The sequence below is a fragment of the Devosia ureilytica genome (assembly GCF_024273195.1).
Classification (GTDB): domain Bacteria; phylum Pseudomonadota; class Alphaproteobacteria; order Rhizobiales; family Devosiaceae; genus Devosia; species Devosia ureilytica.
In genome coordinates this window covers 385596-440315 of the sequence record NZ_JAMZCU010000002.1, presented here as the reverse complement: position 1 = coordinate 440315, position 54720 = coordinate 385596, and the positions used below count along the sequence as shown (strand labels likewise).

The following is a 54720-nucleotide window of genomic DNA, read 5'->3' as shown; positions in this document are numbered from 1 at the left end:
CTTGGCAATGCCAGCGACCTTGAGCTGATTCATCATCTGCTCGAGGCTGGTGGCGCCGCCGCCGGCCGTCTTTTCACGGATGGCGCGCTGACGATATTCGGTGACTTCGCGGGCACGGGCTTCGGTCTCGACCACCGAGAAGCGGTCGCCCGCGCTCGGCACGCCGGTAAAGCCGAGCACTTCCACCGGCACGGACGGACCGGCCGATTTGACCTGCTCGCCCTTGTCGTTGATCAGGGCGCGGACGCGGGCAAATTCGGTACCGGCGACGAGAATATCGCCGATGGCCAGGGTCCCGCGCTGCACCAGAACCGTGGCCACGGCGCCGCGGCCCTTGTCGAGCTTGGCTTCGATGACCAGACCCTCGGCACGACCATCGCGGGCGACCTTGAGTTCAAGCACTTCGGCCTGCAGCAGGATGGTTTCGAGCAGCTTGTCGAGACCGTTCTGGGTCTTGGCGGACACTTCCACGTCGAGCACGTCGCCGCCCATGGATTCCACGAACACCTCATGCTGGAGCAATTCGGTACGCACGCGGGTCGGATTGGCTTCCGGCTTGTCCATCTTGTTGATGGCGACAATGATGGGAACACCAGCGGCCTTGGCGTGCTTGATGGATTCAATGGTCTGGGGCATGACGCCGTCGTCGGCGGCCACCACCAGAATGGCAATATCGGTCGCCTGGGCGCCGCGGGCACGCATGGCGGTGAACGCCTCGTGGCCCGGGGTGTCGAGGAAGGTGATCTTGGTGCCGTTCTTTTCGACCTGATAGGCGCCGATATGCTGGGTGATGCCACCGGCTTCACCCGACACAACATTGGCTTCGCGGATCGCGTCGAGCAGCGAAGTCTTGCCGTGGTCGACGTGACCCATGATGGTCACGACCGGCGCGCGGTCGGTCAGGTCCTCGGCCTTGTCGTCGGCGGGGATGTCATAGAGACCCTCTTCGACGTCGGCATCGCTGACGCGCTTGACCGTGTGGCCCAGTTCGCCCGCAATCAGCTCGGCGGTATCGGCATCGATCACATCATTGATGGTGACCATGCGGTCCATGCTCATCAGCATCTTGATGACGGTGACGGAGCGTTCGGCCATGCGGTTGGCCAGTTCGGCAACCGTGATGACTTCGGGGATGATCACTTCACGGCTGAGCTTGGGCGCAGTCTGCTGGTTGCGGCCCATTTTCTTGTCGCGACGGCGGCGCATGGCGGCCAGCGAGGGACCGCGGTCACGGTCGCTCTCGGTGGTGGCGCTGGCAACCGTCAGACGGCCACGGGCATTGGCATCGGCACCGGCGCGACGGGTCGGGCGCTCAGGCTGAGCGCGCGAAGCGCGACGGGCATTTTCCAGTTCCGCCTCGGTGGTCGGGCGTTGCTGGGGGGCGCCAGTGCGGATCTTGCGGCCATCAGCTTCGCTGGGCGGAGCTGGTGGCACATTGCCGATGGGCGCCATGCCGGCGCCGGGACGGCGATCGCCAGCGGGGCGACCGGCAGCCCCTGCGGGACGGGCACCCGTAGGACGCAGTGCAGCGCCAGCGCCGCGCTCGCTTTCGGGACGGCCGGCAGCGGGACGCGGCGGACGGGCCGGCTGGCCCGGACGGCCAGACACGGTGCGTACGGTGGAGGGACCCGGGTTACGCTGGCTGGCGGGAACAAAGTCCTCGCGCGCAGCGGGTGCGGGTGCTGGTGCCGGGGTCGGTTCGGGCTGGGCCTGCTGGGCCGCGACTTCGTCGGCCTGACGGCTTTCTTCGGCCTGGCGGCGTTCCGCTTCCTGGCGGGCCGCTTCCTCGCGCACCTGACGGCGACGATTGTCGTCCTCGATGCGGCGCGCCTCTTCGGCGGCAAAACGCTGGCTGTCTTCGGCCTGGCGGGCGCCGGCAAGAGCCAGCGCCTGGCGGCGCGCTTCGGCCTCAGCGGCACTCAGGCCCAGCGGGGCGCGGTTCTGCTGCTGCATCGGGCGGCCCTGCGGACGGCCACCGGGCGCGGGACGCCCGCTGCCGGCTGGCGCGGTGCCTGCCGGCTTGGGCACGATGCGGGTGCGTTTTTCCACGACCACAGTCGAGCGCGAAGGCCCACGCGACATCCCGCCGGGGCGATTGCCCAGCCCGGCGCCACCCTTGAGGGTCAGAGTCTTCTTGGCGCCAGTGTCGTCGGAACGCTTGTCGTCGTTATCAGCCATACTTCCTATCGTCTTTCGTCCTGTTCCGCGGGCAAAAGCACACCGGACGCCGCGGGGCGGTCGGTGTGGTCTTCCATCGCTGGGGCGGTGTATCTGGCCAGTCTTCTGGCCTTGTCCACCGCCGATTGGGCTGCTGCCCCGGTCATGAGGGCAGCATGTATCACATTTTCGAGCCCAAGTGCCAAACCCATTTGCGCACTTGAGAGCGATTCAAAATGCGGCACGTCCGGGCCTGTTATCCCGGCGTCGTGTCGCGCATAGTTGAGAGCCCTCAGGGCCCCCAGCATCTTGTTGCGGCCGTCCTCGGCCGCGTCGGTCGCCGTGAACAGCGCCAGCACCTGGCCGGACTGCATGGCAGACTTGACCTTGGTGGCGCCGCTCATGAATTGACCGGCCTTGCGGGCCATGCCCAGCGCCGAAAGCAGACGCTGCTCGAGCCGCAGCCGGGTCAGGTCCGCCAGATCAGCAGGAACGCTGACCGGCGCCTTGAGGCTGCGCGCAAAGGCCTTCTTCTTGACCGCTTCGGTGACGGCGGCGTGGCTGAGCGTGATCCAGACCCCGCGCCCTTCGGCCCGTGCATCCACATCGGGCACCAGGACGTCATCGGGCCCGACCACGAAACGCACCAGCGCCTCGACCGGCATTTCAGCCCGGGTCAAGGCACAGGTTCTAACCATGTCAACGCTCCGGGCCAAGGCCGGGTGCTCCCAGAAGGCGGTCCTTAGACCGCCTCCTCCTCGGTAAAGCCTTCGCCGTCTTCGTCGGCAGGCAATTCTTCTCCGGGGAGATCTTCGGCACTGATCCAGCCGGCACGGACGCGGGCCTGCATGATCATGTCCTCGGCTTCCTCGCGAGACACGGGGAAGTCCTTGAAAGTGCCGTCAAAGCGCTTGGTTTCACCATCCTTGCGTTCGGTCCAGCCGACCAGATCGTCAGCGGCACAGCCGGCGAAATCTTCCACCGACTTGATGTCTTCCTTACCCAAGGCCACCAGCATGGCGGCATTGAGGCCAGGGATCTCATAAAGTTCGTCTTCGACGCCCAGATCCTTGCGCTGTGCATCGAATTTGGCATCGATCTCGGCCAGATATTCGGCGGCGCGGTTCTGGATTTCGCCAGCGGTTTCCTCGTCGAACCCTTCAATCGAGGCGATTTCATTGGGCTCGATATAGGCCAGTTCCTCGACCGAGGAGAAGCCTTCGGAAGCCAAGAGCTGGGCAACCATCTCGTCAACGTCAAGAGCCTGCATGAACAGGGTCGAGCGTTCGGTGAATTCCTTCTGGCGCCGTTCGCTTTCTTCCTGCTCGGTCAGGATGTCGATATCCCAACCAATGAGCTGACTGGCGAGGCGCACATTCTGGCCGCGGCGACCGATGGCCAGCGAGAGCTGTTCGTCGGGGACCACCACTTCGATGCGCTCGGCCTGCTCGTCGAGCACCACCTTGGCAACGTCGGCCGGCTGCAGCGCCGAAACCACAAGGTCGGCAATGGTGTCGGTCCAGGGAATGATGTCGATCTTTTCGCCCTGCAGTTCGGCGACCACCGCCTGCACACGGCTGCCGCGCATACCAACGCAGGCGCCGACCGGGTCGATGGAACTGTCGTTCGAGGTCACGGCGATCTTGGCGCGCGAGCCCGGATCACGGGCAATCGAGCGGATGGTGATCACGCCATCATAGATTTCCGGCACTTCCTGCATGAACAGCTTGGCCATGAACTGAGGATGGGTGCGCGACAGGAAGATCTGCGGTCCGCGCTGTTCGCGGCGCACGTCATAAATATAGGCACGCACGCGGTCGCCGTAGCGGAACAGCTCGCGCGGGATTAGTTCATCGCGGCGGATGATGGCTTCGCCACGACCGAGATCGACGATCACATTGCCATATTCGACGCGCTTGACGGTGCCGTTGACGATCTCGCCGACGCGGCCGGTATATTCCTCGAACATGCGGTCGCGCTCGGCGTCGCGCACCTTCTGCACGATGACCTGCTTGGCCGACTGGGCGGCAATGCGGCCAAATTCCATGGGCGGCAGCGGCTCGGTCAGGAAGTCGCCGACCTTGGCCTGGGGCGACTTGGTGCGGGCGAACTTGAGGTCGACCTGGCGGGAGGGCTCTTCGATGTCCTCGACGATTTCAAGCAGGCGCCACATGCGGGTTTCGCCCGAGCGCGGATTGATCTCGACCTTGATCTCGGTCTCGGCGCCATAGCGGCCCTTGGCGGCCTTTTCCATTGCGTCCTGCATAGCCTCGATCACGACCATGCGGTCGATGGACTTTTCGCGGGCCACAGCATCGGCAATCTGCAACAGCTCAAGGCGATTCGCGCTAACGGCCATTTCAGTTCTTCTCCTCGGAGAGTTCGTCAGTGTCGGCGTACTCGACCGTTTCGGTCTCGTCGTCGTCGATGGGGTGCAGCTCCTGGTCGGCGCGGGCCATGTCCATGAGCTTGTCGGTCATGACCAGCTTGGCTTCAGCGATATCGGTGAAGCTGAGCTTGTGGTCAGGGTCGGTGCCGCCCGGTGCATCGGGCAGGCGAATGGTGACGCCATCGGCGTCCACCGCAGCAATGTCGCCACGGAACCGCTTGCGGCCATTGATCATGTCGCTCAGCTCGACCTTGGCCTCATGGCCGATGAAGCGCTCGTAATCGCGCTTGCGGACCAGCGGACGGTCAATGCCGGGCGAGGACACTTCAAGGTGATATTCGCGGTCAATCGGGTCTTCGACATCAAGCACCGGCGAGAGATCCTTGGAGAGCGCCTCGCAGTCGTTGATGTTGAAGCGCCCGTTCTCGTCCTCGGCCATGATCTGCAGGGTGCAGCCGTTTTCCGGCGTCACCTTGATCCGCACCAGGGAATAGCCGAGGCCGATGGCCACCGGCTCGACAATACGGGCAATGCGGGCCTCAAGCCCGGATTCCTTGATGTAGCGCTTTTCGCTCAGATCGAAAGCCATGAAGGGTGTTCTTGCTGGGCGGATGCGTGCCGATTGGCCTGCACCCCGCCGTGGATAACAAAAAGAGCGGGGGCCGTTTCGGGCACCCACCCTCGATAAGAGAGCAACGATGTTGGCCCTCCTATAGACCTGCCGCGAGGCAAAGGCAAGCGATGCCGCAGCCCGCTATCGCTCCCAGGTGACATTGCCGACATCGGCGCCGGCGCCCTCGAGCAGGGCGCGCAGGTCCTTGACCATGGGATCAGGCCCGCAAAGATAAAAATTCTGCTCGAGGTCTTGGACGTGGCGCTTGAGAAAGTCGGCGTCGATGCGTTCCTGGAGGAGTGATGATCTGGAATCATTGGTCACGGTCCAGAGCACATCCAGCCCCGCCATGGCTTCAAACTCATCGCGCAGGATGATGTCCTTCTCGGTTTGATTGGAAACAATCAGCCGGTTGCCGGCAATTCTGTGAGTGGCATTGAGATGGCGGAGGATAGCGATGAAGGGGGTAACCCCGGCCCCGCCGGCAATGAAGGTGCCCGGCCCCTTGTATTGGATGGTGCCCCAGACATCGCGCAGGATCAGATGGTCACCGGCTCCGAGCGACCACAGCTCATTGGTGACGCCATTGTGGTCGAAATAGCTCTTGATGGTGAACTCAAGGATTTCGGCATCGGGCAGGCTGGTGAAGGTGAAGGGGCGTTTCTTGTCCTGCCATCCCGCGCGATCAATGCTGACCTCGGTCGCCTGGCCGGGCGAAAAGCCGAACCCCTTTGGCCGCTCGAGGCGATAGTGACGGACATTGTGGGTGACGGGAACGGTGTCGAGAATGCGCACTGAGGTCTGCATCGCGAGCTCCTTTGGAGCATCAACAGTCGAGGGCGACGAAGGGTTGCAGGGCGCGGCAATTGATGTGCGCAGGTTTCCCTGACGAAACCGGGTTTCCTGAAAAGCCCTTGATTTCCCACAACAAACCTTCGGGTCGCCGCAGCGGGATTCAAGTGCAAAAAAGTGGAAATCCATGACTTGTGCGGCTCGGCCGGGGTGCTCATTTCCGGTTCGTTCAAACCAGAAAGGATCATCCTCCCATGATCAAGAACACTGTAATCGCCCTCGTCGCCGCAGCCGCTTTTGCCGGCGTTGCCGCTCCCGCCATGGCCGGCTCGCTGGTGGCAACCTCCGACAGCGACTTCAACGCGGACTATGTCTTGTCCGAGCTGCAGCACAAGGGGATCGATGCCGCCTCGGTCGAAGAATGGGGTGACTATGTCACGGCCCTCGTGACCGCCGATGACGGCCGCCAGACCATTCTGTTTTTCAACCCGACCACTCTCGAACAGGTTGCGCTCTAAGACCCAACCGCGCCTCGGCGCCGCCAGTGATGGCGGTGCCCGTAGCGCCCGGGTCAAGCTGACGGGCGCGCGTCCACGGCATCGAAGAGGCGTCGCGCCTCTTCCACGGCCTCGCGATTGCGCTGGGCGAAACGATGAAAATCATCGGCCAGCGTCAACAATTCCCGGCCCAGCTCGGTCAGATCATAATCCACCCGCGGCGGAATGGTCGCATATGCCGTGCGAGTGACGAACCCGTCGCGTTCCAGTTCGCGCAGCGTCTGGCTCAGCGATTTCTGCGGCACCCCGCCCATATTGCGGCGCAATTCGTTGAACCGCATCGTCCCCTCGCGCAATTGCACCACGACCACCAGCGTCCATTTGCTCGGCCGCACCACCAGCAGTTCATGGCCCGACGGGGGATCGAGTGGGGACGTGGACATGACGCAACTCCGGGATAGCTTCAGACCCCGATATGGGGCGTCTGGCGCCAAGGTCCAGTGCATTGCGGCAGGAAAGCCTTTGAGGGTGACCGATGGGTTACACCGGGCGGCGCGTGAAACTGAAGTAGAAGCTGATCATCCGCCCTTCGCGTCGCGCCTTCTGCTCGTAGCGCGTCGGCTGCCAGCCCGGATAGGGCGTGTGCCAGCTGCCCGGCGCCTCGGGCGCAAAACCGAACCGGGGCTCCCGCACGATATGGGCCAGGGTCCAGTTGGCGTAGTCTTCAATATCGGTGGCGAAATGAAACTGGCCGCCAGGCCGGATCACCCGTGCCAATTCATTGAGCGTGGTGGGTGAAACGAAGCGGCGCTTGTGGTGGCGGGTTTTGGGCCAGGGGTCGGGATAAAGCAGATAGACCGCGTCGAGCGATGCGTCGGGCAGGCTCAGCAGCAGCTTGAGCGCATCGTCGGTAAAGAGCCGCACATTGGTCAGCCCTCGCGCCTCGATGGCCTGCACCATCTTGCCAATGCCGCCGGTAAAGACCTCGCAGCCGATAAAGCCGGTTGCCGGTTCCTCGGCGGCCTTGCGCGCCAAATGTTCGCCGCCGCCATACCCAATCTCGACAACCAGGCGCCCGGCCTCTGGAAACAAGGTCCGGGGGTCAAGCTGGTCCTTTAGGGCGATCTCGACCTGGGGCAGCAGTTCAGCCACCTGCGCCTTCTGCCCGCCATGCAGCTTCTTGCCGGAGCGGCGGCCGAAAAAGGCGCGGGGCTCGCCGGAGCGGGTTTTGGGCAGTTCGTGGTCGGACATGGTCGTTTGCGCAATAAAAAGGGGCCTCGTCCCCGCATGTCGCGGAAAAGAGGCCCCGGGTCAATCTGGTTATGGCTTAGGCCACGGCGGCCTTGAGCGCCTTGATCAGGTCGGTCTTCTCCCAGGAGAAGCTGCCGTCCCGACCGGCCTTGCGACCGAAATGGCCATAAGCCGAGGTCTTGGCATAGATAGGCTTGTTGAGATCGAGATGGGTACGGATGCCGCGCGGCGTCAGGTCCATCACCTCGGCCAGGGCCTTTTCCAGCACCGCCTCATCCACTTTGCCGGTGCCATGCAGATCGACATAGATCGAGAGCGGCTTGGCCACGCCAATGGCATAGGAGAGCTGGATGGTGGCGCGATCGGCAAGGCCGGCGGCGACCACGTTCTTGGCCAGATAGCGCGCGGCATAGGCGGCCGAACGGTCCACCTTGGTGGGGTCCTTGCCCGAAAAGGCGCCGCCGCCATGGGGCGCTGCGCCGCCATAGGTGTCGACGATGATCTTGCGCCCGGTCAGGCCCGCGTCGCCATCGGGACCGCCGACAACGAATTTACCGGTCGGATTGACGTGCCAGACCGTGTCATCGCTGATCCAGCCTTCGGGCAGGGCCTGGCGGATATAGGGCTCGACGATCTTGCGCACATCGGCGGAGGTCAGCGTCTCATCCAGATGCTGGGTCGAGAGCACGATCTGGGTGACCCCGACGGGCTTGCCGTCCTGATATTGTACCGTCACCTGGCTCTTGGCATCGGGGCCAAGCTTGCCGGCCGGGCCATTATTGGCCTTGCGGGCGTCGGTCAGGGTCTCGAGGATCTTGTGGGCATAATAGATTGGGGCAGGCAGCAATTCAGGGGTTTCACGGGCGGCATAGCCGAACATGATGCCCTGGTCGCCAGCGCCAACATCCTTGTTGCCGGCCTCGTCGACGCCGACCGCAATGTCGGCGGACTGGCCATGCAGCAGCACGTCGATGCGGCAGGTCTTCCAATGGAAGCCCGACTGCTCGTAGCCGATGGCCCGGATGGCCTTGCGGGCCGCCGACTTGAATTTGGCCGGGTTGACCACCGGAGCACCCGAGGCGTCGAGGACGATCTTGCCGTCCTTGCCGCGCTTGAGCAGGCTCTCTGGCACGCGCACTTCGCCGGCGATAATGACGCGATTGGTGGTCGCCAGGGTCTCACAGGCAATGCGCACCGCGCCAGCGTCCATGCCGGCCTTTTTGGCCTCCTTGAACACCAGATCGACGATTTCGTCCGAAATCCGGTCGCAGACCTTGTCGGGATGGCCCTCGGAAACGGATTCCGAGGTGAACAGATAGGAAGATCGGGCCACGTTAAACCTCTTTGCAAGTGGCGAGGGCGCACGCGGAAGTGCGCGTGACGGGACACATTCCCGGCACTTTCGGCGTCGGTTTTCGCAGGTCCGTGAACGGAAAGCAATAGTGATATAAAGAAAGCTTTATATCGGATGACATAATGGCGGGCGCGCCATGCCTTTCCTTGGCCACCTCTCTGTGCCAAGGAAGGGGCAGTTTTCTAGCGGGACCAAATCAATGGCCATCCGAGTGCATCGCGGCGACCTGCCCAACCTTTCCAATTACAGCCGCGAAGTCGCGATCGATACCGAGACCATGGGGCTTCATCCTCACCGCGACCGTCTGTGCGTGGTGCAGCTTTCGCCCGGCGATGGCAGCGCCGATGTGGTGCAGATTCCCCAGGATGCCAGCGAAGCGCCGAACCTGGTCAAGCTCCTCTCCGATCCCGGCGTGACCAAGATTTTTCACTATGCGCGCTTTGACGTTGCGGTGTTGCAGAACCGCTTTGGCGTTGTCACCGGGCCGGTCTATTGCACCAAGATCGCCTCGAAACTGGTGCGGACCTATACTGATCGGCATGGCCTCAAGGACCTCGTGCGCGAGCTGCTCAACGTTGACCTTTCCAAACAGCAGCAAAGCTCTGACTGGGGCGGGGACAAGCTGAGCGACGCGCAGCTCGATTATGCTGCTTCGGACGTGCTCTATCTGCACGACCTCAAGCGCCATCTTGATCGCATGCTGGCGCGCGAGGGCCGCACCGAATTGGCGCAATCGTGCTTTGATTTCCTCAAGACCCGTTGCGCCCTTGACCTCATGGGTTGGGACGAAACCGATATCTTCGCCCATAGCTGAGGCCTGGAAGGCGCCATGCCAGCACTCGCCGGCCCCCGCCAGAGCTATCAACGTCTTGCCCGGCGCAATGGCGTGGTCAATGTGCTGCGCTTTGCCGTGCCGCTGGTCGGGGCCTTGGTGCTGGGCGGACTGATCGGACAGATCTATCTGGCCAGCATGGGCGGCCGCTTCAGCATCGACCAGCTCACCGTGACCCCCGATTCGATTTCCATCGAGGCGCCCGAATATGTCGGCGCCCTGGACGACGGATCGTCCTATCGGGTCTGGGCCGAGACCGCGCGCGCCACAACCGAGCGCAGCGATTTGATCGACCTCACCAATGCAAAGCTGGTGATCAACCGCATCGATGGGGTGCAGCTGACCATGGAAGCGCGCAGCGCCCAGCTCGACACCACCAATCAGCTGACCATGGTGCCGGGGCTGGCCGATGTTGCCGACAGCACGGGAACCACCGGCACGCTGCGCGATTCCATCTTTGACTGGCACAGCCAGCTCCTGACCACCCGCGGCCCGGTCGCCATCGACTATGCCGATGGCACCACGGTGCGGGCCCAGGGTCTGATCTATGATGCCAGCACCATTGTGTGGACATTTCAACGCTCGGTGGTCACCCTGCCATCGACGCCCGGCGAGGATAGCTCCGCCACCACTGAAAGCGAAAACCCATGAAGCGCGTCCGCGCCCTGATTGCCGTTCTAGTGCCCCTGCTGGTCTCCGGCATGGCAATGGCCCAGAGCCCGGTCGAGATCACCTCGGATCAGACCGTGATGAACGACGCGGCGCGCGAGGTGGTTTTTACCGGCGACGTCGTGGTCGTGCATCCCAATGTAACGGTCTGGGCGCCCAAGGTCATTGCCACCTATGGCGAGGGCGGCACCACCGACATCAAGACCTTCGTGGCGACCGGGGGCAATGTGCGGCTCAAGACCAAGGACCAGGACGCCACTGGCGAGCATGCTGTCTATACGCCGGCCGACCAATTGCTGCGCCTCACCGGCAATGTCCGGGTGGTCAATGCCAGCGGCACGGTCAATGCGGCCGAACTGGTGGTCAATCTGGCGACCAGCGTTTCCACCTTCACCAATTCGGGCGGCGGTCGGGTGACCGGGGTGTTCACCTCGCAATGAGTGCCGAGACCCGCCCGCGCATTGATCAGACCGGCTGGCTGGTGGCCCATGGCCTGGCCAAGAGCTTTGGCAAGCGCGCCGTGGTGCGCGATGTGTCGCTCGCGGTGCGACGCGGTGAGGCTGTGGGCCTTTTGGGTCCCAATGGCGCGGGCAAGACCACGGTCTTCACCATGATCATGGGCCTGGTCAAACCTGATGCCGGCACCATTCTGCTCGATGGGCAGGACATCACGCGGCTGCCGCTGTTCCAGCGCGGCCAACTGGGCATTGGCTATCTGCCCCAAGAGCCCTCGATCTTTCGCGGGCTCTCGGTCCAGGACAATATCATGGCGGTGATCGAGAACACCGTGCATGACCGCAAGGACCGTCAAAGGCGCCTCGAGGCGCTGTTAGCCGAATTCTCCATCGCCCATCTGGCCCGGGCAAATGCCCTCTCGCTTTCGGGCGGTGAACGCCGCCGCGTCGAGATCGCCCGGGCGCTGGCCGCCGATCCCGGCTTCATGCTGCTCGACGAGCCCTTTGCTGGTGTCGATCCGATTGCGGTGGCCGAGGTCAAGGGTCTCGTGCGCCAGCTGACGCAGCGCGGCATTGGCGTGTTGATCACCGACCATGCGGTGCGCGAAACGCTGGGGCTGGTCGACCGCGCCTATCTCATTCACGGGGGCAAGGTGATGATCCAGGGCAAGCCCGAAACCATCAGCGCCGACCCCGAGGCCCGCCGGGTCTATCTGGGCGACAGTTTTTCCATCTGACGTCCGGCGCTCACCCCGAGGTGAGCAAATCTGGCACGAAACTTGCCGTGTGCTCAAAATTGAGTCATGGTCCGCTCGGTAAGCAGCCGCAAGCGGCTGAATTTGTTTGCATGCAAGGGCCTTTTTCGCATGGCGCTGTCGCCGCGGCTGGAGTTTCGTCAGAGCCAGAGCCTGACCCTGACGCCACAGTTGATGCAGTCGATCCGGCTGCTGCAACTGAGCCATCTCGAGCTCAATGATTTCGTCGACACCGAGCTGCTGCGCAATCCGCTGCTGGAGCGCGAAGAAGGCGCAGGCGAGGATAGCGAGGCGGCCGAGGCTCCCGAGCGCGCCGTCGAGATGAGCGCCTATGAGGACACGGTGTCCCAGGGCGAACGCATCAAGGACGCCGACCAGATTGCCGAGGGCTATGACACGGCGGTCGAAAATGTCTTCCCGGACGCCGGCCCGCCCGAGCATGGCCATGCCACTGGTCCTGACCGCAATGGCAGTTTCGAGGGTGGCGAGGCCCCCGATCTGGACCAATATGTCGCCAGCCGTCCGCGCTTGGCCGATCACCTGGAAGCCCAGGCGCATATGCTGCTGCGCACGCCGGCCGACCGGCTGATCGCGCAACACCTGATCGATGGCCTCAACGAGGCCGGCTATATGGTGGGCGACCCAGAAGCCATTGCCGAACTCCTGGGCGCCGAGCTGGCCGATGTGGAAGCGGTGCTCGAAGTCCTCCAGACCTGCGATCCGCCGGGCATTTTTGCGCGCAGCGTCGGGGAATGCCTTTCCATCCAGCTGCGCGAGCGGGATCGGCTCGACCCGATGATGCAGGCGCTGATTGCCAATCTGCATCTGCTGGCCGAGCACAATATGCCGGCGCTGCTCAAGGCCGTGGGATGCGACCGTGAGGATCTGGTGGACATGCTGGCGGAGCTGCGCCAGCTCGACCCCCGGCCGGGCATGGCCTTTGACAGTACGCCGGTGGAGGCGGTGGTGCCCGATGTGTTCGTGCGCAACGGCCCCGATGGCGGCTGGCAGATCGAGCTCAATACCGAAGTGCTGCCCCGGGTGCTGGTCAACCGCGTCTATTACGCAACCGTGACCAAGAAGACCCGCGACGCAGCCGAGAAGACCTTTCTCTCGGACTGCCTCAACACCGCCAATTGGCTGACCAAGAGTCTGGACCAGCGCGCCCAGACCATTACCAAGGTCGCCGCCGAAATCGTGCGCCAGCAGGATGGGTTCCTGACCCATGGCGTGGCGCATTTGAAGCCCATGACCCTCAAGCTGGTGGCCGAGGCCATCGACATGCATGAATCAACGGTCAGCCGCGTCACCGCCAATAAATATATGGCGACGCCGCGCGGGCTCTACGAAATGAAATATTTCTTCACCACGGCCATATCCTCTTCGGATGGCGGCGGTGATCATTCGGCGGAATCGGTTCGCCACCGCATCAAGCAGCTGATTGACGCCGAACCGAGCACCGACATCCTGTCCGATGACACGATTGCCGACCTCCTGCGCAAGGAACAGGGAATCGATGTGGCACGGCGCACGGTCGCCAAATATCGCGAGGGCATGAATATCCCCTCCTCGGTGATCCGGCGGCGGCAGAAGAAAAACTTCGAGACGGCGTGAGGCGCGGCGGCAGGCCGGGGCACGCGCGGGGTCGCCCGCTGCTCAAATCAGCGCGAGGGAAGGGTAAGTGGCAGCGGTGTGGCTGTCACGTTTTTAATCGCGCCATTTGACACCACTTGCACATGGACAGTGCCCATGGCGCGGGACTAGCATCCTTGGTGTCGGCTCCCCACATCTGGAGGGTCGGCAGACGCAGGTCCCGTAAAGCCGGGAAGCGGCTTAACGGAACTCTCGCGTCGTGCCCAACGACCGAAAGGAATAAAAGCCATGACCCTACGCGTTTCGGGAAAGAACATGGATGTCGGCGATGCCCTCAGGGGCAAGGCGGAGGAACACTTCGCTTCTGTTGTCGGAAAGTATTTCGACGGCGGATATGACGGACATCTCACCCTGACACCGGACGGTATCGGTTTCCGCGCCGATTGCGTGGTGCATCTGGATTCGGGCGCCGTGCTTCAGGCCAGCGCCCAGGGCGGCGACGCCACCAGTGCCTATGAAGTGATGGCACTCAATATCGAAAAGCGCCTGCGGCGCTACAATCGCAAGCTCAAGCAGCATCGCAGGGGCAGCAATGCCAATGGCGCAGAAGACACGACGGCCCAGTACACCGTCTTTGGCGCTTCTGATGATTTCGACGAGCTTGACGAGGATTACGCACCGCCCGTCGTGGCGGAAACCACCAAGAACCTCAGGCAAATGAGCGTTGAGGAAGCGGTGATGGAGCTGGATTTTTCGGGACAACAGGTTGTGATTTTCCGCCATGCTGGACATGGCGGCCTGAATGTGGTCTACCGCCGCGCGGATGGCAATATAGGCTGGATTGATCCAGCCCTGGGCGCCAATTGAACGGTGCCCCTATCGCCAAATAGCTAGGTAGATCCCAAGGCAGATTGATGGAATTGGCCGATATTCTGGCGGAGCATGCCGTGCTGACTTGCACGGGTGTATCCAATAAGAGCCAGCTCTTTGAAATTCTTGCACAAAAGGCTGCAGAACTCACAGACTTCCCACAGGCTAAAATTCTCGCGACCCTGACCGGCCGCGAGGAGCTTGGATCAACCGGGCTGGGCAATGGCATTGCCATTCCGCACGGCAAGATCCAGGGCCTCAAGGGTGTGACGGCGGTTTTCGCCCGGCTCGACCAGCCCATCGACTTCGATTCGGTCGATGACCAGCCGGTGGACCTGGTGGTCATGCTGCTGGCGCCGGTTGGTGCCGGAGCCGATCACCTGAAGGCCCTGTCGCGGGTGGCCCGCCTGCTGCGCACAGAGAGGGTGACCGATCAATTGCGCTCGGAAACCGATCCGGCCCGGCTCCATGCTGTGCTCACAGCCCAGGTGGAAACCACCTACGCCGCCTGAAACACACAGCTTACGCATGAAAAGACCCCCGCGGCGGCGCTGCGGGGGTCTTGTTGTTGAAGGCCGCGATCAGTGCAGCGTGGCAACCCCGATATTCTGGTCGCCGAGCCATTCGGTGACGGCTTCGGTGGTGTCGGCCACCATGAGCGGCGTGCCATCGGCGGACATCACCAGCTGGTACTGGGTGGCGCCATCGAATTCGGCGTCCTCGATCATGCTGGTCAGCACCAGGCCCATCACGGGTTTGACATAGGCCACTGCATCGCCCCCCAACGCTGCGAATTGCGCGCGTGTCAGGTGCTTGAGCGGATTGGCGGCATCCAATGCGTTTTCGGTATTGCGCTTATCCATCATCTGTCGGCCCTTTCCTGTTCTTTTTCCTCACAAGGAGCGAATGTCGATCTGTCGGGCGAGCTTGGGCGCCTTGGGGCGCTCAAGAGTAATAACGAGCATACCATGTCCCAAAGTTGCATCTTTGACGTTCATTCCATCGGCCAGCAGAAAGCTGCGCTGAAACTGGCGGGCGGCAATGCCGCGATGCAAAAAGTCCCGACCCGGTTCGTCGGCCTGGCGGCCACGCACCATCAGCTGGTTATCTTCCACGCTCACATCGAGGTCTGACTGGGCAAACCCGGCCACCGCAATGGAGATCAGGAACCGCTCGGTGCCGTCCTCGCCCATTGAGCGCTCGATATTATAAGGAGGATAGCCTTCAGCCGACCGGGCCAGCCGGTCAATGCGCTCCTCGAAACTATCGAAGCCAAGGAGAAAGGGGGCGGAAAACACTGATATACGCGACATACAAGCGTCCTTGATCATCAAGCAACGTATGGTTCACGACCCGATTGGAGTGGCATCGCAAACCTTGTCGAGATATGGGTCACATAGAGACAAGGTTCAAGTCATGTCGCAGACCGTTGCTATCATCACGCCGGCCTATAGGGCCCAGACCACTCTTTCCTCCACAGTTCAAAGTGTACTCGGCCAGACCCATGGTGATTGGCAGCATTGGATCGTGGCCGATGATGGGTTTGATTATGCCGCCCTTCTGGCTGAACAGGGCCTGAACGATCCCCGCCAGGTGTTTCTCACCAGCGGCGGCGTGGGCAAGGGCGCCTCGGTGACCCGCAATGTGGCGCTTGATCAACTCGAGAGCCCCTATGCCGCCATTCTCGATGCCGACGACCGGCTGAAACCGCAAAAGCTGGAAAAGGCCGTCTCCGCCCTGGCCGACTACGGTATCGTCACCACGGCGCTCGACGTGATGACCGATGACTTTCAGCACCTGCGCTATGTCGGGGACGGGCCGGACCGCGTGCTGACACCGGGCCAGCACAAATGGGTGAGCCTTTCCATGGATGCCATGGTGGTGTGGGACCGGCGCCGCGGCGACGGGCGGTTCGACCCGGCCATGAGCAATATGACCGATCTCGAATTCCTGCTGCAGCTGTACCGGACCATCCCGCAGAGCTTTCATCTTGGCGCGCCGCTGCATGACTACATCAAGCGCGATGGCTCGATGAGCAATTCAAAGGACGTCACGGCAGGGATGATCGCAAGCAAGCAGGAAATCCATCGTCGCCTACTGGGCGGTCATTATGGCCTTGCCGAAGACGCCGTCGCCGGGCTGATCGGTTTTCTCAATGTCTCCATCGCGGCAGAGGCCGCCTATGGCGCCGCGCTGGCGGCCCATCCGGGCCTGCTGTTCGAGGATCATCTCGAGCCGATGCTGCACGCAGCGCGGGTTTAGCGTCCACAGGACTTGCCACCCTGCCGGATTCCCCCTATAGAGCGCCATCTTCGGACCGCCCGGCCAACAGGCATGCCGTGGCGGTCTTTGAATGCGATGGGCCTCAATCCATCCAGCACTATTCTAAAGGACCCGCAAAATGCCCAAGATGAAGACCAAGTCCGGTGCCAAGAAGCGTTTCAGCTTCACCGCAACCGGTAAGGTGAAGGCCGGCGTCGCCGGCAAGCGCCACCGCCTTATCAGCCACAACGCCAAGTACATCCGCACCAACCGCGGCACCAAGATCCTCTCCAAGGGAGATGAAGGTCTGGTGAAGTGGTACATGCCGTACAACCGCTAACGCTGAAAGGAAGCTGACACATGTCACGCGTAAAGAGAGGCGTTACCGCCCACGCTCGCCACAAGAAGGTCTTGAAGGCCGCCGAGGGCTATTATGGCCGTCGCAAGTCTACGATCCGTATCGCCAAGCAGGCCGTCGAAAAGGCCGGCCAGTACGCTTACCGCGATCGTCGCGTCAAGAAGCGCAACTTCCGCGCTCTGTGGATCCAGCGCATCAATGCTGCTGTTCGCGATCAGGGCCTGACCTACAATCGATTTATCGACGGCCTCAGCAAGGCTGACATTGCCGTCGACCGCAAGGTGCTGAGCGATCTCGCGATCACCCAGCCCGAAGCGTTCCAGGCTCTGGTCGTCAAGGCCAAGGCTGCGCTGGCGTATCTGGAAGGCGTGGACACCGTTACCCACGCTCGCGTCACCGCCTAAACCTAAGCACTGCTGAGGTCAAAAATCGCGCCTTGCGCCGCCCGGAAGGGCTGGCGCAGGGCGTTTTTGTTTGCTCTAACCGCGCCACACTGTCCGAGTTGAGAATAAAGATGTCGCTAGAAGCCCAGATCGAAACCCTGCGCACCGAATTGTCCGCAGCCATCGCCGATGCCGGCAGTGAAGCCGCACTCGACGCGGTCCGCGTGTCGGCCCTGGGCAAGAAGGGAAGCGTCTCGGCATTGCTGGCCACTTTGGGCTCCATGGCTCCCGACGACCGCAAATCCGCGGGCCCGGCCATCAATGGTCTCAAGAATGACATCGCCAGCCTTATCGAGATCCGCAGCGCCGATCTCAAGGGCGCTGCGCTCCAAGCCCGCCTCAAGGCCGAGACTGTCGACGTCACCCTGCCGCTGCAGCCTGCTCCCACGGCGCGCGGCCGTATCCATCCGATTTCCCAGACCATCGACGAAATCACCGCGATCTTTTCGGACATGGGTTTTTCCATCGCCGAAGGACCCGATATTGAGACCGACTATTTCAATTTCACCGCGCTGAACTTCCCCGAGGGGCATCCGGCGCGCGAAATGCACGACACTTTTTTCATGAAGCCCGGCCCGGACGGCGTGAAGAAGGTGCTGCGCACCCATACCTCGCCGGTGCAGGTGCGTGTCATGCAAAAGACCAATGAAAAGCCGGCGGCCGCCTATATCACTCCGGCCATGGACCCGCCGATCCGTGTGGTCATGCCCGGCCGCACCTATCGCAATGACAGCGATCAGACCCACACGCCCATGTTCCACCAGGTCGAGGGTCTCGTCATCGACAAGTCGAGCCATATCGGCCAGTTGCGCTGGGTGCTCGAAGAGTTCCTCAAGGCCTTCTTCGAGGTGCCCAGCGTTACCCTCAGGTTCCGCCCGAGCTTCTTCCCCTTCACCGAGCCCTCGATGGAAGTGGACGTGCAATGCGACCGTTCCGGCTCGGAAGTGAAGATCGGCGAGGGCAATGACTGGCTCGAAATCCTGGGCTGCGGCATGGTTCACCCGAACGTCATCCGCAATGCCGGGCTCGACCCCGACGTCTATCAGGGCTTTGCCTGGGGCATCGGCATCGACCGCATCGCCATGCTGAAATACGGCATGCCGGATCTTCGTGCGTTTTTCGACGCCGACCAGCGCTGGCTCGATCACTACGGCTTCCGCCCGCTCGACCTGCCGACGCTGTTTGGGGGGCTGAGCAGCTAGAAATGCCAACTTTGTTGCGGTGGAAGGGGTATCGGTTCTTCTTCTACTCAGCCGATGGCTGGGAACCGCCGCATGTTCATGTTGTAAAAGACGGACGCGAAGCCAAAATCTGGCTCAGAGACCTGAACGTTGCCGTCAATCTCGGCTTCTCTGCCCGCGATCTCAATGAGATTGTTGGCGCAACGCGCGAGAACAGGGATGCCTTTGTGGAGGCTTGGAATGACTACTTTGGTGCTTGATATCGAAGACAGCCGCCCCGTCGAAGCGCATTGCGACGCGACGCAACTGCATGTGCGCCTGGCCGATGGCCGCGAAGTTTCCACGCCGATCTGGTGGTATCCGCGCCTTGTTGGGGCAACGCCCGCCGCTCGTTCGGACATCGAACTGATGCCGATGGGCCTGCATTGGCCGGAAATCGACGAAGATATTTCCGTTGCCAGCATGCTGCGTGGCGAAAAGGCACCCGGAGCCATAGCGCCCTAATGTCTGCCATGATCGCCAATGCCGAACAGGTCCGCTTCAGCTTCGGAGACAGCCCCGAACTGGCTGATCGTTTGCTCGCGCTGGTTTTGACCGGCGACAAGACCGCGACCTGCGGGGCGCTCCGCGACATCGGCCCGGACGAGCCCATGCCCGAGGTCGGGCGCCGTGATGTCGTGCTCAATGGCGCGGGCGAAGAGGCCTGCATCATCGAAACGCTGTCGGTGGAGGTGAAAAGCTTCGACGCAATCGACCCCAGCTTCACGGACAAGGAAGGCGAAGGCCCCTATGCCGAATGGCGGGCCGGGCACGAGGCCTATTTTGAGCGCAATGGCGGTTTTGCAACCGACATGCAGATTGTATGTGAAACATTCCGGCTGGTGAGCGTGCTCCCGGCCGGGCGTTCGCTCTACAATCAGGTCGCGCGGCCGATCTTTATCGTCACCGATATCGAGAGCGACGGGCCGACGCCGCTGCACAATTCCATGCTGAGCTTTGCCTCGGTGGCCATTGAGGCCAATGGCACGCGCCATGGCGAGTTCGAGGCGGTGCTGACGCCGCGTCCCGACCGGACCACCAATGAAACCACCATGGCATGGTGGGCGACCCAGCCCGAAGCCTGGGAAGCCGCGACCAATGGCGCCGAGGACCCCGCCGTGGTCATGCCGCGCTTTGCCGATTGGGTGGAAGACCTGCCCGGCCCAAAAGTGTTCGTGGCCGCGCCGATGATTTTCGATGGTCTCTGGATGGACCATTATCTTGATGAATATGCCGGCACTCGCGCGCTCAGCGGTCCCTTCAAGGGCCGGCAGATTTTTCGCGGCGGCGGGGTCTGTCTTTACACCATGGCCGGCACCTTGCGCGGCGCGCCCTATCTCGATTGGGGCATGAGCAAATTGCCCGCTGAATATTACGGCCATATTGCCCATACCCACAAAGCCATCGACGATGCCCGCGGCTTTGCCAATGTGCTCGTTGAACTTTTGAAACTCTCCTCCCAGCTGCCGCCGATCAATGGTAGCAAAAGCGACTTCCGCTAAAGGCTAAAAAGATGAAATTCACCCTCGATTGGCTCAAGGAACATCTGGACACCAATGCCTCTGTCGATGAGATCGGCAAGGCGCTGACCATGATCGGTCTCGAGGTGGAAGGCATTGAAAGCCAGGGCGCGCATCTGGCCGCCTTCGTCACCGCCCATGTCGTTTCCGCCGAGCAGCACCCCAATGCCGACAAGCTGCGCGTCTGCAAGGTCGATGCCGGCTCGGGCGAATTGATCGACGTGGTCTGCGGCGCGCCCAATGCCCGCACCGGCCTCAAGACCGTTTTTGCCTTCCCCGGCACCTATATCCCGGGCAAGGACATGACCATCGGCAAGGGCAATATCCGCGGCCAGGTGTCCAATGGCATGCTCTGTTCAGCCGCCGAGCTGGAACTGAGCGAAGACCATGACGGCATTATCGAATTGCCCGCGGACGCTCCCATTGGCGCCAGATATGTCGACTTTGTCGGCATGGACGGGGTGGTGTTTGACATTTCCATCACCCCCAATCGCGGCGACGCGACCGGGGTTTACGGCGTGGCGCGCGATCTGGCGGCGCTGGGTCTGGGCAGGCTCAAGGCGACTGATATGTCGCCCATCCCGTCCAGGGGAGCGAGCCCGATTGCGCCCCTGCCCCATCAGTTTTCTGCCCAGGAGCCCAAGGCGATCCGCAAGTTTGCCGGGCGCTATCTGAAGGGCATCAAGAACGGCCCCTCGCCCGACTGGCTGCAGCAGCGGCTGCGCGCCGTGGGCCTGCGGCCGATCAATACCATTGTCGATATCACCAATCTGGTCTCGCTCGGCTGGGGCCGCCCGCTGCACGCCTATGACGCCGACAAGATCGAGGGCCAGATGGTGCTGCGCAATGCGCGTGGCGAGGCTTTCGATGCGCTCGACAACAAGATCTATACGCTCGACCAGAGCATGACCGTCATCGCCGATGACAAGGGCCCGCTCTGCCTTGGCGGCATCATGGGCGGCATCCGCTCGGGCGTCACCGAGACCACCACCAATGTTTTCATGGAATGCGCCAGCTGGGATGCCGATCTCATCGCCCAGACCGGCCGCAAGACCGGCATTGTCTCGGACGCCCGCTATCGGCTCGAACGCCAAGTCGATCCGGCGCTGACCGAGCCGGGCATGGAACTGGCCACGCGCCTCGTGCTCGAATTGTGCGGCGGCGAGGCCATGGAGCCGGCTATTTCGGGTGAGGACGTGTTCCCCAATACCGAAGTGGAATTCCCGCTCTCCGAGGTCAAGCGTCTGACCGGTCTTGACGTCTCGGCTGATGAGATCACCGCCATCCTCGCTCGCCTCGGCTTTATCGCCCAGGGCAGCGGGCCGGTGCGCAGTGTGAAGGTGCCGAGCTGGCGCCCCGATGTGACGCAGAAGGCCGATCTCGTTGAAGAGGTCATGCGCATGGTCGGCGTCGACAATGTGCCGGTCGAGCCCCTGCCGCGCCTCAACCATGTCGCCCCGCGCATGCTGACCACCATCCAGAACCGCCGCCGCATTGCCCGTCGGGCGCTGGCCGCTCGCGGTCTCGATGAGGCCGTAACCTGGAGCTTCATTTCCCATGACGATGCCACCCGCTTCGGTGGCGGCAGTCAAGACCGGCAGTTGGCCAATGCCATTGCCTCGGACATGACCGACATGCGCCCCTCGCTGCTGCCGGGGATGATTGCCGGGGCCCGCCGCAACGCCAATCGCGGCTTTGCCGATGTCGCGCTGTTCGAGGTCGGGCAGATCTTCCTCTCCGACAGGCCGGAGGGCCAGCATACCTATGCGTCCGGCCTTCGTACCGGCACGGCAAAGCTGGCCGGCTCCGGCCGTCACTGGTCGGGCAAGGCCGAGGCCGTCACCGTCTGGGACGCCAAGGCCGACCTTGCCGCCGCGCTCGATGCGCTGGGCGTTGATATCGAAAAAGTGCAGGTACTGCCCGAGGCGGCAAGCTGGAGCCACCCCGGACGCGGCGGGCGTATTGCGCTTGGCCCGAAGCTGACGCTGGGCTGGTTCGGCGAATTGCACCCCGCGCTTTGTGCCGAACTCGATCTTGAAGGGCCGGTCGCTGCGTTCGAGATCGACCTTGATGCCCTTCCCGAGCCGCGCAAGAAGGCCACCCGCACCAAGCCGGCCATCGAGCTGTCGCCCTTCCAGCCGGTGTCGCGCGATTTCGCCTTTGTGATGGACCGCGGCGTTTCGGCTGCATCCATCCTCAAGGCCGCCCGTGGCGCGGACAAGGCGCTCATCAAGGACGTCGGCATTTTCGACGTGTTCGAGGGCGTCCATGTGGGCGAGGGTAAGAAGTCTGTCGCCATCGAGGTAACCTTGCAGCCCCGCGACAAGACGCTGACCGACGAGGAAATCGACAAGGTTTCGGCCGCGGTGGTGGCGGCGGTGGCCAAGACGACGGGCGGGGAGCTCAGGAAATAGCGCGCTTCACACAGCGCTTGGGTTTATCGCCTCCCTCCCCCTTGAGGGGAGGGACCGAGGGTGGGGGTGTCGGGGCATCCTCTACCTTGGAGTGCGGGGAGCAGACCACACCCCCACCCCAACCCCTCCCCTCAAGGGGGGAGGGGCTTTAGGATCGAGTTGCTATGTCCCGCACCGACGCCATTCTGGCCCGCCTTAGCCGCCTGCATCCAAAGCTGATCGATCTCAGCCTTGATCGCATGCTGCCGCTTCTGGAAAAACTCGGCAATCCGCAGGACCACCTGCCCCCCGTCATCCATGTCGCTGGCACCAATGCCAAGGGCTCGACCATTGCCTATCTGCGCGCCTTTCTCGAAGCCTCCGGCAAGCGGGTGCATGTCTATAATTCGCCCCATCTGGTGCGCTTTAACGAGCGCATCCGCCTCGCCGGGAAACTCGTCGGTACGCGAAAACTCAATGCGGCACTTGAAGAGGTGGAAGCCCTCAATGGTGGCGACCCGATCACCTTTTTCGAGGTGACCACGGTCACGGCCTTCATGCTGTTTTCGCAGACGCCGGCGGATTTCCTGCTGCTCGAAACCGGCATGGGCGGCACCTACGACACCACCAATGTGGTGACACACCCGCTGGGCACCATCATCACTCCGATCGACTATGATCATCAGGGGTTTTTGGGCAATTCGCTTGCCGAGATCGCCGCCAACAAGGCCGGCATCCTCAAGCGGGGCGCAAAGGCCGTCATGGGCATCCAGCATGACGAGGCCCGTGGCGTGCTCGACCGTGCCGCGCGGCGCCTTGGCATTACGCCGACCTGGCAGAATGAGGACTTCCATGGCGCCGAGCAGGACGGGCGCCTGGTGTTCGAGGACCAGAACGGCCTACTTGACCTGCCGCCGCCCGCGCTCAATGGCCCGCACCAGTTCGACAATGCGGCGCTGGCCATAGCGGCGGCCCGCCATTTCGACCTGCCGATCAACGATAATGGCTTTGCCGAGGGTCTGCGCAATGTGACCTGGCCGGCGCGGATGCAGCCGATCCGCGCGGGTAAGCTGCGGGACCTGCTGCCGGCCGGCCACGAACTCTGGCTTGATGGCGGGCACAATGCCCATGGCGCGGCAGCGCTGGCCCGCAGCATTGCCGCCATGCCGCCAAAGCCGCTGGTCCTCATCATGGGGATGATGAACACCCGCGCGCCCGAGGATTTTCTGGCCCCGTTCCGCGACCTTCATCCCACCCAAATCCTGACGCTGACCATTCCGGGCGAGCCCAATGCCCATCCCGCCGAAGAGATCGCCGCGCGCGCCCGGGCGCAAGGTTTTCCGGCCAGGGCCTCGCGCTCGATTGCCACGGCGCTGAAAACCGCCGCCAGGATCGACACCGCAAGGGTGCTGATCTGCGGGTCGCTCTACCTGGCGGGCGATGTGCTGGCCAAGAACGGGACTGTGCCGGACTAACGTCCCAGTGGGATACCCCCTCCCACCTCCCCCTGAAAGGGGGAGGGGCCGGACTGCGTTTGGGGTAGAATCGGGCCACATCGCGGATCTGTCCCTCCCCCTATCAGGGGGAGGCCAGGTGGGGGTATCCTGCCCTCAGTACTTCGCCTGCTCGCTCCCACAAAACGCATCCACCGGGCTTTTGCCCTCGAACGGCGCTCGCCCCATGAGGCAGTCCACCACCGCCACCTGCATGTCCTCGTTACTGCCATAGGCATTGACATAAGTGGGCGCGCGCGGCGCGTCGTGGAGATAATAGGGAAAACCCAGCGATACCATGAGCGTGGGCACATCGTGCCAATAGCGCTTCATGGCCCCAAAGACACTGCCGGTCAGCGCCTTCCAGTTGAGGAAGATGCGCTGCCGCGTCAGCAGCGTTTCCTCTGCCAAAAGATAGAGCACGAGGTCAAAGTCCTTGGGATTGACCGGCATGTCGGGGCTATATTCGGTGATCTCGAAACCCTCCTGCCGCAGCAGGTCGGGCAGCGAGAGCGGCAGGGGCACCGGGGCAAAGGGCTGAATGGCGCCGGTCGAAAAGATCAGCACCTTCTTGTGCCGCGTCGGCGAGAGCGGCAGCAGCTTGGCCACGTCCTTGACCAGCGTCGGCACCTTGGCCGACACGGATTTTGCCGTGGTCTTGCTCTGGGCACGGGCCATGATCACTTCGGCCACATTAAGCGCCGGTTCGGGGCGATCAGCCTTGTGCAGGCCCAGCGCGGCCTTGAGCGCCAGAACCCGGGTCACCGCCTCGTCGACCCGCTCCTGGGTCAGGCGGCCATCGGCCACGGCTTTGACCAGATACATCAGGTCTGCCGTCGGATCGTCGGAGAAAAGGATCACGTCGCAGCCGGCGATGACACATTGCGGCACCGTTTCGGCGCGCGGGCCCCAATCGCCGAACCCGGCCATGGGCGTGGCATCAGAGACGATCAGCCCGTTAAAACCCAGCTTGTCACGCAGCAGCGTCTGGTTGAGCACCGCGCTTTGGGTGGCCGGACGATAGGCCTCGGCCCCAGCCTCGGGGTCGAGTTCGCGTACGAAGGCGGGGAAGGCGATATGGGCCGACATGACACTCATCACGCCCGCCTTGATGGCGGCGCGATAGAGCCGGCCAAATGTCTTTTCCCATTCGCTGAGGGAAAGCGGATTGACCGTGGTCACCAGATGCTGGTCGCGGTCGTCAAAACCTTCGCCCGGCCAGTGTTTGACCGTGGCGGCAACACCCTTGGCCTGGAACGCCTTGATCTGGGCCAGTGCGTGACGCTCGATGCGGTCCACATCGCTGCCATAGGATCGGGTGCCAACAATGGCGCTTTGGAAGGCCTTGTTGATGTCGATCACTGGAGTGAAGCTCCAGTTGAGCCCCACCGCATGGGCTTCCTCGGCCATGATAGTGGAGATGGCAGTCGTAGCATCCACATCGTCCACCGCCGCCAACCCCAGCGGGTTGGGCACTTCGGTGCCGAAAGGCAGGCTCATGCGGCTGCCTTCAAGGTCGGCGCTCACCAGCATGGGCACCGGACCGACGCTGTCGATCTGGCGCATCAGGCCGATTTCCTCGGCCAGGTTGGGCGAGAAAATGCGGGTAATGCCGCCCGGCTTGAAGGCCCGCAGCGCTTCGAGCGCATCTTCGGGTCCGCCACGCGAGAGCAGCACGAAGAGCTGGGCCAGCTTGTCGCGCGCCGAGAGCGTGTCGCGGGTCTGGTGGACCCAGGCCGCCGCTTCCTCGTCGAGGTTGAAGGGGGCAGCGGAAAGATCGATGGCGGCCAAGGGCGGGCTCCTCGTCTTGTTATCGTTTTTATAGCCTCTGGCTTAGCAGAGGCGGCACCCGGCCACCAGAATGAAACACCGCCGGCGGGGGCGCGGCGGTGCGGGATGTGTCAGGCGATTGCGGCAATCAGGCGGCATGCTGTTCCAGCCATTTGATCAATTGCACCCGGCTCTGGCCGGCGCCGACCTTGAGGTCCACCGGCTCGCCGTTCTTGAAAATGATCAGCGTCGGCATGGAGCGCACATTATACTGCACAGTGATCCCGGGATTGCTGTCGACGTCGAGCTTGACGATCTTGACGCTCTGCGCCAGCTCCTCGGACAGGGCCTCGATCGTGGGCTCCATGGCCTTGCAGGGCGGGCACCATTCGGCCCAGAAATCGACCAGCACCGGCCTGTCCGCGCCCAACACTTCCTGGGCAAAATTAGCATCCGTCACATTGAGCGCCATGCGCAACCTCCATCGGCAATGACCGATGAAGCTAGGCCGAGTCGTGGGCGCGGGGAAGGGATGGATTTCTGTCGCCCGGAGGTTTGAGAGTTTGCTTTGGCGGGGCCGGCAGAGTGTCCAACCATTCGCGGTGCGCGGCTCCACCCCACTCTCATTCCCTCCCCATCAGGGGGAGGGAGGCGATGAACACAAGCGCCTCGGTCCTGCGTCTCCCTCCCCCTTGTGCGGAGGGACCAAGGGTGGGGGTACCGGATCAACGGCAGTGCGGGATTTAGAATGGGGCGCAGCGCCAAACAAAAACACCGCCGGATCGCTCCAGCGGTGTCTTCAAAGTCTTGTTGCCTTGGCTCAGGCGGCGTGGCCTTCGAGCCATTTGGTCAGGCCCGCCTTGGGGGTGCCGGCGCCGATTTTCATGTCGGCAGCTTCGCCGCCCTTGAACAGGATCATCGTCGGGATCGAGCGCACGCCATACTGGGCGGCAATGCCGGGGTTCTCGTCGACATTGAGCTTGACGATCTTCACCTTGCCTTCGAGCTCGGTGGAGAGTTCATCCAGAACCGGTGCGATCGCCCGGCAGGGCCCGCACCATTCAGCCCAGAAATCCACCAGCACGGGTTCGTTGGAGCTCAGAACTTCCTGGCCGAAGGTGGCTTCAGAAACGGCTTTGGTCATGGTTTTTCATGCCTTTTTGTCTGCTGCGCCCTGTGCGGGGCCTTGGCTTCCGCACCGCGACGCGCTTTCGTGTGTCAGATCCGCCCCCGGCAAAACGCCGGGGTTCAGAAGCGGCGGTCTCTTTGCTCCCAAAGCTGGTGAGAGTCCAGCCTTGCAACAAGTCCGATCACCGCAGGGTGAAGTCAGACCGGGCCGTTTCCAGAAGCCCGTCCGGCAAATTCATTAATGATTCCAGTGCTGTCCACAGAATTGCCGCGCGTATGGGCCGTCCGGGGAAAAGCTGACCTGCAACCAGTGCATACAATCCTAACTGGGTGAGATAGTTCCTGGGCACATCCGCTGCCGATTGGGGCACCGTCGCGTCGGACTTGTAGTCCACCACCAACACCCCTGAGTCGTCAACGACCACGCGGTCGATGCGCCCGCTCAACCATACAAGTTTCCCCCGCTGATTGGCTTGCAACCGAAAGGGCAGCTCGGCGCGGCTGTTGGGACCAAACAGATGCACCAACCCGGGGTCCGAGAGAATGGCGATGGCCTTGTCGATCAGTGGCGCGTGGCCCGATTTGGACTCGGGCAGCAAAGCCTCCAGCGCGCGCGGCGCCACCTGCGCCCACTGGTTTGGGTCAATCCGCGTCAGGTGCTGCAACAGAGCGTGGAGAGCCAGTCCTTCGCGCCGGGCAGTTTCCCCGTCGCGGGCTGCCTCGGCCTTGGTTTCGAGCGCCCGGCGCCGTTCCGTCTGCTCGGCGGCATAGGATGGCTGGACCACGCCAATGATCTCCGGCGCGGCGACGGCGCCCAGCGCAAGGTCGGCATGATCGGCCGGCACCGGCGGCGGGCTGGTGCGGAAGTCGGCCTGCATGGGTGCCGGAAAAACCCGCGCGACAATCTCGCCCGCCGCATCGCTCACGGGCAGCGCCGCCTCGCCCAGTCCCGATTCTATGGCATCATACCAGCTCCCGGCGAGCTGGGTTTCCGGCTTGGAGGCCGACCCCAGCGGGCCGATGACATAAAGTTCGTCCTCGGCCCTGGTCATGGCCACATAGAGCCGGCGCCAGTATTCCTCGTTGAGCGTGTCGTCCACGCCCTGTCGTTCAAGGGCGGTCTGCGGCACGTGCTGGCCCTTGGACGACGCGTGAAACAGCAGCGGTCCCGGCGCTTTGTCGAGCACATAGACGGGTTTGCCGGTCTGCTGGGCGCTGGGTTTGCCAGTGGCGTCGGCCAGGATGACGATGGGCGCTTCCAGCCCCTTGGCGCCATGAACGGTCATCACCCGCACCCCGCCGCCGGCCTCGGCCAGTTCGCGCTTGATGGTCACGGTGCGGCGACGCATCTCGGCGGCAAAGCCCTGCAGCGAGGGCTGGCTGCCCTGCTCATGGCTCAGCGCCAGGTCGAGCAGTTCGGAGAGCACATCGTCCACTTCCGTGCCCAGCCGGGCGTGGAAGCGTTTCAGGCCGCCCTCGGCATAAAGCACGCCGGCCAGAAACTCGAAGGGCCGCTCCATGTCGAGCGCGGCGCGCCAGCGCCCGAGGCGTTCGGCGGCGGCCATGGGGGCCGGTGCATCGGAGCCAGAAAGGGCCGACCACAGCGTTTGCCCGGGCAGACGCGGATGCGCCAGGGCGAACAGATCATCCTCGGAAAGGTCAAAGAGCGGCGAGCGCAGCAGCGCCGCCAATTGCAGGTCATCAGCCGGATTGAGCAGCACATCGATCAGTGCCAACAAGTCGAGCACCGCGATGTGGCCGGTGACAGCCAAGCGATCCGCCCCCGGTGTCGGCAGCTTTTCGCCGCGCAGCGCCCGGATGATTTCCTGGAACAGCGGCCCGCGCTTTTGCAGCAGGATCAGCACATCATCGGCGACAATCGGCCGGTTGCGCTCGCCGAGGAGCCGTCCCGCGTCGATCCAGCCCCGGATTTCCTTGGCAATGCGCAGGGCAATCCGGCGATTGGCGCTTTGTTCGGCCTCCACCGGCTCGGTCGGCCAGCCGCTGTCGTCCCGGGCGCTCTTTTCGTCCTGTATGGGCGGCCAGAGGGTTACCGAACCGCCCGGCTGCACGCGGGCGGGCTGGTGCACGATCTTGTCGCCCGAGAGCAGCGCCTTCTGGATATCAGCGCGGTCGCAGACCCTGTCGACGGCATCGAGAATGCCCTTGAGCGTGCGGAAACTGGTGTGCAGCTTGACATGGCGGAACGGCTTTTCGACCCCGCCTGCGCGCCGCGCCATGTCCAGCCCGGTCTCGCCGAACAGCGCCGGCTGCGCCCCCTGGAAGGAATAGATCGACTGTTTCTGGTCGCCCACGGCAAAGATCGAGCGCGGCCGCGCCACCGCCCCGGCGCCGGTGAAAAACTCTTCGGCCAGGGCCTTCACCACCCGCCATTGCTGCTCATTGGTGTCCTGGCTTTCGTCCACCAGGATGTGGTCGATGCCGGCGTCGAGCTTGTATTGCACCCAGGGGCCGAGCGCCGCATTGGCAAACAGATCACCCAGCTTTTCGATCAGGTCGTCAAAATCGAGCAGCGCATGGCGCCGCTTTTCGGCCTCGTAGCGGGCGGCAATGGCCGCCACGACATCGAGTACCGCCTCGCTGCGCGCCACCAGCAGCGCCTCAGCCAGCGCAGCCTCGAGCCCGATCAGCCGTTCCTGCTCGGCCTGCAACAGCTCGTGCAGCTCGGGAAAAGTCTCGATTTCCTTTTTGAGCATCAGCCGGGCGCGGGGGTCGCCTTTGCCGGTAAAGAAGGCGGCCCGCAGCCCTTCCACATCGGGTCGGTCGGGATCGAGCCGGGCCAGCAGGTCGGCGCAGCGCGTATTGCCCTGGGGATCGCCATTAAGACGCGTCACCACGAGGCGGAGCGTGTCAGGCGTCAACAGTGTATCCGACAGGATCTGCCGGCTGATCTCCTCTGGGCTGGCGCCCTCAAATCCCACCAGCGCCCGTAGCCGCGCCTTGGCCCCCGCAATATCGGCCAGCACGGGCTTGAGCCTTGCGCCCGCGCCGAGCGCGGCACCGATGGCCTCGGTGATGGCGTGGTCGCTCAAAAGCCCGAACAGTGTTTCCACCGCCTCGGCATTGGCGCCGCCGCGCAGGCCCTCGGCCAGGACGCTTTCGCGTGCCATGAGCAGCATATTGTCCTGCTGGTCCTCCTCGATCACCGCGAAGTCGAAGGGCACGCCGGCCTCGATGGGAAAGCGATGCAGCACCGCCTCGCAAAAGGCGTGGATAGTGAGGATGCGCAGCCCGCCCGGCGTTTCGAGCGCCCGCGCAAACAGCGTCCGCGCATCTTCGAGCCGTTTTGCCGTCGGCTCCCGCCCGGTCAGCTTTTGCAGGTCGTCGCGCAAGTCCGCCTCGTCCGCCACCGCCCATTGCGCCAGCCTGCCGCCGACGCGTTTGCGCATCTCGGCGGCGGCGGCCTTGGTATAGGTGAGGCAGAGAATGGATTGCGGCTTGACCCCCGCCAACAGCAGCCGCAGCACCCGGTGGGTGAGGACGAAGGTCTTGCCCGAACCGGCATTGGCCTCCACCCAGATCGAGAGGTCAGGATCGCTGGCCAGTGCCTGATTGGTGCTGGTGTCCGATGGAATAAGCAGGCGGCCACGATCAATCATGCCTCGTCCTCCCCATCCACGGCCGTCCATTCGGCCATGCGGGCGAGGTGGTCGTAGGCGCCGGCAAAGCGCTGCGTCTTGAGGGGCAGCAGCCGCGCCGGCATGGGCGTATCGCGCATGAGGAAATAGTCGATCTGGTTTTGCATGCGGATGGAAACCGCCTCGGCCACGTCCATCACGCTCAGGCCCTCGGGCAGGGCAAAGCTGCTCGGCACGAAGGCGTCAGGGCCAAGGCCGATCTTGATATAGGTCAGGGCGCCGGTTCTGGCGGGGGCCATGCCCTTGAAGCCGCCATTGTCCGCCATCAGCGCTTCCACCGGCAATTGCGGGGCCTCGAAACCGGTCATCGCCCCCTTGCTGGGGGGTGATCCAGTCTTGAAATCGAGGATTTCCAGGGTTCCGTCGTTGAGCAGGTCCACCCGGTCCGCCGTGCCGGTAATGGCAAAGGGTTCAGCCAGCCTGAGTTCCCAGCGCCCGTCCACTTCGGCATTGCGCTTGAACACGCGGGCGTCCCGGCCCCGCTCAAAGTCGAGAAATTGCTCGGCCGCTGTCGCGAAGCGCTTGAGCCAGATGTCCCGCCGCTCGCCAATGGTCTCGAGCCCCGAAAACTCTTCGGCGGCAATCTCCATCAGGCGAGCAAAGGCGTCCGGTGCCGCGGGGTCGCACGCGTCGACAAAACGCGCAAAAATGGCGTGGACGATGGTGCCGCGCTCACGCGCATCGGGGTCCTCGCCCAGCGCGTCGAGTGGCTTTAGACGCAGCACATGCTTGGCATAAAGATCATAGGGCGAGCGCATCAGCGTCTCGACCTCGGTGACCGAGAGTTTGCGTGGGCGCACGGCAGCCGGCGGGTTGGGCATGGGCCGGATCGCCGGCATTACCGCCGGCACCGCATCGAGTTGCCGCGCGGCCCTGACCCAGCCTTGCCCACGCAGGCGCATGGCCTCCGCCGCGGCCGCGCCGGCAAAGGCATCGAGCCGTTGCACCAGCCGCGAGGGGAGCGCCGGACTGGCCCCGACCCGGTCGGCATAGGCCAGAATGATCGTCTTGTTGCCCATGGCCTGCGCAAAGTCGTGGGCGGCAAGGCCCTGCATGCGCTCGGGCGGCTCCAGCCCGGCACCCAGCCGCATGCCCCGGCTCAGCCACGGGCCGGGGTCGGCTGCGGCCGGCCATTTGTCCTCGTTGAGCGCCCCCAGGATCAGCACGTCGGGGCTCATCAACCGCGCTTCGAGCTGGCCCCAGATGGCAATATCCAGGCGCCGGTCCTCGGGCACGGACGTGCGCACCTCGACCCCGGCCATCAGTGCCGACAGCACGCCATCGAGGCCGCGCGGCGCAAACAGATGACCCTGGCCCACCACCGCCTGCATATCCCCCACCCAGGTCGCCAGTTCCTCGCGGCCCGGCAGCGGCGCCTCGGGGCTGATCGCGGCAATCGCCTGCCCCAGCGCCAGCGCCAGGCCCGCGGCCGAGAGTTCGCGCAATTGCGTGGCGGATTGCAGCGGCGCAATCGCCGCCTCCAGCCGGTCGAACAGGTCCGCAATGGCAACGCCGCGCTCTGCCGAGAGCTTTCGTGCTGGATATTTCAGCTCGCCCGCCAGATGCGCCGCCAGCATGGCCCGCAGCCCGGCCACACCCGGCCCCGGCCGTTGCCCGCGCAAGAGGCCAAGATCCACATCATCGGCCAGTGCCGCCAGCGCCCCCCGCTCAAATCCCAGTGTCACGGCCCGATTGCGCAGCAGCGCCAGAAGATCGACCGGCGCGCAGCTGCCGGTGACGAGGTTCAGCACCTGCCGCGCCAGCCGCCCGGCGGCGGCGTGGAACAAGGGCGTGCCGGCAGCATCATCGACGACAATGTCGAAGCGCCGCAATTCGGCGGCCACGCGCCGCGCAAGATTGCCATCCGGCGTAATGATACCGACAGTCTGTTTGTTTTCGAGGGCGTTCCGTCCGGCGAGGGCTATGGCACGGGCTTCCTCATCTTCATTGCGCGCGCGAACGATCGACACGCCCGCCAAAGCCGCGTCCAGCATCGGCTCGTCAAAGCGTTGGCTCGACCACAGGGCCGTCTCCGCCGTCGGTGCCAGCGCCAGGTTGACCAATTGCGTGCGCGGATGCTGGACCTGGCACAATTCCACCACCTGCCCGACGCCCGCCCCGAACCGGCGCAAAAGCTGCGCCAGGCCATATTGCGGATGGCCATGGGGATTGGTCAGCGGGTCGAGGAGCGCCGCATGGGTTTCCGGCGTCATCGCCATGTCGAGACCGGGCAGCACCACGGCGCCGCGCGGAAGCCCTGCAATTGTGGCCAGCAGCCGCGCCGTGGCCGGAATCGAGCCGGTCGAGCCGGCGGCGATCACCGGCCTGTCGCCAAACAGGAAAGCCGCCGCCTCGGCCTGGCGGTCCAGGCGCGTGCGTCGCAGGGCCGCCGGATCAGCAAGGCCACGATCGGTCAGCCATTGCGGCCAGGCGCTGAGGGCAATATCGAGGAATTTCAGCGTCTGCTGCCAATAGTCACCCAACTCCTGCGCCATTTCATTGCCCAGCGCGCGAATGTCGGCGGGGCTGCGCTCTTCGATCAGCAGGTCGTCGATGAGTGTGCCGAGCGATTCCGCCATGGAAAAGATTTCGGCGGCGGTGGGCGGGGTCGAGAACGCCTCGCGCCCCTGCACCGTGCCGGCCCATGCCGCAACCAGTTCGGACAGCGTCAACCGTCGTTGCAGGCGTCCCGCGGGTTTGGCCGGCGCTGGCATATCAAAGGGCGGCAGGAAGGGCTCTTCGTCCTCAACCTCGCCGCCAAAGGTGCGCAGGTCCGGCAGGAGGCCCCTGAAGTCGGGGTGCGCGGCAAAGGCGTCGGCCAGCGCGTCCTTGGCGCGGTGCGTCGGCAGGATAATGGTGACGTCGCTGAGCCAGAACGGCCCCGTCCGGTCCCAATCGTCCAGCAGGCGCCCATCCATCACCGCCTCGACCAGGCAGGGCAGGAAAGGGGTTTGCGGGGCAATGGAAAAAATTCTCATGCGCCCAGGGCCTGCTCGGTTGCCGCCAGCGCCGCTGGATCACCGACATGGAACCAGGGCGCGTCGAGCACCACGCCCTTCAAACTCTCGCGCTCCAGCGCCGCCTCGAACAGAATATTGAGCGAGAACGGGCCATCGGGCGTCTCGTCAAACAGCGACCGGTCCAGCAGCGCCACCCCCGCATAGATCACCGGCGCGCCATAGTCCAAGGTGATCCGGCCCATGGGATCAAGGCAGAAATCATGGCTGCGATCAAAGCCCGTGGCCCGGGATGGCTGCACGCAGAGCAGCACGATGTCATCGGACTGATCGTAGCGCGCGCGCATCCGCCCCAGTGGCGCATCGCTCCCGGCGGGCCAGAAGGCGTCGGTATTCATGACGAAAAACGGATCGGAATGGATCATGGGCAGCGCCGCCCGGACGCCGCCACCGGTGCCCAGGAGGGCCTCTTCGCGATTGACCTTGAGCAGGCCGCCGAAATGGGCCAGCAGCTGGTCGGCGCGGTAATGGGCATTGGCGAGAAAGCGCGTGGCGCCCTCGGCCCGCGCATTGGCCATGATGCGCTCGATCAACGGTGTGCCGGCGACCGGCACCAGGGGCTTGGGCAGGGTTTGGGTCAGCGGCCGGAGCCGCGTGCCCAGCCCGGCGGCCAGCAGCATTACATCGGGGAATCGGGCATCAACGCTCATGCCCGGATAGAACAGTTGCAGGCCGGACCTGTCCAGCCCGCAACGCCTCAAGACCGATCACCCCCGCTCGAAACTCAGGTCCATCACCTCACCCCCTTGCGGGGAGGGATTGAGACTGGGGGTGTCCAGGCCCGATCAAGCTCTGCCCTAGGAACCAGGCGCAGCGCGCACCCAACCCGGAAAGAGTATGGGAGAGCATCCACCTCAGCGTGAAACGGCCTCGCCGCCGCTATTCGGCGTGCGCGGCGGCGGCTGGCGGATCCATGTCGTCATCGCCCTCGGCGGCAACAGCCGCATCGCGCATGCTCGACTGGGCGGTGATGGCCTTGGTGCTGCCGGCGGTGATGGCCTCGTTGGGTGGGGCATTGGTGAGGATGGCGGCGAGCGAACCGATGGTCGAGCGCAGGTTGTGGCGATGCACCACCATATCGACCATGCCGTGGCTAAAGAGATATTCCGAGCGCTGGAAGCCCTTGGGCAGCTTTTCGCGAATGGTCTGCTCGATGACGCGCTGGCCGGCAAAGCCGATGAGAGCGCCCGGTTCGGCCAGGTGCACATCGCCGATCATGGCATAGGAGGCGGTGACGCCGCCGGTGGTGGGGTTGGTCAGCACCACGAAGAACGGCAGGCCGGCTTCGCGCAGGCGCAGCACCGCAACCGTGGTGCGCGGCATCTGCATCAGGCTCAGGACGCCTTCCTGCATGCGGGCGCCGCCCGAAGACACGAAGAGCACGAAGGGGGTCTTCAAGCGCACAGCGGTTTCAAGGCCGGTGATGATCCCCTGCCCTGCGGCCATGCCGAGTGAGCCACCCATGAAATCGAAATCCTGGATGCCGACCGTGACGGCGCGCTCATAGAGCTTGCCGGTGGCCACGATGACGCTGTCGTCATAGCCGGTCTTGGCGCGGCTTTCGCGCAAGCGGTCGGTGTAGCGCTTCTGGTCGCGGAATTTAAGCGGATCGACGGGCACCGATGCCACGGGCACGAGGTCATACTTGCCATCGTCGAGGAAGGTCGCCAGCCGGTCGGCCGGCTTGATCTTCATGTGATAGCCCGAATTGGGCACAACCCACTGATTGGCCTCGAGATCGCGATAAAACACCATCTCCCCGGACTCGGGGTCCTTGACCCAAAGGTTTTCCGGCGTTTCCCGCTTGTTGGAGAGGAACGAGCGGATTTTGGGGCGGACGAAATTGTCGATCCAGTTCATGGCGCGGCCTTTCGCGGTGATCCAGTTGAGATCACGTAGTCATCAATTGTGGCATTTCTTATCAGGTGGGGGCGACAAGGCAAAGCTGTCAGCGCGCCCCACGCCACGCTGTGCATAATTTTCTATCAGGTTTTTGTCACGCAATCGTGCGGTCAAAGGAAATATCAAGACACCAGGCCCTGCCATTCAACCGCGATATTATCCAGATACTGCAAATATAATTTCTGGTCATGACACATTGTATCGCGCAACAACATCACCGATATATTTGAAAGCAAATAAATAATTCGCATTCCCTGCGCCGACGTGACACCATTTCACCACAGTTCATCGCGCGATCATCGCAGCCTTGGAAAAAATATTGGAGACGCGCCGCATGTCGATTTCGGAGAAGTTCAGCAATTTTCAGGCAAGCAAGGCGGTCCTCTTCTGGTCCTGTGCCGGATGCGTCGTCGCCACCGTGGTGGTCGGCTTTACCTGGGGCGGCTGGGTCACCGGCGGATCCGCGCAGGAGCGCGCCGAGGCCGCTTCCACGCAGGCCGTGGCGCAACTGGCCGCCGAAGTGTGTTTCAGCCGCTATCTCGCGGCGCCCGATGCCCGCGTCAACCTGATCGCGCTGACCGAGCAAAGCAGCTATCGCCGTGGCGGCGTGCTTGAAGAAGGCGGCTGGGTCACCTTTGCGGATCGGGAAAAGCCCATTGGCGGCGCTGCCAGGATTTGCGCGGACAGGCTGGCGGAAGTCGATCCGGCCACGCTGCCCCAGCCGGCACCGGTCGCGGCAGTCGAGGCTGCCGCAGAGACCACGACAGCCCAATAGACTTGGCGCCTGGACGCCGGAATGCCGTCCCGAAGGGCGGCGCCCGGCGTCAGCGTGTCTTTCCGCCCTCAGCCTCGGGCGCGCCTGACCCCGGCGGCCAGATCGGCGACGATGTCGCGCACGGCAGCCACGGTTTTGTCGGTTGCCTTGCCATCGGCCAGTGATCTGGCCACCGCATCGACCAGCACCGTGCCGACGACGACGCCATCGGAGTGCTTGCCGATCTCCTGGGCATCCTCGGCGGTCTTGATGCCAAAGCCCACGGCCACCGGCAGGTCGGTATGGCTCTTGATGCGCTGCACCGCTTCGCCCACGGCCGCACGCGACTTGATCGCGGCCCCGGTAATGCCGGTCATGGAGACGTAATAGACAAAGCCCGACGTGTTCTTGAGCACCGTGGGCAGGCGCCGATCGTCAGTGGTCGGGGTGGTGAGGCGAATGAAATTGAGCCCGGCCGCAAGCGCGGGAATGCACAATTCATCATCTTCCTCGGCCGGCAGATCGACCACGATCAGCCCGTCGACACCAGCTTGTTTCGCCGCCGCGATGAAGCGCTCGACGCCGAAACTATAGATGGGATTGTAATAGCCCATCATCACGATGGGCGTCGTGTCGTCCTTGCGGCGAAACTCCTCGACCATGCCCAGCACGCCGAGCAGTGTCTGCCCTGCCGCCAGGGCGCGCTGCGCGCCCTGCTGGATCACCAGGCCATCGGCCATGGGATCGGAAAAGGGCAGGCCCAGCTCGATCACATCGGCACCGGCCTGCGGCAGCGCGTTGAGAATGGCCTGGCTGGTGGCGAGGTCCGGGTCGCCACTCATGACATAGGTCACGAGCGCCGGGCGGTTTTCCGCCTTGCACTGGGCAAAGCGCGCATCGATACGAGTGGTCATTACTTCAACAGTCCCAGATATTTGCCGACGCTTTCGACGTCCTTGTCGCCGCGGCCCGAGAGGCACAGCACCACCGATTGGTCCTTGTCCATGGTGGGGGCGAGCTTGATCACCTGCGCCAGCCCATGCGCGCTTTCGAGCGCCGGGATGATGCCTTCCATCCGGGTCAGCAGCTGGAACGCCTCCAGCGCCTCATTGTCGGTGATCGGCACATAGGTGACGCGCTTGGTGTCGTGCAAATAGGAATGTTCCGGGCCGACGCCGGGATAATCGAGGCCCGCAGAGATCGAATGGCCTTCAAGAATCTGCCCGTCGGCGTCCTGCAGCAGATAGGTGCGGTTGCCATGCAACACGCCGGGGCGCCCGCCGGTCATCGAGGCGGCATGGCCGTTTTCGACCTCGATGCCATGGCCACCGGCCTCGGCGCCGTAAATGGCGACATCGGGATCATCGAGAAAGGCGTGGAAGGTGCCGATGGCATTGGAGCCGCCGCCGACGCAGGCGACCACGGCGTCGGGCAGCCTGCCCTCGGCCTCGCGGAACTGTTCCTTCAGTTCCGTGCCGATGACGGACTGAAAATCGCGCACCATTTCCGGGTAGGGATGCGGCCCTGCCGCCGTGCCGATCAGGTAATAGGTGCTCTCGACATTGGTGACCCAGTCGCGCAGCGCCTCGTTCATGGCGTCCTTGAGCGTGCCGGCGCCGGCGGTGACGGGGCGCACTTCGGCGCCGAGCATTTTCATGCGCAGCACATTGGGCATCTGCCGCTCGACATCGGTGGCGCCCATGAAAATGGTGCAGGGCAGATCGAACTTGGCGCAGACCGTGGCCGTCGCCACGCCATGCTGGCCGGCGCCGGTCTCGGCGATCACGCGGGTCTTGCCCATGCGCTTGGCGAGCAGGATCTGGCCCAGGCAATTGTTGATCTTGTGGCTGCCGGTGTGGTTGAGCTCCTCGCGCTTGAGCCACACCTTGGCGCCGCCCAGATGCTGGGTCAGGCGCTCGGCGAAATAGAGCGGGCTGGGGCGGCCGGTATAGTGGACCGCCAGGTCCTTGAGCTGGGCCGCATAGGCCGGGTCCGCCTTGGCGGCGCGATATTCATGCTCGAGGTCCAGGATCAGCGGCATCAGCGTTTCGGCGACAAAACGCCCGCCGTAGATACCGAAGCGGCCATGCTCGTCCGGGCCGTTGCGCAGGGAATTGGTGCCGTCCATTTTGTCCTCTCGGCGCCGCCGAGGAAAACCCGGCACGCGTATCCTATACGGCTGCCCGGGCGTTGCGGATGAACGCCTCGATCAGCTTTTTATCCTTGACGCCCGGCGCACGTTCCACACCCGAGGACACATCCACCCCCAAAGGCTTCACCCGGGCAATGGCGTCAGCCACATTGTCCGGCGTCAGGCCCCCGGAAAGCATGAAGGGCACGGACGGGTCAAGCGCTTCGAGCAGGCTCCAGTCAAAGGCTTCGCCCAGTCCGCCCGGCCGGTCAGCGCCCTTGGGGGGCTTGGCGTCGAGCAGGACCCGGTCTGCCACAGCAGCAAAACCGGCGACATGGGCCACGTCTTCGGCCGAGCCGATGGGCAGGGCCTTCATGATCTCGACACCGGCTTCGCCGCGGATGGCCTCCACCCGGTGCGGGGATTCAGGGCCATGCAGCTGGATCCAATCGGGGCCGAAGGCAGCCACTTCGGCAACGCTCGAATTGTCCGGGTTGACCAGCACCACGCAGGTCTGGATGCGGCCGCGCGCCGCCGAAATCAGCCCGCTCAGTTCATCCACGCTCACATGGCGCGGTGAGCGGGGGAAATGCATGAAGCCCACCATGTCGGCGCCGGCCGCGATGGCCACCTCGAGCATGTCATAAGTCTTGATGCCGCAAATTTTGACGATCAATGGATCGGCCATAGTCTCTAAGGGCTCAATGGATCGGAAGACTGGGAAAGAGCCGCACTGCGCCGTCCATTATCGCAGTTCCAGCAGATCATCGACGTCGCTCTGCGGCGCAGTGCCGCCCTGGCCAGTGCGGCGCCGCAGGGCTTCCAGTTCCTGGCCCAATTGCTGGGCCTCGCGCCGCCAGTGCCGCTCGCGGCGACGGTGGGGTGCCTGGGCGAACCAACTGGCAATGCCGCCCAGGAGGACGCCAACCAGCAGCACCACATAGAGCACCACGAACATGGGAATGCCGTAGCCGACCGCATCGCTGTCGAGCGTGGCCATGAAGGGATTGATATTGACGCTGACCAGCTGGCGATTGGCCAGCGCAAAGGCAATCAGCAACGCACAGAGCGGTACCAGGACAAGCCAGCCGACAATTTTGTTGACCATGCAGTCTTCCCGTGGAGCTCGAAAGCTCCGGTCCTATTCTGGCCGCTGGTCGCCCACCAGGGGCATTGCCAGCAAAAAATTGCGGTTCTGCGGCTCGGAAGTGCCGCAAAACAAACATGTGCAGCAGTTCAGCGGCTCGACGAACCGCTGATTGCCTAGGAGCGGTTGAGCCGCTCGCGGATTTCCTTGCCGGCCTTGAACTGGGGCACGTATTTCTCGCCCACATCGACCTGTTCGCCGGTGCGCGGATTACGCCCCACCCGAGCAGGCCGGTTCTTCACCGAAAAGGCGCCAAAGCCACGCAGTTCCACGCGGTCGCCCCGCGCCATCGCATCCCCGACTTCATCGAGGATCGCGTTGACGATATTCTCGATATCGCGCTGGAACAGATGCGGGTTTTCCGCGGCGAGCTTTTCGACAAGTTCAGACTTGATCATCAAAGGCTCCGGTATCCACCCCATGTCCCCATGTCAGGGGGTCTATTCAACCTGCCAAAGCGAGACCAAACCGTCAAGCATCACAACACCTTCGCCTGACAGTCCGATCAGCCGTCGCGCCGAGCTGCCCAGAAGGTCGCCGAGCCAGCCAAACTCGCCCGATTGCGGTGGCCAGACCGCAACCACAGCGATCTCGGGGTCGATGTCATGCTCTGCGGCCAGCCATTCCAGGGCTTCAAATTCGCCGCCAATGGCGTCGATCAGGCCGGTTTCGACCCCCACCCTGCCGGTCAAGATCCGTCCATCCGCCAGCGCCAGCGTCGCTGGCCGCGTCAGCCCGCGGCGTTCTGCCACGATATCGACGAACCAGGCAAAGCTGTCTTCGACCAATTGCGTGATCGAGGCGCGCGGCGCACCGGTCAGCGGTTCGTCAAAATCCGGCTCGGCTTTCAGAGGCCCCGAGGCCACCTTGTCGAGATCAACCCCGATGGTCTCGAGGAGCTTGCCGGCGTTGACATGCTGGTAAAGCACGCCGATGGAGCCCACGATGGAAAGCCGCCGGGCAAAGATGCGATCGGTGGCAATGGCGGTCATATAGGCCGCCGAGGCCCCCAGCTCGTCGATGGTCGATACCACCGGCTTGCTCGCCGCAAGGCGCCGCAGGTCCTCGTAGAGCTCTTCACCCCCGGCCGTGGTGCCGCCGGGCGAATTGATGGCGACAATCACCGCCTTGACGGCATCGTCCTCCGCCAGGTCAGCGATCAGCCTTGATCGCGCCGGATCGGTGGTGACGGTGCCGGAAATGGAGAGACGGGCCACATGCTCGCCCCGGTTCATATTGGGCAGCGCAAAGCGCCCCACCAGCGCCAAGATGGCGATCACCACCGCCAGCAACGCCAGGATGCGCCAAAGCCCACGCGAGCGGCGATAGCGGTCGGCAGCCAGAAATTCATGCGGAGTCGGGTCGGTCACGATGCTTGGCTCCCAATTTGGACTATCGGGTAGCGCCTCGGGCCGGGGGAGGCAAGCGCGAGCACCTCAAGCGGTGTTCAACTCCTTGATCATATAGCAGGCAGCCGCCTCATAGGCGGCCAGCTTTTCGGCCAGTTCGGGCCGCTCCTCGCGCACAAAACCCTGTTTTTCCCAGAAGGCCACCGAGCCATTGACCGCCACCAGGCTCATGGTTGGAAATCCCATGACCCGGGCGTGCTTGGTCAGGGCTGCCATGATCTGTCCGGCCGCGCCGACCCCGCGGGTCAGCGGCAACAGGGCCAGGTCGTGAATATAATAGGTGTCGGCATCGGCGGGAATTTCGCCCAGCAGCGCATTGAGCGCAGGCAGGCAGCCCCGCGTCCAGGGATGGCTCAGCACATAGCCGGCCGGCCGTTCGCCGATTTCGAGCAGATAGCAGCCATTGCGGTAGAGCGCGAATTTTTCGGCCAGCACCGTCTCGGCCTCGAAAAAGCCAGGGTGCACCTGGTTGGCGATGGCAAAGACAGCCTCGAAATCATAGCCGCTCATGGCCCGCCAGGCGACGTCGCGAAACTGGATCATGTCAGCGAACTCATCATAAAAAACGACCCGCACCATTTGGCGCGGGTCGAAAAATTGCAGGTCAGCGTGACACTTACTTGGTGTCGCGGTCCTTGAGGGCTGCGCCCAGGATGTCGCCGAGCGAAGCGCCCGAATCCGAAGAACCGAAGTTGGCCACGGCTTCACGCTCTTCGGCGATTTCGAGCGCCTTGATCGAGAGCTGGATGCGGCCGGTCTTGCGGTCGTACTGGGTGACGCGTGCGTCGACCTTTTCGCCCTTGGAGAAACGCTCCGGGCGCTGGTCGTTGCGGTCGCGGCTGAGGTCGGCGCGACGGATGAAAGCGGTCACATCGCTATCGGCGATGCGCACTTCAATACCGCCATCGTTGACTTCAACGACTTCGGTGGTGACCACGGCGTTCTTGCGCAGGCCGGTGCCATCAGAAGCGCCGCTATCGGCAAGGCCTTCAGCAGCAAGCTGCTTGATGCCGAGCGAGATGCGTTCCTTTTCGACATCGACGTCGAGCACCTTGGCCGAAACCATGTCGCCACGGTTGTAGTCGTCGAGGGCGATTTCGCCCGACTTCTGCCAATCGAGGTCGGAGAGGTGAACCATGCCGTCCACATCGCCTTCGAGGCCGATGAACAGACCGAATTCGGTCTTGTTCTTGACTTCGCCTTCGATGGTGGAGCCAACCGGGTTCTTCTCGGCAAAGGCTTCCCACGGGTTCTGCAGGGTCTGCTTGAGGCCCAGCGAGATGCGGCGCTTGTCGGGATCGACCTCGAGCACGACGACTTCGACTTCCTGGGAGGTCGAGACGATCTTGCCCGGATGGACGTTCTTCTTGGTCCAGCTCATTTCCGAGACGTGGATCAGGCCTTCGATGCCCGGCTCGAGCTCAACAAAAGCACCGTAATCGGTGATGTTGGTGACGCGGCCGGTGAACTTGGCTTCCATCGGGTACTTGGCTTCGATGCCTTCCCACGGATCAGCCTGAAGCTGCTTCATGCCCAGCGAGATACGGTGGCTCTCGTGGTTGATGCGCACGATCTGGACCTTGATGGTCTCGCCGATCGTGAGGACTTCAGACGGGTGGTTGACACGACGCCATGCGATGTCGGTGACGTGCAGCAGGCCGTCGATACCGCCCAGGTCAACGAACGCACCGTAGTCGGTGATGTTCTTGACCACGCCGTCGACAACCTGGCCCTCTTCGAGCTGCTGGACGATTTCCGAACGCTGTTCGGCGCGCGATTCTTCCAGGATTGCACGACGCGAGACGACGATATTGCCGCGGCGCTTGTCCATCTTGAGGATCTGGAAGGGCTGCGGCACGTTCATGAGCGGCGCGATATCGCGGATCGGACGAATGTCCACCTGCGAGCGCGGCAGGAAGGCCACGGCGCCTTCGAGGTCGACGGTGAAACCACCCTTGACCTGGTTGAAGATGGTGCCTTCAACGCGCTCATTGGCGTTGTACTTCTCTTCGAGCTTGACCCAGCTCTCTTCGCGGCGGGCCTTCTCGCGGCTGAGAACAGCCTCGCCCATGGCGTTCTCGACGCGGTCAACATAGACCTCGACTTCCGAACCCACGGTGATGGTGCCGTCACGGCCGGCCTGGCCGAATTCCTTCATCGGAACGCGGCCTTCGGTCTTCAGACCCACGTCGATGATCGCGAGGTCCTTTTCGATGGCCACGACACGACCCTTGACCACGTTGCCTTCGGCGGCATCGTTGTCGACAAAGGAGTCGAGGAGCATCGATTCAAAATCGTCTTTCGTCACAGTTTGCTGTGCCAAATCAGTTCTCCGGTGCGCCGGTGGTTAAGGGTTGCATCCTGGCCGAAGTCGGGTCCGCCCTGGCACAAATGCCAAAGCCGGCGCACGGAGCACCGCTTCTGGGGACAGGAGGATTGGTCGTTATATGATCCGGGCCAGCGTTGAACCGATTGGTCGAGCCCTGGCCCAAGGAGGAAATTAGGAGGACTGATGTCCCCCTGCCTTGAGCGCCATGGTCCGATCGACAATCGCGATGGCAGCGCGGAGTGCGGCTTCTATACCGAGTTGTGTCGTATCGAGCAAGTGTGCGTCGTCCGCCTGGAAGAACCCGCCATTGGGATTGAGCATGTCGCGGGCGTCGCGTTCCTCGATCTGATGGTACAGCGCATAGCGGTCCACGGCCACGCCGCGCAATTCGAGCTGCCGGGCCCGGCGCTCCATGCGGGCCTTGCTGTCGGCTTGGATGAACAGTTTCACATCGGCGTCGGGACAGATTTTGGTGCCGATATCGCGCCCGTCGAGCACGGCGCCGCCCGGCTGGGTGGCAAAGCCGCGCTGAAATTGGAACAGCGCTGCCCGCACATCGGCGATCACCGCCACCTTGCTCGCCAGCACGCCGGTTTCGGCGGTGGTGAGGGCGGCATGATCCTTGAGATGGGCGGCGTCGAGCGCCCTTGCCGCCGCAATTGCCGCTGCCTCGAACGCGGGACCTTCGTGTTCATCCGCCACGGCCAGGCCCACCGCCCGGTAGAGCAGGCCGGTGTCGAGGTGGGGCAGCCCATAGTGCTGCGCCAGGCCCGAAGCCAGCGTCCCCTTGCCCGAAGCGGCTGGTCCATCGACGGCGATGATCATGGCTTTGTCCTTTATTGGCCGGGGCGCCCCCAAGCCGATAGCGGCGCTGGCGCAGCGGGGCAAGGGGCGTGCCCAAATTGGCCGGGACAGCCGGCCAATAGCGCGGGAAAGGCGCATGGGAGCCAGAACCACGCATTTAGGGTTTGACAGGGCCGGGCTTTGCTCATAACCGGACTGACCGAAATGGGCGCGCGCGGCAAGATGCGCCCTCCCCAGAATTCTCCTTTTCGACGAGGCACGAGAGATGGCCAACGACCGCGGTACCAAGCGGACCGACCCCGATACCGGCAAGAAGTTCTACGACCTCAACCAGGACCCGATCGTCTCGCCCTATACCGGCAAGAGCTTTCCGCGTTCGTTCTTCGAGACCCTGCCGGGCAAGCCCAGCCCGGCCACCGCTCGCAAGGCGGACAAGGAAGAAGAGCTGGAAGACGAAGACGAGGTCGAGGATATCGCAGCGCCCGAGATCGTTAGCCTCGAAGAAGCCGACGCTGAGGAAAGCGGCGACGAGATCCCCGATGACGTCGAGGATGTCGAGGTTGACGAAGATCTTGGCGACGACGAGGAAGACACCTTCCTCGAAGAAGACGAAGATGAAGACGACAGCCTCGGCTTTGACGTCAACGACGACGAAGATCGTTGATCTAATTCATGTTTTTCCGCCGGACGGGGTTTTCGTCCGGCGGTATAAAAAAGTGTCATTTAGGCACTTGCATGCGGCGGGATGATCCAATAGGTTCCGCCTCGCTTCGGTAGGGCACTGCCCGGAAGCGCCCATGGAATGGGGCCTTAGCTCAGCTGGGAGAGCGCTTGCATGGCATGCAAGAGGTCAGCGGTTCGATCCCGCTAGGCTCCACCAAATACACCTTCTAGTACGTTGATTTACCTGGGTAATAATACCAGAAATCGGGCCATCCCCACTCCCATCCCCACTATCGAATCGACTTGGTGGCGTTTTGCTGCGTAGCTGCAAGCGTTTTGTGGTGTTAGCTTTGCCATGGGGAGGGCAGTTGACATGATCAGTTGGGCAAGAGGGTTCTTTCGAATATGGGTGCTGATCTCCTTGGTGTGGATCGCTTTGGGCGCCGCTGTAGGAATTGGCAGCATTGTTAATCCGTATGTAGAGACGCGGGTCTTGGCCGTCCCAGCTGACACCAATGTGGTCACGTTGTTCCCTGCTTGGGGAGACGAGCACGGGGACTTGCGAACTCTAGCCTCGCAGAATGTTATGGTGGAGTATCCCATAGGTGATCGCGGATATCTGCTCTACCAGAGAGCGGATGCACCAACGGCCACGGTGCAGTCACGAATCCAAGAGGCTCAATCTATCGTGGCGGAGTACGTTCAAGTCGAAACGTCGAAGGCACGGGCACGCCAGGTGCCAATTGTCGCAATGGCCATACTGATTCCCCCATTTGCATTGCTCATTGCCGGTTGGGCGATCAGTTGGGCAATTGCTGGCTTTAGGAGGTCAGCCGTCTAGGCAGCAGAATTCGGCAGCAAGTCAACAACGCTATTCCTCGACCTCCTCGGCATATCGCAGAGCCATAAGTTCTTTCCCACGGCGCTGTTCTTTCCTCAGGAACGTCAGATGGTACTTGCGCGCGTCCGGCTGGCCAATCCGATCCCTGATCGTTCCAACAACCGATTCCACAGCGTAGCGATCACCTCCATTGGTCTGTGCCGTCAGAATCGACGTGGCATAAGCCAGGATGCGCTGGGCAGGGATCTGCATATCTTTCACGGCGACACCACGCGCACGCTGTAGATCAATCTGATACATCAGCCCTTCGACAATGGCGCGGTTCAAAACGTGAGTGGTCGGCGTGCCCGATGCCTTCATGCCGTTTCGCCGAACCTGCTGCCGATCAGCGTCTTTCCGTTTGCGCACCACGCGCTTTGACGGCTGATATTGCGTCATTCCTCGGCTCCGAGCTCGTGGAGAACGGGGAGGCTTTCGAGCCAGGCGTCTAGATCTTTGGCGAGGACGAAGCTGCGGGTGCCGATCTTTCGGACCTTGATCTTTCCGGACTTGGCCAGGGCGTAGAAGGTCGTGCGACTGATGCCGACCGTCTTGAGAACTTCAGAAACAGAGTATGCCACCGGCTTCATGGGGCTATGCTCCGCCGGCTGAACGGCCGGTGCGCGCGCCCGTGTTCTTCGAGCGCACACCCTATCATTCACATACCTTCGCATACGACACGAACTTTTTGCCTCACATGAAGGAGATCTCGGCGGCATGACCTCGATTTCACGCAAGGAGCTGTACCATCTTGTCTGGTGGGCGCCACTTGAACAGGTGGCGGAGAAACTGGGGATCACCATCTACACATTGACCAAGACCTGTAAGGACCTCGACGTTCCAAGACCCGGATTTGGCTATTGGCAACACGTCAAGCAGGGGCATCTGGTCACCCCCACCCCGTTGCCGGACCCTGAGCGTGAAGAATGCCGGGTATTCTGGCATGCCGATGAGCACGGCACAGACCCTCGCTTGCAAAAACTGCCAAGCAAAATTCACGAAGAGATACGGCGTGGCAGGCCAGCCTTTCGGAACCAAAGCAACTCCCAGATTGACGCCGTCAGAAAAGGCTCAGAAGTCGGAGCCCGCAGAAAAAGGCTCATGAGCTTGATATTTCACGCGTGTGAGCGCCTAGGAGGCTCCGTGAAAGGCACCGAAGACGCCGCCGACATTACATTTGGCGACCAGACAGTGTCATGTCGGATCAGGGAAAAACTAAAGCAGGTGCGCCTTCCGCCCAGCAAATGGGACACTCGGTTCCAAACTGACGTGGCTAAGCGAGGCTACAGTGTGGGCTTGGAAGTAACCGGGGAACTCATCGTGGAGCTGGGAAGCCACCACTGGATGGGACCCGGAGGCTGGACAGACAAGAGGGACTGCCCTCTTGAAGACCAAATCCCAGCTATTGCGCAACGGCTGCAAAAGGAGACTGCCGAGCTTCAGCGGCGGACCAATGAAAGGTACGAGAATGAGCGACTGGCGGAAGAGCGCCGAAAAATCGCGCAACTGAAGCGCGAGGAAGCGGAGAGGCAACAGGCGCGGGTCGAACTGCTTTTGTCATTTGCCGCGAACCGCCGACGCGCTGAAGACCTGAGGCAGTTCTTGACCTCCTTAAGGGAGCGTGGCCTCACCGATGATGCTGCGGCATACGGTGGTCGTTCTGCCCAAGAGTGGCTTAGCTGGGCCGAGGAAGTAGCAGAAAACCTCGACCCCCTGCGCCGTGGCGACGAGGAAATTTGGCAAGCCCTGGCATCCGCTCAACCGTAGGGATTAATCGGTCGCAGGGCGGCTTCGCGCCAATGGCCTTCCACCCTCCTTCGTGAGTTCACGCCAGCGCCGCTCGAATCCATCCCAGGCGGAAATCCGAATGGCGTTGAGAAAATCAGGCGTCTGAGCAAAGTGCGGGTTTGCAGCGTACGGCTCCACCACGACTTCCACCACATTGTCCTGAACCTGCTCGACCCATGCCGGATCCAACGGGGCAGGAACGTAGCGCCAGATGACCTCGGCACTCTGCTTCCCTTCCTGGAATGCGGCACTGGTGATGGCGGCAAGGGCTTCGGATGGCGTCATCATTCTGGCTTTTCCTTTTCGCCCGGTGTGCGGTTGGCGATTGAGGCATGGACGGCGCAATAGGCGCCTTTTTTGTCTTGGGCAGTCCGCAGAAGTGCCATGGTGGGTCTTCTGACAGTGGCCAGCGACAGCTTTCCGCCTTCAGCTCTTCAATGGTGATCGGCGTGCTGGTGCCCAGCGGACGGTTTGGATGGACCAATGACACAGTCATTTCGCACCCCCGGAGAGGTGCAAATCCACCGCGGCCATCAACCATGACCCAACCGGCGAAAAGGTCGGGGCTCCCGCTGGCTGCTGGAGTGAATCCACCCCAAAGTCCGAGCCACCGGGAATAGGGCCGGACAGTTCACCCGGAGACAGTTCGTCCCCATCCTCGTTCACCGCTTCGGCGTCGTCAGCAGGTGCGGAGTTGTCCCCCTGCGCCCACATCGATTGATCGCCTTGAACTGAAGAGCATGAGCCCACGCCCCAATAGCATGGCGTCGGATGACGCTCAGGGGCTCCTAAGGTTGGCTCAATGTCAGGATCGCCCTCCAAGGCGTCAAGCAAGGCAATGAGAGCGTCCAAGGCCTGCATATGGGCTTCGATGCGGTCGGCAATGGCCTTGGCGAACTCTCGTGGCGAAACAGACGGAAGCGAAACAAATGGCGCGTTCATCAGGCCACCTCGTCCAGCATGTTGGCGAGGTCACGGACCCCGAGCCCGTTCTCGCTTCCGGGATAAAGGCCCACCGCGTCAAAGCAGCGGATCAGGGCGGCGACTTCCGGCATGGTCTGGGGGCGATAGTCCCGGAGCGATTGGCGAGCGGCTTTGAAGCGCTGGTACGCCTCGTTCTCGGCCTCAATGGCCTGTTCCCAACCGGATTGGCCGACAATGGCGTAATAGCGTTCCGCTTGCTTGGTCAGCAGGCGCTTTGCGTCGGCATGGTTGCGGCGGGCGCGACGCTTGTCGTTGGCGTTGCTGGCCTCGGTCAATGCCACCACAAGGTCATCCTCCAACTGCTCAAAAGCCAAGTCGGGGCGGATGGTCGCCCCCCTTTCGCCCAGACGTGTGGCCTCCCCATGCATGCTCACAAAGACCAGATTGCCATCGGCCAGCATCTTGTCCCGGCGCACCCGCGCTTCAATGCGTGCGGCATCAGTGAGGCGCATCCCATCGGCGGCGTCAGCGTATTCAGCCATCAAGGACTTGAGCGTATCGGGAAGAGCGGGCGCTGCAATCGCAGCGGCGGGCGCTGCCATAACTGACGCGGCAAGCACTGAAGACGCCTTGAGCAGAGAGCGGCGGGAAAGTACGTTCTGGGTATCCATAGAAATGACCTCCAAGTGATTTCGTGGGGAGGCTCGGGAGGCGGTCGCAACGCTTTCCCGAGCCGCTATCTGGGTCAGGCAGCGCGTGGCCGATACTGGCGCAGGGAATGAAGCAGGACGCTCATTTCGTCCCGATCCAAAGGCTCCCGGCAGCGTAGGGCGAATTGCAGGTACTCCACCTTGCGGCAGTGCTCGACGGTATTGACCGGCACGTAAGCCAGCAGTTCCTCGAAAGCCGAAAGTTCCGCTTGGTCGGCTGCGTCACGTTCGGCGACCGCCTCAGGCGTGACGACCTCACCGCGTTGCTTCGCGGCAATGTCGTCAGCCGGGTCACAGGCTGCGTCGAGCCGGGCAACAGCCACCGTGTGGGCCGCAATCCGGAAGTAGACCGTTTCTTTGACTGTCATGGAATTTCTCCTCTTAGACGTGAAGGCGGGCCAGTTCAGCCCCGAGGCTGGCGTGGCGAGTCCAGTTGATGAAATTGCCCATTTCCATGTCGAAGAGGTCGGCACGGATTTCAGCGGCGCGGACAGGATTGGTGCAGGGCTTGGCAACGGGAGCCGGGACCGGTTCGGCAGCAGCGCGCGCGGCGCGTTCCTTTGCCACTGCCCACACAATGCGAAGGCAATAGGCGAAGCGTTTGCGATTGAAGGGCTCGCCTGGACGGACGCCCCAGCCCCGGAATTCATCGCGGCGGTAATCGGCCCAGGCTTTCGACATGATTGCAGAGCGGTCAAACATGCTTGCGGCTTTCTGATTTGGTCGCTAACTTTCCTTTTAGGTAACCCATGTAAGTTATGTTTTCAATACCAAAATTATTAAAAAGGAAAGTTTATGCTGACCTCAGAACAGTGCCGAGCCGCTCGCGCTTTGTTGGACTGGACGCAAGCGGAGCTGGCAACGCGTGTTTCCATAAGCGTTGTGTCACTGCGAGCCTTCGAAAAAGGCGGGGAAATGCGCGACAGCAACCAAAAGCTTGTCCGCTTGACCTTCGAGGCGGCAGGGATCGAGTTCATTCCGGAAAACGGCGGGGGCGCCGGGGTGCGCTGGGCGAAGCGTAAGGATGCCGGCGCATGAAGCGTCAGGCCGTGTTGTCTTGGCTTCTTTGCAGCGTCATCATGACCGCATGGCCGGGGCCACCGGCACTCGCGCAAGAATGGCGTGTAAACTTCCCCATGTGCGGGAGCGTCCGGCACACCTGCATTGTGGATGGCGACACCATTTGGCTAGAGGGTCACAACCTGAGGCTGGAATCCTACGACACGCCTGAGCCATACAATGACATTTGCGGGGGCAGGGCAGAGGTAGAGCTTGCCCACCGTGCCAGCGCCAGATTGCGCGAATTGCTCAACCAGAACCCGTTTACCGTCGAAACCCACGGCGAAGACCGGTATGGGCGGATCCTGGCCACCATCAGGATCGGCGGGTGTGATGTGGGCGATATCTTGATTGACGAAGGGCTGGCACGGCACTGGCCGAATGGCCGGGAGATCTGGTGCTGATGGTGCATGTGCCAGCATCCGGTCCCGGGCTGGGTCAACGTCTACAGGTTTAAAGTTAAGCGGTAAGGTGTTGCGCCGGCGCATGGGGACACCTCGCGCTCCAAGTGATCACCTTCCATAATTCAGGTCGCTGCGGGGCGCGAAGTTCATTATGCCAGCAAAAAATGAAGTGGGCGGAGATTTGACCGCCATGTTGTAGGCAGCAACCTTAGAGTATACCGACCGAAGATCAGTATCGATCCTTTGCTCCATCTCCCTAGCTGTTCTTTGCGCCTCGGTGAAACCCGCAACATTGTTAAGCTTCGGGAAGTTAGCCGCCAGATTGGTCAGTACAAAAGATGGTGCCGGGCTGGACGCAAGAGTTGCGGCCGCCGATCTAAGTCCGTCGACTATACCCAAATGCACGAGAGCCTCATCTCGAGACAAGGCGTCCGCAATCTGCTCAACGCGCGCCTGGAGCAGCTCTGTTCGGCTAAGCAACATCCGAAAATTTGAGACGGCCTCGTCAATATCCTCGCTTAGCTTCGTTAGCTCAATGTGCAGCAGCCATTGCGCGATTATCGCCCAGACCAACCCCGCCAACACGAACAGACCAACAAGTGGATCTCCCGATAGTACAAAGACTACGAAGGAAACGAATGTTACTGCCGTTCCGAAAGCTGCGCTTATTCCTGACTTGATGGCCTCATCGGACATTTACAGCCCTTGACCATACAGCACCCAAAAGCTGATAGCGCATCCTGCCAAGCCCAGTAGCAAGAATAGCGTCGCGAAACGCCGGGACTGGATTTTCATTTGACGTCGAATCTCTGTGCCATTGCGCACCGCCTCCGCCTTGGCTTCGGCATACGTCGGGTATTTCTTATCCATCGGGCATACTCCCCTTTAGCGGGGCACTTGGAGGCCCTGACATCTTGCAGAGTTCAGAAACGGCAATGCAGGATTAAAGATCGGAAAGTCTACTGTGACAACTGGAAATTTTACGGCTGGCTCCGTGCCTCAGGTCTTACCGTCGGGTATGAGCGTGTTGTTGTCCTGCTTCAGGAGCGAGGCTTAAAGCGGGAATCTTGGGGCAGAATGGCCGAAACCGAGGGGCTTTAAATCTGCAACCCCTATAGCCACGCCTGAAGCATCGATCCGAGGCGATCCGCCAGATAGTGGGAGACTTTTTGGCCGCTACGTCTTTCCCTGCCGGACGGCATAGCCGTTGCCCGTGCTACAGTTGCCAAAACGCTAGTTGGGAGGGTGAGAATGTATGGCGAGTTCAAAGGGCGCGTTATTGTCAGAATCCCTGAGGGCGATGACCCTGATGAAGTTTTGCGCCTGGAGGTTCTCGACCCGGAGCTGGCACGGCAGCGATATCAGGGAAAAATAGTCCTCGCGAAGCGTTCTTCGATACGAGCCTTGTCCGGCCGAACCCACGGCTCGCTCAAGGAGACTGACATCCTGTGGACCGAACCCCAAACTCCGAGCGGCTAGTCGTACACACCACCCTCAAATGAAATCGCAGCGGCGTTATCTTGGACGGGCCGAGTAGCCTGTTGGCGCACTGGTACCAAACCCACCGATCAGTTGCTGCGCGCGGGTTTGGTGGCGAGAGGCGGAATTGCGTGACACTCTGGCGCCCATGGCCCGCGCTCCCTCAATCGACCCCAAGCGAGACAATGAAATCGCCCGACTGCGCAAGCTGCTGGTCGAGCTCGATCGCATCCCGGCCCATCGCCGCGCCGAGGAATGCGCAGACGAGCGGGAAGCGACCATCAAGGCGATGCTGCGCGATCTCGACCCACCCATCTATCAATGGACCACGCGGGACGATGAGATAGCCGAGGATGCGATCACTGTTGGCATAGGCGGCACCAGCGTTGAAATGCTGGTGGCTGGCCTGACTTATGTGGAACCCACCGCCAGCATCTACTGGTGCGCCCGAGTAGCGGCGAACGGTGTTTATGAGGCCGGCAGCGAGATGGGGCCATGGCCGGTCCGCGAGGCGCTTGCCCGAGCCGAGGTACTGCGGAACCAGATGGGCTATAACCGCGTCGTGGTCACGATGGCCGAGCTGGGCCTATGGCGCCCGGAATACGGAAAACTCGCGCTGAAAGAGGGTTTCTGATGTGCGGCAGATTTACCAATGAACTGACCTGGTCGCAGATCCATGCGCTCTATAGCATCCACGAGCGACCAGCGACTAACCTCCCCCCACGGTTCAACATTGCACCGACACAGGACGTGGACTTCGTTCACCTCGACAAGGCCGGCAATATGGAGCTGGACCGGGGCCGCTGGTGGCTGGTGCCGTTCTTCGCCAAGGAACTGCCGAAGGCCGCCATGTTCAATGCGCGCATTGAGACCATCGACACGTCCGGCGCCTTCCGCGAGGGGTTCAAGTCACGCCGCTGCCTGATCCCGGCCGATGGCTACTTCGAATGGACCAAGGGCGAGGATGGCGGCAAAGACCCATGGCTACTGCAGCGACCCGGCGGCGCGCCCTTCAGCTTCGCCGGCATCTGGGCGCACAACGACAATCTGGGCGTTACGAGCTGCGCCATCATCACTGCGCCAGCGGTGCCGGAGATCGCGAAGATACACGACCGGATGCCAATCATCTTGACGCCCGAGGCATACCGCACCTGGCTCAACACCGAGATCCAGGGAACGGACGCGAAGGCGCTCCTGCTTGATGCACAGATCGATAGTGAGCTCGAATTCTACCGGGTAGGCCGTGAGGTCAATTCCAGCAGATACGAGGGCTCAGACACGAAGAAGCCCTTGATTAATTCGCTATAGCCTCACCCTATCACGCGGCTAGGTTTAGACGCACTGAGACATCGCTCAGCGTTTGCGGTGCGATGTCTTAACACTGGGGTGATACGAAAGCTTATGCACCAAATCCCCATCACACGATGAAGCCGATCGATCACGCTGCTGCCGAACGTAGAATCCGAGATTCGAAGCTTGATCTCTCGGTTCAAGCTTTGACGCTTTCGGATGTTCGGACGCTAGATGCCCCGCTTGTCTACGTAAATCGGGCCTTCGAGAAAATGACGGGCTATGAGCGAAGCGACGTCATCGGGCGAAATTGTCGCTTTCTTCAAGGCCCAGACACCAGCCCCGAAGCCGTTGAGCAGATGCGTGCCGCCATCGCCAACGGCGTACCGCTGCTCACTGACGTGCTAAACTACCGGAAGAACGGCACCTCTTTCTGGAACCGTCTTTCGCTAACGCCAGTGACGAACCAGGACGGGCAAGTAACGCATTATATCGGAATCCAAAGCGACATAACTCTAATGCGCGCGCTCCAGGAGCGTCTTCATTCGATTGCGCTCGGACTTGCCGCCGCTGAGAAGTTCGTACTCGACTGAGCATGTTCTCGATTCCTCCCGCCCTTGCACGGCTAGCCGGCTAAGCCGCTGGCGCCATGTCGGTTGAGGGATGGTAAGTGGCTTGTCCGCTTATGGAATAGCTTCCCTTAAAGCTGACGGTGCTCGCGAAAGAAGGCGTTTTTCATGGCTTTCACGGAGAGGTCGAAAAGCGATTGCAAAGCGCGGCTTAAAGAAAGGGCATGGTAAGTTTTCGGGGGCAGTGTTGTTTCTCATGGAGGGCCACGCCTTGTCGTCTCTTGATTGTTTCTCTGCGGCTTCGCCCGACGCTATGATTGTCGCCGACGCGGACGGACTGATCCGGCACTGGAACGCGGCGGCCGAGCTCATGTTTGGCCTCTCTGTCGAGCAGGCCGTGGGGACGTCACTGGACGTAATTGTTCCCGAGCAGATGCGAGGTGCTCATTCGGACGGCATGAGGCGCCTGATGGCGGGAGGTAAACCGCGTGTCGTGGGCAGCGTTGTGGAAGTGACGGCCCAGCACGTGGACGGACGGCAATTTCCCATCGAAATGTCTCTCGCAATGTGGTCCGAAAATGGCGCGTTGCGATTTGGTGCTATGATCAGGGACGTCTCCAAACGCAGAGCCAACGACGACCGTCTCCACCACTTGGCCCATTATGACCAATTAACGCTACTGCCTAACCGAACGTCTTTTCTCGAAAAGTTAAAGCAGGCGTTATCTGAACAGCTACCCTCCACGGTGATGCTCGTGGATCTCGATAGGTTCAAGGAAGTCAACGACCAGTTGGGACACGCAGCCGGGGACGCCGTTCTGGTCGAAACCGCCCTGCGCATTAAGCGCTGCGCACCAGCTGAAATCGCCACCGTTGCAAGACTTGGCGGAGACGAGTTCGCGGTGCTGATTCAAAGCTCAGCCGATCCGCTGCGGGCTGATTTTATCGCCAAAATGATACGAGACGAACTCAGGCGTCCATTCAACGTC

General features: G+C 62.5%; 61 protein-coding genes, 1 tRNA gene and 1 pseudogene (2 of these 63 running past the window's edge). 28 read left to right on the top strand and 35 right to left on the bottom strand.

Annotated elements, in window-relative coordinates; all coding sequences use genetic code 11:
* The 5 genes from infB to NIM87_RS06195 form a co-directional block, all read right to left on the bottom strand.
* Positions 1-2178, bottom strand: partial view of a translation initiation factor IF-2 gene (gene infB, locus NIM87_RS06215; protein WP_254673768.1) — the 5' portion only. The gene continues 606 nt to the left of window position 1, outside the view; only the first 2178 of its 2784 coding nucleotides appear in the window; the start codon lies at positions 2176-2178; the stop codon falls past the left edge of the window.
* 5 nt (positions 2179-2183) lie between these two features.
* A complete protein-coding gene (locus tag NIM87_RS06210; RefSeq protein ID WP_254673767.1) occupies positions 2184-2855 on the bottom strand; it encodes an RNA-binding protein in 672 nt (223 codons plus the stop codon).
* A 44-nt stretch (positions 2856-2899) separates the two neighbouring features.
* Positions 2900-4516, bottom strand: a complete 1617-nt coding sequence (nusA, locus tag NIM87_RS06205) for a transcription termination factor NusA (RefSeq protein WP_254673766.1) — start codon at positions 4514-4516, stop codon at positions 2900-2902.
* A 1-nt stretch (position 4517) separates the two neighbouring features.
* Positions 4518-5135, bottom strand: coding sequence for a ribosome maturation factor RimP (gene rimP / locus NIM87_RS06200; RefSeq protein WP_254673765.1), 618 nt, complete (start codon positions 5133-5135; stop codon positions 4518-4520).
* A 165-nt stretch (positions 5136-5300) separates the two neighbouring features.
* Positions 5301-5966 carry a ferredoxin reductase domain-containing protein gene (locus NIM87_RS06195; protein ID WP_254673764.1) on the bottom strand — a complete coding sequence of 222 codons (666 nt, stop codon included), beginning with the start codon at positions 5964-5966 and terminating at the stop codon, positions 5301-5303.
* Between the two features lie 239 nt (positions 5967-6205).
* On the opposite strand from NIM87_RS06195, the gene NIM87_RS06190 reads away from it, so the two are divergent.
* Positions 6206-6469, top strand: a complete 264-nt coding sequence (locus NIM87_RS06190) for a hypothetical protein (RefSeq protein WP_254673763.1) — start codon at positions 6206-6208, stop codon at positions 6467-6469.
* Positions 6470-6522: 53 nt separating this feature from the next.
* Here NIM87_RS06190 and NIM87_RS06185 read toward each other — a convergent pair whose 3' ends face one another.
* From NIM87_RS06185 to metK, 3 genes are all read right to left on the bottom strand, one after another.
* Positions 6523-6891, bottom strand: a complete 369-nt coding sequence (locus tag NIM87_RS06185) for a winged helix-turn-helix transcriptional regulator (protein WP_254673762.1) — start codon at positions 6889-6891, stop codon at positions 6523-6525.
* 97 nt (positions 6892-6988) lie between these two features.
* Complete coding sequence (trmB, locus tag NIM87_RS06180; RefSeq protein WP_254673761.1) at positions 6989-7699, bottom strand: tRNA (guanosine(46)-N7)-methyltransferase TrmB; 711 nt, start codon at positions 7697-7699, stop codon at positions 6989-6991.
* Positions 7700-7775: 76 nt separating this feature from the next.
* Positions 7776-9032, bottom strand: coding sequence for a methionine adenosyltransferase (gene metK / locus NIM87_RS06175; RefSeq protein ID WP_254673760.1), 1257 nt, complete (start codon positions 9030-9032; stop codon positions 7776-7778).
* A gap of 220 nt (positions 9033-9252) precedes the next feature.
* On the opposite strand from metK, the gene NIM87_RS06170 reads away from it, so the two are divergent.
* From NIM87_RS06170 to NIM87_RS06140, 7 genes and pseudogenes are all read left to right on the top strand, one after another.
* Positions 9253-9867, top strand: coding sequence for a ribonuclease D (locus tag NIM87_RS06170; RefSeq protein WP_254673759.1), 615 nt, complete (start codon positions 9253-9255; stop codon positions 9865-9867).
* A gap of 15 nt (positions 9868-9882) precedes the next feature.
* Complete coding sequence (locus tag NIM87_RS06165) at positions 9883-10536, top strand: hypothetical protein (RefSeq protein ID WP_254673758.1); 654 nt, start codon at positions 9883-9885, stop codon at positions 10534-10536.
* Positions 10533-10871 (top strand): annotated as a pseudogene (locus tag NIM87_RS06160) (LptA/OstA family protein); the annotation flags it as partial. The gene NIM87_RS06165 and the pseudogene NIM87_RS06160, both read left to right, overlap by 4 nt.
* Positions 10847-11746, top strand: a complete 900-nt coding sequence (gene lptB / locus NIM87_RS06155; protein ID WP_408640058.1) for an LPS export ABC transporter ATP-binding protein — start codon at positions 10847-10849, stop codon at positions 11744-11746. The pseudogene NIM87_RS06160 and the gene lptB, both read left to right, overlap by 25 nt.
* A gap of 129 nt (positions 11747-11875) precedes the next feature.
* The gene (gene rpoN / locus NIM87_RS06150; RefSeq protein WP_254673755.1) at positions 11876-13378 is read left to right on the top strand and encodes an RNA polymerase factor sigma-54; all 1503 of its coding nucleotides are present in this window, start codon (positions 11876-11878) and stop codon (positions 13376-13378) included.
* 267 nt (positions 13379-13645) lie between these two features.
* A complete protein-coding gene (gene hpf, locus NIM87_RS06145) occupies positions 13646-14224 on the top strand; it encodes a ribosome hibernation-promoting factor, HPF/YfiA family (protein WP_254673754.1) in 579 nt (192 codons plus the stop codon).
* Between the two features lie 47 nt (positions 14225-14271).
* Positions 14272-14739: a PTS sugar transporter subunit IIA gene (locus NIM87_RS06140; RefSeq protein WP_254673753.1), complete on the top strand. Its 468-nt coding sequence runs from the start codon at positions 14272-14274 to the stop codon at positions 14737-14739.
* 69 nt (positions 14740-14808) lie between these two features.
* Here NIM87_RS06140 and NIM87_RS06135 read toward each other — a convergent pair whose 3' ends face one another.
* A complete protein-coding gene (locus NIM87_RS06135; RefSeq protein ID WP_254673752.1) occupies positions 14809-15093 on the bottom strand; it encodes a DUF1150 family protein in 285 nt (94 codons plus the stop codon).
* Between the two features lie 27 nt (positions 15094-15120).
* Positions 15121-15540: an Hsp20 family protein gene (locus NIM87_RS06130; protein WP_254673751.1), complete on the bottom strand. Its 420-nt coding sequence runs from the start codon at positions 15538-15540 to the stop codon at positions 15121-15123.
* Positions 15541-15643: 103 nt separating this feature from the next.
* Between NIM87_RS06130 and NIM87_RS06125 the strand changes: the two genes are divergently transcribed.
* The 9 genes from NIM87_RS06125 to NIM87_RS06085 all read left to right on the top strand — a co-directional run bounded on the left by NIM87_RS06125 (position 15644) and on the right by NIM87_RS06085 (position 23898).
* Positions 15644-16489 (top strand): glycosyltransferase family 2 protein, encoded by an 846-nt coding sequence (locus tag NIM87_RS06125; protein ID WP_254673750.1) that lies wholly within the window; start codon positions 15644-15646, stop codon positions 16487-16489.
* 139 nt (positions 16490-16628) lie between these two features.
* Complete coding sequence (gene rpmI / locus NIM87_RS06120; protein WP_046105910.1) at positions 16629-16829, top strand: 50S ribosomal protein L35; 201 nt, start codon at positions 16629-16631, stop codon at positions 16827-16829.
* 20 nt (positions 16830-16849) lie between these two features.
* Entirely contained in the window at positions 16850-17251 is a 402-nt protein-coding gene (gene rplT, locus NIM87_RS06115; protein WP_254673749.1) for a 50S ribosomal protein L20, read from the top strand.
* A gap of 110 nt (positions 17252-17361) precedes the next feature.
* Positions 17362-18492 (top strand): phenylalanine--tRNA ligase subunit alpha, encoded by a 1131-nt coding sequence (gene pheS, locus NIM87_RS06110; RefSeq protein WP_254673748.1) that lies wholly within the window; start codon positions 17362-17364, stop codon positions 18490-18492.
* Between the two features lie 2 nt (positions 18493-18494).
* On the top strand, positions 18495-18731 hold the full coding sequence (locus tag NIM87_RS06105) for a DUF4160 domain-containing protein (RefSeq protein WP_254673747.1): 237 nt from the start codon (positions 18495-18497) through the stop codon (positions 18729-18731).
* Entirely contained in the window at positions 18712-18975 is a 264-nt protein-coding gene (locus NIM87_RS06100; RefSeq protein ID WP_254673746.1) for a DUF2442 domain-containing protein, read from the top strand. Before NIM87_RS06105 ends, NIM87_RS06100 begins: the two co-directional genes overlap by 20 nt.
* Positions 18975-20012, top strand: a complete 1038-nt coding sequence (locus NIM87_RS18715) for an ASCH domain-containing protein (RefSeq protein WP_332017508.1) — start codon at positions 18975-18977, stop codon at positions 20010-20012. Before NIM87_RS06100 ends, NIM87_RS18715 begins: the two co-directional genes overlap by 1 nt.
* Before the next feature lie 11 nt (positions 20013-20023).
* On the top strand, positions 20024-22444 hold the full coding sequence (gene pheT, locus NIM87_RS06090; RefSeq protein WP_254673745.1) for a phenylalanine--tRNA ligase subunit beta: 2421 nt from the start codon (positions 20024-20026) through the stop codon (positions 22442-22444).
* A gap of 164 nt (positions 22445-22608) precedes the next feature.
* Positions 22609-23898 carry a bifunctional folylpolyglutamate synthase/dihydrofolate synthase gene (locus NIM87_RS06085; protein WP_254673744.1) on the top strand — a complete coding sequence of 430 codons (1290 nt, stop codon included), beginning with the start codon at positions 22609-22611 and terminating at the stop codon, positions 23896-23898.
* Between the two features lie 135 nt (positions 23899-24033).
* Here NIM87_RS06085 and NIM87_RS06080 read toward each other — a convergent pair whose 3' ends face one another.
* The 7 genes from NIM87_RS06080 to accD all read right to left on the bottom strand — a co-directional run bounded on the left by NIM87_RS06080 (position 24034) and on the right by accD (position 35350).
* Positions 24034-25707 (bottom strand): glycoside hydrolase family 3 protein, encoded by a 1674-nt coding sequence (locus NIM87_RS06080; protein WP_254673743.1) that lies wholly within the window; start codon positions 25705-25707, stop codon positions 24034-24036.
* Between the two features lie 127 nt (positions 25708-25834).
* Positions 25835-26158 carry a thioredoxin gene (gene trxA / locus NIM87_RS06075; RefSeq protein ID WP_254673742.1) on the bottom strand — a complete coding sequence of 108 codons (324 nt, stop codon included), beginning with the start codon at positions 26156-26158 and terminating at the stop codon, positions 25835-25837.
* A gap of 348 nt (positions 26159-26506) precedes the next feature.
* On the bottom strand, positions 26507-26830 hold the full coding sequence (gene trxA / locus NIM87_RS06070) for a thioredoxin (protein ID WP_254673741.1): 324 nt from the start codon (positions 26828-26830) through the stop codon (positions 26507-26509).
* Between the two features lie 166 nt (positions 26831-26996).
* The gene (addA, locus tag NIM87_RS06065) at positions 26997-30434 is read right to left on the bottom strand and encodes a double-strand break repair helicase AddA (protein ID WP_254673740.1); all 3438 of its coding nucleotides are present in this window, start codon (positions 30432-30434) and stop codon (positions 26997-26999) included.
* The gene (gene addB, locus NIM87_RS06060) at positions 30431-33451 is read right to left on the bottom strand and encodes a double-strand break repair protein AddB (protein WP_254673739.1); all 3021 of its coding nucleotides are present in this window, start codon (positions 33449-33451) and stop codon (positions 30431-30433) included. Before addB ends, addA begins: the two co-directional genes overlap by 4 nt.
* Positions 33448-34140: a nucleotidyltransferase family protein gene (locus tag NIM87_RS06055; RefSeq protein WP_254673738.1), complete on the bottom strand. Its 693-nt coding sequence runs from the start codon at positions 34138-34140 to the stop codon at positions 33448-33450. Before NIM87_RS06055 ends, addB begins: the two co-directional genes overlap by 4 nt.
* Before the next feature lie 229 nt (positions 34141-34369).
* Positions 34370-35350, bottom strand: a complete 981-nt coding sequence (gene accD, locus NIM87_RS06050) for an acetyl-CoA carboxylase, carboxyltransferase subunit beta (RefSeq protein WP_254673737.1) — start codon at positions 35348-35350, stop codon at positions 34370-34372.
* Positions 35351-35726: 376 nt separating this feature from the next.
* On the opposite strand from accD, the gene NIM87_RS06045 reads away from it, so the two are divergent.
* The gene (locus NIM87_RS06045) at positions 35727-36167 is read left to right on the top strand and encodes a hypothetical protein (protein ID WP_254673736.1); all 441 of its coding nucleotides are present in this window, start codon (positions 35727-35729) and stop codon (positions 36165-36167) included.
* A gap of 68 nt (positions 36168-36235) precedes the next feature.
* On the opposite strand, the gene trpA is transcribed toward NIM87_RS06045, so the two are convergent.
* The 9 genes from trpA to NIM87_RS06000 all read right to left on the bottom strand — a co-directional run bounded on the left by trpA (position 36236) and on the right by NIM87_RS06000 (position 43987).
* Positions 36236-37060, bottom strand: coding sequence for a tryptophan synthase subunit alpha (trpA, locus tag NIM87_RS06040; protein WP_254673735.1), 825 nt, complete (start codon positions 37058-37060; stop codon positions 36236-36238).
* A complete protein-coding gene (trpB, locus tag NIM87_RS06035; RefSeq protein WP_254673734.1) occupies positions 37060-38274 on the bottom strand; it encodes a tryptophan synthase subunit beta in 1215 nt (404 codons plus the stop codon). Before trpB ends, trpA begins: the two co-directional genes overlap by 1 nt.
* Positions 38275-38317: 43 nt before the next feature.
* A complete protein-coding gene (locus tag NIM87_RS06030) occupies positions 38318-38965 on the bottom strand; it encodes a phosphoribosylanthranilate isomerase (protein ID WP_254673733.1) in 648 nt (215 codons plus the stop codon).
* A gap of 57 nt (positions 38966-39022) precedes the next feature.
* Positions 39023-39385 carry a lipopolysaccharide assembly protein LapA domain-containing protein gene (locus tag NIM87_RS06025; RefSeq protein ID WP_254673732.1) on the bottom strand — a complete coding sequence of 121 codons (363 nt, stop codon included), beginning with the start codon at positions 39383-39385 and terminating at the stop codon, positions 39023-39025.
* Between the two features lie 155 nt (positions 39386-39540).
* Entirely contained in the window at positions 39541-39822 is a 282-nt protein-coding gene (locus NIM87_RS06020; RefSeq protein WP_137150239.1) for an integration host factor subunit beta, read from the bottom strand.
* Between the two features lie 42 nt (positions 39823-39864).
* On the bottom strand, positions 39865-40794 hold the full coding sequence (gene sppA / locus NIM87_RS06015) for a signal peptide peptidase SppA (protein ID WP_254673731.1): 930 nt from the start codon (positions 40792-40794) through the stop codon (positions 39865-39867).
* 66 nt (positions 40795-40860) lie between these two features.
* A complete protein-coding gene (locus NIM87_RS06010) occupies positions 40861-41376 on the bottom strand; it encodes a GNAT family N-acetyltransferase (RefSeq protein WP_254673730.1) in 516 nt (171 codons plus the stop codon).
* Between the two features lie 73 nt (positions 41377-41449).
* The gene (gene rpsA / locus NIM87_RS06005) at positions 41450-43156 is read right to left on the bottom strand and encodes a 30S ribosomal protein S1 (protein ID WP_254673729.1); all 1707 of its coding nucleotides are present in this window, start codon (positions 43154-43156) and stop codon (positions 41450-41452) included.
* Positions 43157-43333: 177 nt separating this feature from the next.
* The gene (locus NIM87_RS06000) at positions 43334-43987 is read right to left on the bottom strand and encodes a (d)CMP kinase (RefSeq protein WP_254673728.1); all 654 of its coding nucleotides are present in this window, start codon (positions 43985-43987) and stop codon (positions 43334-43336) included.
* A gap of 244 nt (positions 43988-44231) precedes the next feature.
* Between NIM87_RS06000 and NIM87_RS05995 the strand changes: the two genes are divergently transcribed.
* Together NIM87_RS05995 and NIM87_RS05990 are read left to right on the top strand one after the other, a co-directional pair.
* Complete coding sequence (locus NIM87_RS05995; RefSeq protein WP_254673727.1) at positions 44232-44630, top strand: TIGR02300 family protein; 399 nt, start codon at positions 44232-44234, stop codon at positions 44628-44630.
* Positions 44631-44770: 140 nt separating this feature from the next.
* Positions 44771-44846: transfer RNA gene (locus NIM87_RS05990), tRNA-Ala, on the top strand.
* A 654-nt stretch (positions 44847-45500) separates the two neighbouring features.
* Here the strand turns inward: NIM87_RS05990 and NIM87_RS05985 are convergent.
* Both NIM87_RS05985 and NIM87_RS05980 read right to left on the bottom strand, forming a co-directional pair.
* Positions 45501-45908 (bottom strand): hypothetical protein, encoded by a 408-nt coding sequence (locus NIM87_RS05985; RefSeq protein WP_254673726.1) that lies wholly within the window; start codon positions 45906-45908, stop codon positions 45501-45503.
* Positions 45905-46099, bottom strand: coding sequence for a helix-turn-helix transcriptional regulator (locus tag NIM87_RS05980; protein WP_254673725.1), 195 nt, complete (start codon positions 46097-46099; stop codon positions 45905-45907). Before NIM87_RS05980 ends, NIM87_RS05985 begins: the two co-directional genes overlap by 4 nt.
* A 127-nt stretch (positions 46100-46226) precedes the next feature.
* Here NIM87_RS05980 and NIM87_RS05975 point away from each other — a divergent pair, with 127 nt between their 5' ends.
* Positions 46227-47276 carry a hypothetical protein gene (locus tag NIM87_RS05975; RefSeq protein WP_254673724.1) on the top strand — a complete coding sequence of 350 codons (1050 nt, stop codon included), beginning with the start codon at positions 46227-46229 and terminating at the stop codon, positions 47274-47276.
* Between the two features lie 3 nt (positions 47277-47279).
* On the opposite strand, the gene NIM87_RS05970 is transcribed toward NIM87_RS05975, so the two are convergent.
* The 5 genes from NIM87_RS05970 to NIM87_RS05950 form a co-directional block, all read right to left on the bottom strand.
* Positions 47280-47585 (bottom strand): hypothetical protein, encoded by a 306-nt coding sequence (locus NIM87_RS05970; protein WP_254673723.1) that lies wholly within the window; start codon positions 47583-47585, stop codon positions 47280-47282.
* A 204-nt stretch (positions 47586-47789) separates the two neighbouring features.
* Positions 47790-48239 (bottom strand): hypothetical protein, encoded by a 450-nt coding sequence (locus NIM87_RS05965; RefSeq protein ID WP_254673722.1) that lies wholly within the window; start codon positions 48237-48239, stop codon positions 47790-47792.
* Positions 48239-48892 (bottom strand): hypothetical protein, encoded by a 654-nt coding sequence (locus NIM87_RS05960; protein WP_254673721.1) that lies wholly within the window; start codon positions 48890-48892, stop codon positions 48239-48241. The genes NIM87_RS05965 and NIM87_RS05960 overlap by 1 nt, the downstream gene beginning before the upstream one ends.
* Positions 48893-48966: 74 nt before the next feature.
* Positions 48967-49299, bottom strand: a complete 333-nt coding sequence (locus NIM87_RS05955; protein WP_254673720.1) for a hypothetical protein — start codon at positions 49297-49299, stop codon at positions 48967-48969.
* A gap of 13 nt (positions 49300-49312) precedes the next feature.
* Positions 49313-49633, bottom strand: a complete 321-nt coding sequence (locus NIM87_RS05950; protein ID WP_254673719.1) for a hypothetical protein — start codon at positions 49631-49633, stop codon at positions 49313-49315.
* 93 nt (positions 49634-49726) lie between these two features.
* Between NIM87_RS05950 and NIM87_RS05945 the strand changes: the two genes are divergently transcribed.
* Positions 49727-49969: a helix-turn-helix domain-containing protein gene (locus NIM87_RS05945; RefSeq protein WP_254673718.1), complete on the top strand. Its 243-nt coding sequence runs from the start codon at positions 49727-49729 to the stop codon at positions 49967-49969.
* Positions 49966-50394, top strand: coding sequence for a thermonuclease family protein (locus NIM87_RS05940; protein WP_254673717.1), 429 nt, complete (start codon positions 49966-49968; stop codon positions 50392-50394). Before NIM87_RS05945 ends, NIM87_RS05940 begins: the two co-directional genes overlap by 4 nt.
* Before the next feature lie 108 nt (positions 50395-50502).
* Here the strand turns inward: NIM87_RS05940 and NIM87_RS05935 are convergent, their stop codons facing one another.
* Both NIM87_RS05935 and NIM87_RS05930 read right to left on the bottom strand, forming a co-directional pair.
* Positions 50503-51090 (bottom strand): LemA family protein, encoded by a 588-nt coding sequence (locus NIM87_RS05935; RefSeq protein WP_254673716.1) that lies wholly within the window; start codon positions 51088-51090, stop codon positions 50503-50505.
* Complete coding sequence (locus tag NIM87_RS05930) at positions 51091-51264, bottom strand: hypothetical protein (RefSeq protein WP_254673715.1); 174 nt, start codon at positions 51262-51264, stop codon at positions 51091-51093.
* A 381-nt stretch (positions 51265-51645) separates the two neighbouring features.
* On the opposite strand from NIM87_RS05930, the gene NIM87_RS05925 reads away from it, so the two are divergent.
* From NIM87_RS05925 to NIM87_RS05905, 5 genes are all read left to right on the top strand, one after another.
* Positions 51646-51873, top strand: coding sequence for a hypothetical protein (locus NIM87_RS05925; protein ID WP_254673714.1), 228 nt, complete (start codon positions 51646-51648; stop codon positions 51871-51873).
* 127 nt (positions 51874-52000) lie between these two features.
* Positions 52001-52507, top strand: a complete 507-nt coding sequence (locus NIM87_RS05920) for a hypothetical protein (protein ID WP_254673713.1) — start codon at positions 52001-52003, stop codon at positions 52505-52507.
* A complete protein-coding gene (locus NIM87_RS05915) occupies positions 52507-53181 on the top strand; it encodes an SOS response-associated peptidase (protein ID WP_254673712.1) in 675 nt (224 codons plus the stop codon). Before NIM87_RS05920 ends, NIM87_RS05915 begins: the two co-directional genes overlap by 1 nt.
* Positions 53182-53297: 116 nt before the next feature.
* Complete coding sequence (locus NIM87_RS05910) at positions 53298-53756, top strand: PAS domain-containing protein (protein WP_254673711.1); 459 nt, start codon at positions 53298-53300, stop codon at positions 53754-53756.
* Positions 53757-53838: 82 nt separating this feature from the next.
* Positions 53839-54720 carry the beginning of a putative bifunctional diguanylate cyclase/phosphodiesterase gene (locus NIM87_RS05905; protein ID WP_254673710.1) on the top strand. Its footprint extends 966 nt past the window's final position, so 882 of the gene's 1848 nt are visible here — the first part of the coding sequence; its start codon is at positions 53839-53841; the stop codon falls past the right edge of the window.

Bases quoted from the DNA above. Each gene is read 5' to 3' on its own strand.
- NIM87_RS06210 (WP_254673767.1), bottom strand. From the start codon at position 2,855: ATGGTTAGAACCTGTGCCTTGACCCGGGCTGAAATGCCGGTCGAGGCG.
- nusA (WP_254673766.1), bottom strand. From the start codon at position 4,516: ATGGCCGTTAGCGCGAATCGCCTTGAGCTGTTGCAGATTGCCGATGCT.
- rimP (WP_254673765.1), bottom strand. From the start codon at position 5,135: ATGGCTTTCGATCTGAGCGAAAAGCGCTACATCAAGGAATCCGGGCTT.
- NIM87_RS06195 (WP_254673764.1), bottom strand. From the start codon at position 5,966: ATGCAGACCTCAGTGCGCATTCTCGACACCGTTCCCGTCACCCACAAT.
- NIM87_RS06190 (WP_254673763.1), top strand. From the start codon at position 6,206: ATGATCAAGAACACTGTAATCGCCCTCGTCGCCGCAGCCGCTTTTGCC.
- NIM87_RS06185 (WP_254673762.1), bottom strand. From the start codon at position 6,891: ATGTCCACGTCCCCACTCGATCCCCCGTCGGGCCATGAACTGCTGGTG.
- trmB (WP_254673761.1), bottom strand. From the start codon at position 7,699: ATGTCCGACCACGAACTGCCCAAAACCCGCTCCGGCGAGCCCCGCGCC.
- NIM87_RS06170 (WP_254673759.1), top strand. From the start codon at position 9,253: ATGGCCATCCGAGTGCATCGCGGCGACCTGCCCAACCTTTCCAATTAC.
- NIM87_RS06165 (WP_254673758.1), top strand. From the start codon at position 9,883: ATGCCAGCACTCGCCGGCCCCCGCCAGAGCTATCAACGTCTTGCCCGG.
- rpoN (WP_254673755.1), top strand. From the start codon at position 11,876: ATGGCGCTGTCGCCGCGGCTGGAGTTTCGTCAGAGCCAGAGCCTGACC.
- hpf (WP_254673754.1), top strand. From the start codon at position 13,646: ATGACCCTACGCGTTTCGGGAAAGAACATGGATGTCGGCGATGCCCTC.
- NIM87_RS06140 (WP_254673753.1), top strand. From the start codon at position 14,272: ATGGAATTGGCCGATATTCTGGCGGAGCATGCCGTGCTGACTTGCACG.
- NIM87_RS06135 (WP_254673752.1), bottom strand. From the start codon at position 15,093: ATGATGGATAAGCGCAATACCGAAAACGCATTGGATGCCGCCAATCCG.
- NIM87_RS06130 (WP_254673751.1), bottom strand. From the start codon at position 15,540: ATGTCGCGTATATCAGTGTTTTCCGCCCCCTTTCTCCTTGGCTTCGAT.
- NIM87_RS06125 (WP_254673750.1), top strand. From the start codon at position 15,644: ATGTCGCAGACCGTTGCTATCATCACGCCGGCCTATAGGGCCCAGACC.
- rpmI (WP_046105910.1), top strand. From the start codon at position 16,629: ATGCCCAAGATGAAGACCAAGTCCGGTGCCAAGAAGCGTTTCAGCTTC.
- rplT (WP_254673749.1), top strand. From the start codon at position 16,850: ATGTCACGCGTAAAGAGAGGCGTTACCGCCCACGCTCGCCACAAGAAG.
- pheS (WP_254673748.1), top strand. From the start codon at position 17,362: ATGTCGCTAGAAGCCCAGATCGAAACCCTGCGCACCGAATTGTCCGCA.
- NIM87_RS06105 (WP_254673747.1), top strand. From the start codon at position 18,495: ATGCCAACTTTGTTGCGGTGGAAGGGGTATCGGTTCTTCTTCTACTCA.
- NIM87_RS06100 (WP_254673746.1), top strand. From the start codon at position 18,712: ATGACTACTTTGGTGCTTGATATCGAAGACAGCCGCCCCGTCGAAGCG.
- NIM87_RS18715 (WP_332017508.1), top strand. From the start codon at position 18,975: ATGTCTGCCATGATCGCCAATGCCGAACAGGTCCGCTTCAGCTTCGGA.
- pheT (WP_254673745.1), top strand. From the start codon at position 20,024: ATGAAATTCACCCTCGATTGGCTCAAGGAACATCTGGACACCAATGCC.
- NIM87_RS06085 (WP_254673744.1), top strand. From the start codon at position 22,609: ATGTCCCGCACCGACGCCATTCTGGCCCGCCTTAGCCGCCTGCATCCA.
- trxA (WP_254673742.1), bottom strand. From the start codon at position 26,158: ATGGCGCTCAATGTGACGGATGCTAATTTTGCCCAGGAAGTGTTGGGC.
- trxA (WP_254673741.1), bottom strand. From the start codon at position 26,830: ATGACCAAAGCCGTTTCTGAAGCCACCTTCGGCCAGGAAGTTCTGAGC.
- addA (WP_254673740.1), bottom strand. From the start codon at position 30,434: ATGATTGATCGTGGCCGCCTGCTTATTCCATCGGACACCAGCACCAAT.
- addB (WP_254673739.1), bottom strand. From the start codon at position 33,451: ATGAGAATTTTTTCCATTGCCCCGCAAACCCCTTTCCTGCCCTGCCTG.
- NIM87_RS06055 (WP_254673738.1), bottom strand. From the start codon at position 34,140: ATGAGCGTTGATGCCCGATTCCCCGATGTAATGCTGCTGGCCGCCGGG.
- accD (WP_254673737.1), bottom strand. From the start codon at position 35,350: ATGAACTGGATCGACAATTTCGTCCGCCCCAAAATCCGCTCGTTCCTC.
- NIM87_RS06045 (WP_254673736.1), top strand. From the start codon at position 35,727: ATGTCGATTTCGGAGAAGTTCAGCAATTTTCAGGCAAGCAAGGCGGTC.
- trpA (WP_254673735.1), bottom strand. From the start codon at position 37,060: ATGACCACTCGTATCGATGCGCGCTTTGCCCAGTGCAAGGCGGAAAAC.
- trpB (WP_254673734.1), bottom strand. From the start codon at position 38,274: ATGGACGGCACCAATTCCCTGCGCAACGGCCCGGACGAGCATGGCCGC.
- NIM87_RS06030 (WP_254673733.1), bottom strand. From the start codon at position 38,965: ATGGCCGATCCATTGATCGTCAAAATTTGCGGCATCAAGACTTATGAC.
- NIM87_RS06025 (WP_254673732.1), bottom strand. From the start codon at position 39,385: ATGGTCAACAAAATTGTCGGCTGGCTTGTCCTGGTACCGCTCTGTGCG.
- NIM87_RS06020 (WP_137150239.1), bottom strand. From the start codon at position 39,822: ATGATCAAGTCTGAACTTGTCGAAAAGCTCGCCGCGGAAAACCCGCAT.
- NIM87_RS06010 (WP_254673730.1), bottom strand. From the start codon at position 41,376: ATGATCCAGTTTCGCGACGTCGCCTGGCGGGCCATGAGCGGCTATGAT.
- NIM87_RS06000 (WP_254673728.1), bottom strand. From the start codon at position 43,987: ATGATCATCGCCGTCGATGGACCAGCCGCTTCGGGCAAGGGGACGCTG.
- NIM87_RS05995 (WP_254673727.1), top strand. From the start codon at position 44,232: ATGGCCAACGACCGCGGTACCAAGCGGACCGACCCCGATACCGGCAAG.
- NIM87_RS05985 (WP_254673726.1), bottom strand. From the start codon at position 45,908: ATGACGCAATATCAGCCGTCAAAGCGCGTGGTGCGCAAACGGAAAGAC.
- NIM87_RS05980 (WP_254673725.1), bottom strand. From the start codon at position 46,099: ATGAAGCCGGTGGCATACTCTGTTTCTGAAGTTCTCAAGACGGTCGGC.
- NIM87_RS05975 (WP_254673724.1), top strand. From the start codon at position 46,227: ATGACCTCGATTTCACGCAAGGAGCTGTACCATCTTGTCTGGTGGGCG.
- NIM87_RS05970 (WP_254673723.1), bottom strand. From the start codon at position 47,585: ATGATGACGCCATCCGAAGCCCTTGCCGCCATCACCAGTGCCGCATTC.
- NIM87_RS05965 (WP_254673722.1), bottom strand. From the start codon at position 48,239: ATGAACGCGCCATTTGTTTCGCTTCCGTCTGTTTCGCCACGAGAGTTC.
- NIM87_RS05960 (WP_254673721.1), bottom strand. From the start codon at position 48,892: ATGGATACCCAGAACGTACTTTCCCGCCGCTCTCTGCTCAAGGCGTCT.
- NIM87_RS05955 (WP_254673720.1), bottom strand. From the start codon at position 49,299: ATGACAGTCAAAGAAACGGTCTACTTCCGGATTGCGGCCCACACGGTG.
- NIM87_RS05950 (WP_254673719.1), bottom strand. From the start codon at position 49,633: ATGTTTGACCGCTCTGCAATCATGTCGAAAGCCTGGGCCGATTACCGC.
- NIM87_RS05945 (WP_254673718.1), top strand. From the start codon at position 49,727: ATGCTGACCTCAGAACAGTGCCGAGCCGCTCGCGCTTTGTTGGACTGG.
- NIM87_RS05940 (WP_254673717.1), top strand. From the start codon at position 49,966: ATGAAGCGTCAGGCCGTGTTGTCTTGGCTTCTTTGCAGCGTCATCATG.
- NIM87_RS05935 (WP_254673716.1), bottom strand. From the start codon at position 51,090: ATGTCCGATGAGGCCATCAAGTCAGGAATAAGCGCAGCTTTCGGAACG.
- NIM87_RS05930 (WP_254673715.1), bottom strand. From the start codon at position 51,264: ATGGATAAGAAATACCCGACGTATGCCGAAGCCAAGGCGGAGGCGGTG.
- NIM87_RS05925 (WP_254673714.1), top strand. From the start codon at position 51,646: ATGTATGGCGAGTTCAAAGGGCGCGTTATTGTCAGAATCCCTGAGGGC.
- NIM87_RS05915 (WP_254673712.1), top strand. From the start codon at position 52,507: ATGTGCGGCAGATTTACCAATGAACTGACCTGGTCGCAGATCCATGCG.
- NIM87_RS05910 (WP_254673711.1), top strand. From the start codon at position 53,298: ATGAAGCCGATCGATCACGCTGCTGCCGAACGTAGAATCCGAGATTCG.